The organism is uncultured Roseobacter sp. (assembly GCF_947493125.1).
Classification (GTDB): Bacteria; Pseudomonadota; Alphaproteobacteria; order Rhodobacterales; family Rhodobacteraceae; genus Roseobacter.
Window position 1 is genome coordinate 1 of the sequence record NZ_CANLQB010000014.1, and the last position, 56779, is coordinate 56779.

The 56779-nt window shown below is 59.3% G+C and carries 56 protein-coding genes and 4 pseudogenes (1 of these 60 cut by a window edge); 24 read left to right on the forward strand and 36 right to left on the reverse strand.

Annotated elements, in window-relative coordinates:
* Positions 1–346 precede the first annotated feature (346 nt).
* From Q1A71_RS21830 to Q1A71_RS21850, 5 genes are all read left to right on the forward strand, one after another.
* Positions 347–1621 (forward strand): hypothetical protein, encoded by a 1275-nt coding sequence (locus tag Q1A71_RS21830; RefSeq protein WP_299681867.1) that lies wholly within the window; start codon positions 347–349, stop codon positions 1619–1621.
* Complete coding sequence (locus tag Q1A71_RS21835; protein WP_299681869.1) at positions 1618–2355, forward strand: ATP-dependent Clp protease proteolytic subunit; 738 nt, start codon at positions 1618–1620, stop codon at positions 2353–2355. The genes Q1A71_RS21830 and Q1A71_RS21835 overlap by 4 nt, the downstream gene beginning before the upstream one ends.
* Positions 2356–2573: 218 nt before the next feature.
* Positions 2574–3344, forward strand: a complete 771-nt coding sequence (locus Q1A71_RS21840; protein WP_299681871.1) for a Crp/Fnr family transcriptional regulator — start codon at positions 2574–2576, stop codon at positions 3342–3344.
* 370 nt (positions 3345–3714) lie between these two features.
* Positions 3715–5061, forward strand: coding sequence for an MATE family efflux transporter (locus Q1A71_RS21845; RefSeq protein ID WP_299681873.1), 1347 nt, complete (start codon positions 3715–3717; stop codon positions 5059–5061).
* Positions 5062–5425: 364 nt separating this feature from the next.
* Positions 5426–5884 (forward strand): transposase, encoded by a 459-nt coding sequence (locus Q1A71_RS21850; RefSeq protein WP_299681875.1) that lies wholly within the window; start codon positions 5426–5428, stop codon positions 5882–5884.
* A 217-nt stretch (positions 5885–6101) separates the two neighbouring features.
* Here the strand turns inward: Q1A71_RS21850 and Q1A71_RS21855 are convergent, their stop codons facing one another.
* From Q1A71_RS21855 to Q1A71_RS21890, 8 genes are all read right to left on the reverse strand, one after another.
* Entirely contained in the window at positions 6102–6959 is an 858-nt protein-coding gene (locus Q1A71_RS21855; protein WP_299681876.1) for a fumarylacetoacetate hydrolase family protein, read from the reverse strand.
* A 28-nt stretch (positions 6960–6987) separates the two neighbouring features.
* Positions 6988–7698, reverse strand: a complete 711-nt coding sequence (locus tag Q1A71_RS21860; RefSeq protein WP_299681879.1) for a ThuA domain-containing protein — start codon at positions 7696–7698, stop codon at positions 6988–6990.
* Positions 7695–8564 carry an NAD(P)-dependent oxidoreductase gene (locus tag Q1A71_RS21865; RefSeq protein WP_299681881.1) on the reverse strand — a complete coding sequence of 290 codons (870 nt, stop codon included), beginning with the start codon at positions 8562–8564 and terminating at the stop codon, positions 7695–7697. The genes Q1A71_RS21860 and Q1A71_RS21865 overlap by 4 nt, the downstream gene beginning before the upstream one ends.
* Complete coding sequence (locus Q1A71_RS21870; protein WP_299681883.1) at positions 8564–10075, reverse strand: sugar ABC transporter ATP-binding protein; 1512 nt, start codon at positions 10073–10075, stop codon at positions 8564–8566. The genes Q1A71_RS21865 and Q1A71_RS21870 overlap by 1 nt, the downstream gene beginning before the upstream one ends.
* Complete coding sequence (locus tag Q1A71_RS21875; RefSeq protein WP_299681885.1) at positions 10072–11073, reverse strand: ABC transporter permease; 1002 nt, start codon at positions 11071–11073, stop codon at positions 10072–10074. Before Q1A71_RS21875 ends, Q1A71_RS21870 begins: the two co-directional genes overlap by 4 nt.
* 10 nt (positions 11074–11083) lie before the next feature.
* Complete coding sequence (locus Q1A71_RS21880; RefSeq protein ID WP_299681887.1) at positions 11084–12058, reverse strand: ABC transporter permease; 975 nt, start codon at positions 12056–12058, stop codon at positions 11084–11086.
* Between the two features lie 67 nt (positions 12059–12125).
* Positions 12126–12923 carry an SDR family oxidoreductase gene (locus tag Q1A71_RS21885; RefSeq protein WP_299681890.1) on the reverse strand — a complete coding sequence of 266 codons (798 nt, stop codon included), beginning with the start codon at positions 12921–12923 and terminating at the stop codon, positions 12126–12128.
* Positions 12924–13004: 81 nt separating this feature from the next.
* The gene (locus Q1A71_RS21890; RefSeq protein ID WP_299682043.1) at positions 13005–13964 is read right to left on the reverse strand and encodes a sugar ABC transporter substrate-binding protein; all 960 of its coding nucleotides are present in this window, start codon (positions 13962–13964) and stop codon (positions 13005–13007) included.
* A gap of 301 nt (positions 13965–14265) precedes the next feature.
* On the opposite strand from Q1A71_RS21890, the gene Q1A71_RS21895 reads away from it, so the two are divergent.
* From Q1A71_RS21895 to Q1A71_RS21925, 7 genes and pseudogenes are all read left to right on the forward strand, one after another.
* Positions 14266–16014, forward strand: a complete 1749-nt coding sequence (locus Q1A71_RS21895) for an extracellular solute-binding protein (protein WP_299681893.1) — start codon at positions 14266–14268, stop codon at positions 16012–16014.
* 18 nt (positions 16015–16032) lie between these two features.
* Positions 16033–16842: an SDR family oxidoreductase gene (locus tag Q1A71_RS21900; RefSeq protein WP_299681896.1), complete on the forward strand. Its 810-nt coding sequence runs from the start codon at positions 16033–16035 to the stop codon at positions 16840–16842.
* A gap of 65 nt (positions 16843–16907) precedes the next feature.
* The gene (locus tag Q1A71_RS21905; RefSeq protein ID WP_299681899.1) at positions 16908–18206 is read left to right on the forward strand and encodes a Xaa-Pro peptidase family protein; all 1299 of its coding nucleotides are present in this window, start codon (positions 16908–16910) and stop codon (positions 18204–18206) included.
* Between the two features lie 2 nt (positions 18207–18208).
* The gene (locus tag Q1A71_RS21910) at positions 18209–18973 is read left to right on the forward strand and encodes an SDR family oxidoreductase (protein WP_299681902.1); all 765 of its coding nucleotides are present in this window, start codon (positions 18209–18211) and stop codon (positions 18971–18973) included.
* Between the two features lie 8 nt (positions 18974–18981).
* Complete coding sequence (locus Q1A71_RS21915; RefSeq protein ID WP_299681905.1) at positions 18982–19725, forward strand: SDR family oxidoreductase; 744 nt, start codon at positions 18982–18984, stop codon at positions 19723–19725.
* Positions 19725–20864 carry an alpha-hydroxy acid oxidase gene (locus Q1A71_RS21920; protein ID WP_299681908.1) on the forward strand — a complete coding sequence of 380 codons (1140 nt, stop codon included), beginning with the start codon at positions 19725–19727 and terminating at the stop codon, positions 20862–20864. Before Q1A71_RS21915 ends, Q1A71_RS21920 begins: the two co-directional genes overlap by 1 nt.
* A gap of 192 nt (positions 20865–21056) precedes the next feature.
* A pseudogene (locus Q1A71_RS21925) lies at positions 21057–22067 on the forward strand (IS110 family transposase).
* A gap of 643 nt (positions 22068–22710) precedes the next feature.
* Here Q1A71_RS21925 and Q1A71_RS21930 read toward each other — a convergent pair.
* Positions 22711–23853 carry an alpha-D-ribose 1-methylphosphonate 5-triphosphate diphosphatase gene (locus tag Q1A71_RS21930; RefSeq protein WP_299681911.1) on the reverse strand — a complete coding sequence of 381 codons (1143 nt, stop codon included), beginning with the start codon at positions 23851–23853 and terminating at the stop codon, positions 22711–22713.
* Positions 23854–23902: 49 nt separating this feature from the next.
* Here Q1A71_RS21930 and Q1A71_RS21935 point away from each other — a divergent pair, with 49 nt between their 5' ends.
* Positions 23903–24304 (forward strand): hypothetical protein, encoded by a 402-nt coding sequence (locus Q1A71_RS21935; protein WP_299681913.1) that lies wholly within the window; start codon positions 23903–23905, stop codon positions 24302–24304.
* Here the strand turns inward: Q1A71_RS21935 and phnN are convergent.
* From phnN to phnG, 8 genes are read right to left on the reverse strand one after another with little or no spacing between them, the layout of a single operon-like run.
* Positions 24286–24831 carry a phosphonate metabolism protein/1,5-bisphosphokinase (PRPP-forming) PhnN gene (gene phnN, locus Q1A71_RS21940; protein WP_299681916.1) on the reverse strand — a complete coding sequence of 182 codons (546 nt, stop codon included), beginning with the start codon at positions 24829–24831 and terminating at the stop codon, positions 24286–24288. The two genes, Q1A71_RS21935 and phnN, sit on opposite strands and share 19 nt — an antisense overlap.
* A complete protein-coding gene (phnL, locus tag Q1A71_RS21945; protein WP_299681919.1) occupies positions 24828–25511 on the reverse strand; it encodes a phosphonate C-P lyase system protein PhnL in 684 nt (227 codons plus the stop codon). Before phnL ends, phnN begins: the two co-directional genes overlap by 4 nt.
* A gap of 3 nt (positions 25512–25514) precedes the next feature.
* Positions 25515–26285: a phosphonate C-P lyase system protein PhnK gene (gene phnK / locus Q1A71_RS21950; protein ID WP_299681922.1), complete on the reverse strand. Its 771-nt coding sequence runs from the start codon at positions 26283–26285 to the stop codon at positions 25515–25517.
* On the reverse strand, positions 26282–27139 hold the full coding sequence (locus Q1A71_RS21955; RefSeq protein WP_299681924.1) for an alpha-D-ribose 1-methylphosphonate 5-phosphate C-P-lyase PhnJ: 858 nt from the start codon (positions 27137–27139) through the stop codon (positions 26282–26284). The genes phnK and Q1A71_RS21955 overlap by 4 nt, the downstream gene beginning before the upstream one ends.
* The gene (locus tag Q1A71_RS21960) at positions 27136–27729 is read right to left on the reverse strand and encodes an HAD family phosphatase (protein WP_299681927.1); all 594 of its coding nucleotides are present in this window, start codon (positions 27727–27729) and stop codon (positions 27136–27138) included. Before Q1A71_RS21960 ends, Q1A71_RS21955 begins: the two co-directional genes overlap by 4 nt.
* Entirely contained in the window at positions 27726–28814 is a 1089-nt protein-coding gene (locus Q1A71_RS21965; RefSeq protein ID WP_299681930.1) for a carbon-phosphorus lyase complex subunit PhnI, read from the reverse strand. Before Q1A71_RS21965 ends, Q1A71_RS21960 begins: the two co-directional genes overlap by 4 nt.
* On the reverse strand, positions 28815–29378 hold the full coding sequence (gene phnH / locus Q1A71_RS21970; RefSeq protein WP_299681933.1) for a phosphonate C-P lyase system protein PhnH: 564 nt from the start codon (positions 29376–29378) through the stop codon (positions 28815–28817).
* Complete coding sequence (gene phnG / locus Q1A71_RS21975; protein WP_299681935.1) at positions 29378–29833, reverse strand: phosphonate C-P lyase system protein PhnG; 456 nt, start codon at positions 29831–29833, stop codon at positions 29378–29380. Before phnG ends, phnH begins: the two co-directional genes overlap by 1 nt.
* Positions 29834–29914: 81 nt before the next feature.
* Between phnG and phnF the strand changes: the two genes are divergently transcribed.
* On the forward strand, positions 29915–30634 hold the full coding sequence (gene phnF / locus Q1A71_RS21980) for a phosphonate metabolism transcriptional regulator PhnF (RefSeq protein WP_299681937.1): 720 nt from the start codon (positions 29915–29917) through the stop codon (positions 30632–30634).
* Here the strand turns inward: phnF and Q1A71_RS21985 are convergent.
* The 5 genes from Q1A71_RS21985 to phnC form a co-directional block, all read right to left on the reverse strand.
* Positions 30631–31248 (reverse strand): DapH/DapD/GlmU-related protein, encoded by a 618-nt coding sequence (locus tag Q1A71_RS21985; RefSeq protein WP_299681939.1) that lies wholly within the window; start codon positions 31246–31248, stop codon positions 30631–30633. The two genes, phnF and Q1A71_RS21985, sit on opposite strands and share 4 nt — an antisense overlap.
* Positions 31248–32561: a phosphonate ABC transporter, permease protein PhnE gene (phnE, locus tag Q1A71_RS21990; RefSeq protein ID WP_299681942.1), complete on the reverse strand. Its 1314-nt coding sequence runs from the start codon at positions 32559–32561 to the stop codon at positions 31248–31250. The genes Q1A71_RS21985 and phnE (Q1A71_RS21990) overlap by 1 nt, the downstream gene beginning before the upstream one ends.
* On the reverse strand, positions 32558–33433 hold the full coding sequence (phnE, locus tag Q1A71_RS21995) for a phosphonate ABC transporter, permease protein PhnE (RefSeq protein WP_299681945.1): 876 nt from the start codon (positions 33431–33433) through the stop codon (positions 32558–32560). Before phnE (Q1A71_RS21995) ends, phnE (Q1A71_RS21990) begins: the two co-directional genes overlap by 4 nt.
* A 62-nt stretch (positions 33434–33495) precedes the next feature.
* On the reverse strand, positions 33496–34407 hold the full coding sequence (gene phnD / locus Q1A71_RS22000; protein ID WP_299681948.1) for a phosphonate ABC transporter substrate-binding protein: 912 nt from the start codon (positions 34405–34407) through the stop codon (positions 33496–33498).
* A 58-nt stretch (positions 34408–34465) separates the two neighbouring features.
* On the reverse strand, positions 34466–35281 hold the full coding sequence (gene phnC, locus Q1A71_RS22005; protein WP_299681951.1) for a phosphonate ABC transporter ATP-binding protein: 816 nt from the start codon (positions 35279–35281) through the stop codon (positions 34466–34468).
* Between the two features lie 315 nt (positions 35282–35596).
* Here phnC and Q1A71_RS22010 point away from each other — a divergent pair, with 315 nt between their 5' ends.
* Positions 35597–35791, forward strand: coding sequence for a hypothetical protein (locus Q1A71_RS22010; protein WP_299681954.1), 195 nt, complete (start codon positions 35597–35599; stop codon positions 35789–35791).
* A gap of 382 nt (positions 35792–36173) precedes the next feature.
* A pseudogene (locus Q1A71_RS22015) lies at positions 36174–36437 on the forward strand (transposase); the annotation flags it as partial.
* A 158-nt stretch (positions 36438–36595) separates the two neighbouring features.
* On the opposite strand, the gene htpX reads toward Q1A71_RS22015, so the two are convergent.
* The 3 genes from htpX to Q1A71_RS22030 form a co-directional block, all read right to left on the reverse strand.
* Positions 36596–37522: a zinc metalloprotease HtpX gene (gene htpX / locus Q1A71_RS22020; protein WP_299681958.1), complete on the reverse strand. Its 927-nt coding sequence runs from the start codon at positions 37520–37522 to the stop codon at positions 36596–36598.
* A 790-nt stretch (positions 37523–38312) separates the two neighbouring features.
* A complete protein-coding gene (locus Q1A71_RS22025) occupies positions 38313–39569 on the reverse strand; it encodes a DUF2254 domain-containing protein (RefSeq protein ID WP_299681961.1) in 1257 nt (418 codons plus the stop codon).
* 148 nt (positions 39570–39717) lie between these two features.
* Positions 39718–40002: a hypothetical protein gene (locus Q1A71_RS22030; RefSeq protein ID WP_299681964.1), complete on the reverse strand. Its 285-nt coding sequence runs from the start codon at positions 40000–40002 to the stop codon at positions 39718–39720.
* A gap of 163 nt (positions 40003–40165) precedes the next feature.
* Here Q1A71_RS22030 and Q1A71_RS22035 point away from each other — a divergent pair, with 163 nt between their 5' ends.
* Positions 40166–40345, forward strand: a complete 180-nt coding sequence (locus Q1A71_RS22035; RefSeq protein ID WP_299681967.1) for a hypothetical protein — start codon at positions 40166–40168, stop codon at positions 40343–40345.
* A 380-nt stretch (positions 40346–40725) separates the two neighbouring features.
* On the opposite strand, the gene Q1A71_RS22040 is transcribed toward Q1A71_RS22035, so the two are convergent.
* From Q1A71_RS22040 to Q1A71_RS22080, 9 genes and pseudogenes are all read right to left on the reverse strand, one after another.
* Positions 40726–41112: a DUF202 domain-containing protein gene (locus tag Q1A71_RS22040; RefSeq protein WP_299681968.1), complete on the reverse strand. Its 387-nt coding sequence runs from the start codon at positions 41110–41112 to the stop codon at positions 40726–40728.
* 142 nt (positions 41113–41254) lie between these two features.
* Entirely contained in the window at positions 41255–42211 is a 957-nt protein-coding gene (locus Q1A71_RS22045) for a DNA topoisomerase IB (RefSeq protein WP_366140330.1), read from the reverse strand.
* A gap of 2 nt (positions 42212–42213) precedes the next feature.
* On the reverse strand, positions 42214–42426 hold the full coding sequence (locus Q1A71_RS22050; protein ID WP_299681970.1) for a DUF2945 domain-containing protein: 213 nt from the start codon (positions 42424–42426) through the stop codon (positions 42214–42216).
* Between the two features lie 63 nt (positions 42427–42489).
* Positions 42490–43386: a mechanosensitive ion channel family protein gene (locus tag Q1A71_RS22055; RefSeq protein WP_299681972.1), complete on the reverse strand. Its 897-nt coding sequence runs from the start codon at positions 43384–43386 to the stop codon at positions 42490–42492.
* Positions 43387–43628: 242 nt separating this feature from the next.
* Positions 43629–43985: a BON domain-containing protein gene (locus Q1A71_RS22060; protein WP_299681974.1), complete on the reverse strand. Its 357-nt coding sequence runs from the start codon at positions 43983–43985 to the stop codon at positions 43629–43631.
* A gap of 279 nt (positions 43986–44264) precedes the next feature.
* Positions 44265–44444, reverse strand: a complete 180-nt coding sequence (locus Q1A71_RS22065) for a hypothetical protein (protein ID WP_299681976.1) — start codon at positions 44442–44444, stop codon at positions 44265–44267.
* Between the two features lie 589 nt (positions 44445–45033).
* Positions 45034–45280 (reverse strand): annotated as a pseudogene (locus Q1A71_RS22070) (transposase); the annotation flags it as partial.
* 357 nt (positions 45281–45637) lie between these two features.
* On the reverse strand, positions 45638–46939 hold the full coding sequence (locus tag Q1A71_RS22075; protein ID WP_299681978.1) for a glutamine synthetase family protein: 1302 nt from the start codon (positions 46937–46939) through the stop codon (positions 45638–45640).
* Positions 46936–47769, reverse strand: a complete 834-nt coding sequence (locus Q1A71_RS22080) for a MurR/RpiR family transcriptional regulator (protein ID WP_299681981.1) — start codon at positions 47767–47769, stop codon at positions 46936–46938. The genes Q1A71_RS22075 and Q1A71_RS22080 overlap by 4 nt, the downstream gene beginning before the upstream one ends.
* 91 nt (positions 47770–47860) lie before the next feature.
* Between Q1A71_RS22080 and Q1A71_RS22085 the strand changes: the two genes are divergently transcribed.
* The 7 genes and pseudogenes from Q1A71_RS22085 to Q1A71_RS22115 all read left to right on the forward strand — a co-directional run bounded on the left by Q1A71_RS22085 (position 47861) and on the right by Q1A71_RS22115 (position 54967).
* On the forward strand, positions 47861–48634 hold the full coding sequence (locus Q1A71_RS22085) for an N-formylglutamate amidohydrolase (RefSeq protein WP_299681984.1): 774 nt from the start codon (positions 47861–47863) through the stop codon (positions 48632–48634).
* Positions 48631–49275, forward strand: coding sequence for an isochorismatase family cysteine hydrolase (locus Q1A71_RS22090; RefSeq protein ID WP_299681987.1), 645 nt, complete (start codon positions 48631–48633; stop codon positions 49273–49275). Before Q1A71_RS22085 ends, Q1A71_RS22090 begins: the two co-directional genes overlap by 4 nt.
* Positions 49275–51143 carry a branched-chain amino acid ABC transporter ATP-binding protein/permease gene (locus Q1A71_RS22095; RefSeq protein WP_299681990.1) on the forward strand — a complete coding sequence of 623 codons (1869 nt, stop codon included), beginning with the start codon at positions 49275–49277 and terminating at the stop codon, positions 51141–51143. Before Q1A71_RS22090 ends, Q1A71_RS22095 begins: the two co-directional genes overlap by 1 nt.
* 19 nt (positions 51144–51162) lie before the next feature.
* Positions 51163–52311: an ABC transporter substrate-binding protein gene (locus Q1A71_RS22100; protein ID WP_299681993.1), complete on the forward strand. Its 1149-nt coding sequence runs from the start codon at positions 51163–51165 to the stop codon at positions 52309–52311.
* A gap of 4 nt (positions 52312–52315) precedes the next feature.
* Positions 52316–53041, forward strand: a complete 726-nt coding sequence (locus tag Q1A71_RS22105) for an ABC transporter ATP-binding protein (RefSeq protein WP_299681996.1) — start codon at positions 52316–52318, stop codon at positions 53039–53041.
* 3 nt (positions 53042–53044) lie between these two features.
* Positions 53045–53932 (forward strand): branched-chain amino acid ABC transporter permease, encoded by an 888-nt coding sequence (locus tag Q1A71_RS22110; protein WP_299681999.1) that lies wholly within the window; start codon positions 53045–53047, stop codon positions 53930–53932.
* Between the two features lie 76 nt (positions 53933–54008).
* Positions 54009–54967, forward strand: a pseudogene (locus Q1A71_RS22115) (acetamidase/formamidase family protein).
* Positions 54968–55401: 434 nt separating this feature from the next.
* Here the strand turns inward: Q1A71_RS22115 and Q1A71_RS22120 are convergent.
* Together Q1A71_RS22120 and Q1A71_RS22125 are read right to left on the reverse strand one after the other, a co-directional pair.
* A complete protein-coding gene (locus Q1A71_RS22120; RefSeq protein ID WP_299682002.1) occupies positions 55402–55794 on the reverse strand; it encodes a VOC family protein in 393 nt (130 codons plus the stop codon).
* Between the two features lie 52 nt (positions 55795–55846).
* On the reverse strand, positions 55847–56779 hold the final stretch of the coding sequence (locus tag Q1A71_RS22125; RefSeq protein ID WP_299682006.1) for a transketolase. 1443 nt of this gene lie beyond the right edge of the window; only the last 933 of its 2376 coding nucleotides appear in the window; the start codon falls outside the window, past its right edge; the stop codon is at positions 55847–55849.

Genomic DNA, 56779 nt, shown 5'->3' on the forward strand with positions numbered 1-56779 from the left:
CTTTGGTCGCTTGTTGGCCATGTCTTTCCTCCGCTTTCCTAAACATAGCGGAGGACCACTCAAGTGGGGGAAGACCACTCACCTTGGCAATTCGGCTCTGCACTGTCCCTGAGGCATCACATGGCAGATTTACATCCTTGCTAATCCTTAGGTTGTTCAATGGATAAGAATTCGAGACGCGAAACCTGTCCGTCGAACATGCTTTCTATGTTGTTCGATCCGTCAGCCCAACGATCAAAACCGGGTCCGACCGTCGCAATTCCGACAAATCAGCCAGAGTACGAACCAGTCTGACGACTTGCTTTCCGGGGAGCGGATCACCATCCTATCCTGCGGAGGTGCTGTGATGAGTAACGAAACAAAGGGACTACGCCACGCGCGCGAGGTCGAAGGCCACCTGGATTGGCTCGACAGTTTCACGTCCGCAGCTTTGGGGGTGCTTGCCGTTGCATCCGGCATCTATACCTACCTGGGCGTTCGCGGCCTGCTCGATGACGGCGGTGCCCTCGCGCTGTTTGCTGCTGTTGCCTATAGCGCTGCGGTCTCGACCGGGATCTTCGTCTTCTGGTCCTACCTGATGCGCTTGCTGCCCGCCATGCGCACAGCTGCAAGCAGGTTGTGGTTGGCGCTGTCGATGGTGATTGGCTCCGCCGCGATCATTGCCATGTCCTCTTGGCTCAATGCCGCGGCTCTCGCTGGTTCCGCCGCTGTCGAACAGCACCTGGCCAAGACGGTCCAGGACTACCAGAACTCACTTGAGCGAACGCATGAGGTAACGCTGCAGGCGCAAGCGCTCGGTCTCGACGTTGGGAGGACACGGCAGGGGTTCGAAGATCTCTCGGAACAGGAGGCCGGCGGAGGGCTTTCGGGCCTTGCGGGCCGCGGTGCCGTCTTTCGTGTTCTTACCCAGAAGTCCGATGAACTCGCCGCATTGGAAGAGCTGATCGCGGGACAGGATGCGCCGGTCGCGGCGGCCTTTGCCGAAGGCAACGCGATCCTCAGCCGGATGCGGGCGCTGACTGTGGCGCAGGGGCCGGTTGAGAACCGCGGTGTCGAGTTTTCTGAGGAATCCGTGCGATTGGCGGGCGTGATCACAGAGTTGCGGCAGTTGTCCGTGGCACCGCTGGTCGACCGCGCTGCGCGCGACCTCGCGCAATCTGTGGTTCTGCCTCGGTTAGATGCTGGCAACGCGGGCGGCCAAGCGGCGCAGCAAGCCACGATTACCTCGCTCCTGGAGGTTTTGGCTCAACGCGCCGAGACCCTGCAGGCCGCCGCTGCCGAAGTGCGCGCGCTCGAGCCGTCTGCGGATGTGGTTTACACGCCCATCTCTACCGCCGATGCAGTGATCCGCTATGCTAATAACTTCGTCCCGTCCTGGGCCGGAGCCATCGCAATCGACCTGCTGCCAGCTGTGCTGGTCCTGATCGTTGCTGTTGCACAAGCGGCGGTGCGCGCTGGCCGTGAACCTGCAACCCCAGAAGATGCAATGACAGTGGCGGAGTTGCGTGCCGCTGTGCTCGCCCTGCGGGATGTGGAGGCAGCAGAGATCCGCGGTCCGCTGACGGCGGAGCTATCGGAAAGATCTTTGCCCAAGGCATCACGGCCCGAGGCTGCGGAGTGAGCGATACTGCCGACGCAACCCGCCGAACGGTACGGTGGCTTCTCGGCGCACAGATAGCCTTGGCGCTCGGATTGGTTCTCGTCGATCTTGCGCCGGGTCTACCGAACCTGTTGGCACCATCGCGCCAGCCCGAGATCGACCTACCCACGCAACCGGGTGATCAGACCCGTCGATATCGCCCGCGCGATCCAGCCAACCCCGGGCCCGGGGTTGCACCGGATACGCCCCGGCGGTTGCTGGCGGAGACGACCGACATCGAGGGTCAAGAAGCCTTAAGCTTGCGCGGTGCAATTGCACTTGGGGATGGCGCGCGTATCGGCGAAACCTTGAGAAGCGACCGACCTGCCATTGTCACGTTGGATAGCCCCGGAGGCAGTGTCAGGGATGCGCTCGAGATTGGCCGCGTCATGCGCGAAATTGGCGCCGAAACGAGGCTGGACGGTACTGCCGTCTGCTTCTCCGCTTGCCCTTATGTTTTCGCGGGAGGAACAGAGCGTCAGGCTTCAGATGCTGCACGAGTTGGGGTTCACCAACACAGTTTCGGCGAGTCGACGGTACTTCCAGCATTCCTTGCAGTGGAAGATATTCAGCGCGGCCAAGCTGAGGTGCTCACTTATCTGGACGATATGGGCATAGACCTGAGAGTCATGGGCCCTGCTCTGGCGACGCCAGCCAACGAGATTTACATCCTGACCGCCGACGAACTGGTTGAGTGGGATTTGGTCACGAAATGAGCTCAGCGGTATAAATTGACGGCTGAATTTGATCAAGATCTGTGTTCAGTTCCAGCACCGTAGCCTCTCCGCGATGTCGGATCTCGAATGGGCATCCAAATGGTATTTGGACCGAACCAACACAAAAGCGTGCTGTTTTGATCGTCAGATCTTTTGTTCCAAATATTGAGATACCGGATATAACATATGTTAATCGGAATTGAACAAAGACCGAACACTTGAGTAAATCGCCAGTCGTAACTCGCTCCCCGGCGACGGATTTGCAGCCTCCTGCGGGGTCCAGTGCGCTCGTGCGGAAGCTCGGTTCACTGTGCTTGATGTCCGAAGAGGAAATCGATTTTCTCGAAGGCCTGCAAAACAACACCGTCGAAGTCCAAGCCGGTGTTGATTTCGTTGTTGAAGGTGATGATCGGAAAACGACCTTTATCCTGATTGACGGCTGGGCAAGCCGATACACGACCCTCAGCGATGGCCGCAGGCAAATTCTGAGCTTTGCTCTCCCCGGCGATATTCTTGGTTTGCACATCAATTTCAACGCCCAGGCACATTATAGCGCCACGGCTATGAACACGTTGAAACTGGCCGTGGTCGACCCGCGCCGAATTCTTGAAATCAATCAGAAGTTTCCAATTCTTGCATCAGGTCTCAGCTGGTGCACTGCGCGAGAATTCGCAATCCTGGGTGATCAGGCCGTGCGGCTTGGTCGGCTTCCGGCGAAAGCGCGACTTGCGCACCTGTTTCTGGAGCTATGGCATCGTTTGGAACTGATCCGTGAGAATAACGGCAAGTGGCTCGCATTGCCGATGAAGCAATCTGATCTCGCCGACACGCTGGGCCTCAGCCTGGTTCACACCAACCGCTGCATCGGAGACCTTCGAAAGAGTGGGTTGATCACTGTTGCGAAGGATCACATCAAACTCGAAGACCTCGACGCGCTTATCCGGCTTTCCGATTTCGACCCCGAACGTCTCGCCGAGTTCAGCATTTAACGCGAGGCAGGCGCTCCGGGCGTGACCGATGCCAGGACGACGGTGGAAGATCGAGGTAGCCGTAGATGGCGGAGCAAATCGCCGCCATCCAAGCTCTCTTAGGGCGCTCGACGACTCCGAAGACGTTGGCAAATGTCTCGCTCTAAGATCCGACGCGCACAACGTGCTCAGAATACATTCTTATCTGCCAACTGACGAGCGGAACGACGGAAAAACCGCCATCTGAGAGGGTGAAATGTTCGGGTGCATAATTGCCTTCGATCAAAGTCGGTATAGCTATCGTCAAGTCGAATTGGATTGCACCTTGTGTTGGGCCAACGACGACAAGTCGAAATACGGAACATGCAATCCTTAGGTAAAGAGTTTCTCGATGGCACAACGCGACCTGACGCAAGGGCCGATTTGGAAGGCTTTGGCCGCCGTGTCCGGCCCCACTAGCTTTGGCATTCTTGCTGTTTTGGCAATCGGCCTTGCCGATGCATACTTCCTTGGCAAACTGGGTGAGGCACCTCTCGCGGCAGTCGGGTTTATCTACCCCGTCACAACCGCCATCACATCACTTGCCATCGGCCTGTCTGCCGGGGTCAGCGCGCTTGTCTCACAACGGCTTGGCGAGGACGGAGACAGCCAAAGCGATGCCCCAGCACGTTTGGCGATCCATGCGCTGATCATGGGGGTAGCATTGTCGGTTGTTATGGCCGCGGCCTTTCATCTTAGCTCTGGCGGGTTGTTCCAACTCATGGGCGCTGGCGAAAACGCGCTGCGTGAGGTATTGCTCTACACGCCCCTGTGGGCGGTATCTTTCCCGTTTCTCATGCTTCAGATGATCATAAATGCAAGCTTTCGGGCGCATGGGGATGGCGCTACGTCGGCCGCCATCATGGTTCTGATTGCGCTTTTTGCGATTGGCCTCAATCCCATCCTGATCTTTGGCTGGGGTCCGATAACGTCAATGGGCACTGAAGGCGCTGCGCTGGCAACTTTGATCGGTCGTATTGTGGGAGCCGCTGCAGCGCTCATCTGGGCGTGGCGCGCCGGAGTTATCTCCTCTTGTGCCTCTCCTTTTCGTGGGCTCTGGCAATCATTGCGAGAGATACTGAAAGTCGGTGTTCCTTCCGCGTTCTCTAACGCTATCAATCCGGCAGGTATGGCGCTGGTCACTGCCGCCGTGGCGACCGTCGGCGAAGCCGCGGTCGCAGGCTTCGGTGCAGCCACGCGTGTGCAATCCGTGGTGCTGGTGCCGCTTCTTGCCTTGTCGGCGGGGATCGGCCCGGTTGTCGGCCAGAACTGGGGGGCTGATGCGGTCTCACGAGCCCGCAGCGCGATCCATACATCGGGTTGGTTCTGCGTCATCTACGGGCTTGCTGCAGCGACGTGTCTGACGCTTTTTGCGGATCCGCTCGCAGCACTTTTCGCCGAAAGTGGCAAGGACGCACATGGTTACGCGGTACACTACCTGGCCTTCGTCAGCTGGAGCTTTGCCGGGTATGGCGCACTGGTCACCGCGAACGCGGCAATGAACGCGCGATCAAAAGCGGCATATTCCATGGGCCTCAGCCTTGCACGCATACTTGCGGTTTACGTTCCGGGCGCCTGGCTCGGGGTCGTGATATTCGGCTATTCCGGTATCCTGGTGGCTGCGATCGCTGCCAATCTATTGGCGATCCTCGGTGCCATCTGGTGTCTCAGACGTACAGAGTTGCTTGAGAGCGGATGACGTGGATGGCTCCTGCTCCAACGGCATCGAATGTGCCAAAGTGCAGTTATCATCGACTGCTGGGAAAGGAGCCACCCAATGACAGCGGAAACTATGGGCCTGGATTACAGACCGGCAGTTGATTGCAAAGCAATCAACTAGAGGAGTGGCCAAGGACGTTTCTCAAGTTCACTGCGTTTCTGCGACAGGCCGTCGGATCATCAACAAGAAAATCAAGGGGGCCAAGTTGCTCTCTTTCTTCGAAACACTTCCTCGGTGTGTAGTTGGCATGGAAGCTTGCGGATCGGCGCATCATTGGGGCCGTGAGTTGCGCAAGCTGGGACGTGACGTTCGGCTCATGCCTGCTGCTTACGTCAAGCCTTAAGTGAAGCGCGGGAAGACGGATGCCGCTGATGCCGAGGCGATTTGTGAAGCCGTGCACCGCTCGAAGAGGCGCTTAGTTGAGATAAAGTCCGAAGATCGACAGGCGGTCTTGGAAATTCACCGGGCGCGAGATCTGGTCGTTCGACAACGTACTCAGGTCGTGAATACGACCCGAAGCATACTCCAGGAGTTTGAACATATCCTGTCGACGGGAATCGAGGCTGTGTCGAAGTTCGCGCGAGAGCACGGCATAGAAGAACAGTTGGAAATGCCCGAGATCGCAGACGGCATTCTCGGGGTGATGTACTACCAGCTGAAAGGGCCCAATGCGCGGATCGATGAGTTAACGAAGCCGATCGAGCAGCACGCCTGGCTGGATGCCGATGCACGGCGGTTGATGCGCATGCCTGGGATCGGTCCGATCACAGCTTCAGCAACCGGTGCAGTCTCGATGGCTTAGGCCTTGGCGAAAAGCCCTAGGATTCATGTCCTCCACGACCAAAGAATGCCAACTGAAATGGGCACAGCCTGCCCGCAATAACCTGGGCAGTGAAGCGTCGTTTTTCACTGGAGCGGCCAGAAACTGGACCGTTGAACCCTGTACGCTCATTGACCCCAGTATGCCGTGCGATGGGCTTTATCGACAACTACCTGCTGACCAGATCGCCGGCTCCAACTTAGCCATCCGGTAACACCTTCGACCTCTGCTCGCCTAGCCCCGCGATCCCCAGCGTAACAACTTCGCCGCCGTGAAGATAGCGCTGTGGAGATTGGCCCATACCCACGCCCGGGGGTGTGCCGGTAGAGATCACCTCGCCCGGCTGCAAGCTCATGAATTGACTGCAATAGGACACCAAATGCGGGATCTTGAAAATCAGCGTCGCGGTCGAGCCCGTTTGCATCCGCTGTCCATCCACATCCAGCCACATATCCAGCGCGTCGATATCGGGAATTTCATCCAGCGTCACAAGCCATGGCCCCGTTGGCCCAAACGTGTCGCAGCCCTTGCCCTTGTCCCAGGTGCCCGCCCGTTCGATCTGGAATTCACGTTCCGAGACATCGTTGACGACGCACAGGCCCGCCACGTGGTTCATGGCGTCTGCTTCATCGATGTAGGCGCCAGGCTCGCCGATCACGACGCCCAATTCGACCTCCCAGTCAGTCTTCTTGGACCCGCGCGGTACTTGAATGGGATCGTTCGGGCCAACGATCGCAGAGGTCCACTTGTTAAAGATGATCGGCTCCTCAGGGATCGGCATGCCAGCCTCCTCGGCGTGGTCGGCATAGTTCAGACCGATGCAGATGAATTTGCCAATGGCGCCCACGCAAGGACCCAGGCGCAACTCATCTTGCGGCTCCCCCTCCACGACAGGCAGCGTTTCAACGTCGATCTGCCGCAGTGTGTTCAGCCCTGCCGGGCGCAAGGCCTCGCCAGCGATATCCGGCACGACACCGGACAGATCACGTACGCGGCCAGACGCATCAAGCGTGCCAGGCTTTTCATGACCCGGCGCACCGTAACGGAGAAGTTTCATCGATGGTTGCTCCCCTCTCGGATTGGTTTCATTCCGAATGCCCTGACGCTGCCCAAAGACTGCCACGGCGGATGATTTCGGTGACCTGCGGCACTTTGAGATCGTCCAACTCGTGACCAATGGAACAGTAAAAGACCCGGCCCTTGTCCCAGCGGCGTTTCCAGACCACGGGGATCACCGTGCCTTCGATCCACCACAGGTGATCGCCCGAGAAGGTCGTGGTGGCCAAGACCTCGTTCGATGGATCAACCAACATGTAATACTGCTCGGAGGTCAGGCGGAAACTCTTGACGCCTTGCACGATAGGATCGTCCGGTTTGCAGATCGTCACGTCGTAGTCGATGTAATCCTCACGCGGTTGCAGGTTGTCCGGCCAGCCCGGCGGGTGGGCCACGAACTGGCCACCGATCAGAAAATGATAAGTCGGCCGGTCGCGAAACGCGTCTCCCATGTGCCCGTGCCAGCCCGCAATCCCGCAGCCATCCCCGATCAGCTTGAGAAGCCCGTCCTCCTGCGGTTTGGTCATGTTACCGAATTCAGTGCGATGGCCGGAGCGGGCGGAAGACCAGATCGGCGTGATCAGGTCCATATCGGTCAACTCCGCCGGGCGCTCCAGCGGCTCCATCGTGTCGCAGACATCGACAGTGAAACCGTTGTCCACCAGTAATGCCTTGTACCAGTCTGCAAAGGCGGTCGGCGCATGGCCTTCCCAACCGCCGACAAAAAGAACTGCTTTCATGGGCTTTCCTTTCGCATGTAGTCCCGCATCGCGGCCATGTCCCGGTCGCCGTAGCCGCGCGCTTCGGCATCTCGCAGACGCGCGAGGGTTTCGCTCCCCTGCGGGAAGGCCACGCCGAAGTCACGCGCCAGCGCGGCCGTGATCTCCATGTCCTTGCGCGCAAGCGCGACAGTGAAAGTCACGTCGTGCGCCCGGTCATCAAGATAGAGCGGGCGGCGGTAGGACAGCATCGGGGCGGCCGCAGCACTGGCTTCGATCACGTCGAACGCCAGATCTGCTGCGATCCCGGCCTTGTCCGTCAGGCTCAGCGCCTCGGAAACGGTCTGGTTGAGCCCGTGGATCAGGGCGTTGACCGCCAGCTTCATGATCGCACCCGCACCGCGACGGCCAAGATAGACGGTTCGCTTCCCCATCGCATCGAACAAAGGTGCTAAAGCCGCACCGGTTTGTTCGGTGCAGCCGGCCATGATCAGAAGCTGCGCCTGGCGCGCCGCCTGTGTCGCACCGGATACGGGCGCGTCGATGATTGAGACCCCTCCGGGTGCAGCTTCAACGAGGGCGGCGATGTGATCCGGGCTCACGGTGCCCATCACCACCACGCAAGACGGCTCATTTACCGCCAGGATCCCGTGCTCGCCGAGGTGAAAGGCCTCGGACGAGGCGTCGTCTGCCAACATGCTGATCACCACATCGCATCTCTTGGCCAAATCGCGTGGTGTCTGTGCGACTGCGCATCCGGTCTCCTCCGCGAAGGCTTGCGCCTTGCTGGCGGTGCGGTTCCAGACAACCAGATTGAACCCTGCGCGGGCGATGTTGTGCGCCATGGGCGCGCCCATCCGTCCAAGTCCGGCAAGCCCAACACGCATTATGCGGCCTGTCCGGATTTGATACCGGAAATCGCCTGGATCAGGTTGTCTTCGGTCACCTCTTCAGACGTGAATGTCCGCATGATCTGGCCGGAGTACATGGCGACGATCCGGTCCGAAACGTGCAGCACCTCGGGCATCTCGGAGCTGATCACCATCACCGCATACCCCTGCGCCGCCAATTCACGCAGCAGCTTGTGGATCTCGGATTTGCTGCCCACGTCGATGCCGCGGGTGGGTTCGTCCACGATCAGCACGTTGGGGTGCATCGACAACCATTTGCCGATGACGATCTTTTGCTGGTTGCCTCCCGAGAGGTTGCCCACCTGCTGTTTCCAACCGGGCGTGCGGATATCGAGCCGGTCGCGATATTGGTCAAAGATCGCGATCTCGGCTCCTTCGGCGACGAAGGGGCCAGCTTTGAGGTCATCAACCTGTGGCAGTGTCATGTTATCACGGCAGTTCATGCCCAATACCAACCCCTGGCCCTTGCGATCTTCGGGAACCAGCGAAATGCCTCGCGCGATGGCATCGGCAGGGGATGCGATGCGCACCTCCTCCCCGTCGAGCAGGATTTTCCCGGCCGAAGGGTCGCGCAGACCAAACAAGGTTTCCGCGATTTCCGTGCGACCCGCGCCGACGAGGCCGTAAAACCCCACAACCTCACCCCGGCGCACCTCGAAACTGACATCCTTGTAGAGCTTGCCGCAGCTCAGCCCGCGCACTTCGAGTGCGACATCGCCCAGTTCGTGGTGCGAGGTGTTGCGGCTGAGGTCGAGCGTGCGCCCGATCATCATCTGCGTGACGGCTTCCTCGTCCGTGTCTGCGGTGGCCACGGTGCCCTGATATTGTCCATCCCGCAGGATCGAGATGCGATCAGTGATCTTGAAGATCTCCTCCATCCGGTGCGAGATGTAGATGATCCCCACACCTTCGGATTTGAGGTCTGAAATCACGTCGAACAACACGACCTTTTCTGCGTCGGTCAACGAGGCCGTCGGTTCATCGAAGATCACCGCCTTGGCGTCAACGGTCAGGGCACGGGCGATCTCGACCATTTGCTGGTTCGCGATGGACAGGTCGCCGACGCGGGTTTTGGCGTCGAACCCGACATTCAGCTTTTTCAGAATCGCATCTGTCCGCTCGGTCAGCGTCGCCCAGTCGACGCGGCCAAAGCGCTTGCGGGGCAGTTCCCCGAGATAGATATTTTCCGCAACGCTCAGCTCTTCCGCCAGGCTGAGTTCCTGGTGGATGAACACGATCCCCTTTGCCTTGGCCTCCAGCGGGCCGGCCATGACAACCTTGTCGTTGCCCATGTAGATCGCGCCGCCGTCCGGTTGATAAATGCCGCCAAGCACCTTCATAAGCGTCGATTTTCCGGCGCCGTTTTCACCCATCAGGGCATGAACCTCTCCCGGCATGACCGAAAAGGAGACCCCATCGAGCGCACGTACGCCCGGAAAGGTCTTGACGATGTCGTCGAGATGCAGAACTGGTTTCGCGTCGGTCATACCTTCAACTCCTCTTTGCCTCTGACATTCAACTGTCGGTCCAGGAACAGCACGGCGATCAGGATCAGGCCGATCACAAGGTTCACCGTCGAGGTATCGGCCCCGATATGGCCGAGCCCCTTGCGCAAAAGCTGAATGGCAATGACACCGCCGAAGGTGCCGATGACCGACCCCGCGCCGCCTGTGATCTTTGTGCCGCCCAGCACCACAGCTGTAATGACCCAAAGCTCGTAGAGCTGTCCGTCATTGGGGTTCACCGATCCGGATTCGGAGTAGAAGACCACGGCGGAAAGTGCCGCCAGAAACCCAATGATGGCAAAGTTGATCATCATGTGCGGGCCGACGCGGATGCCGGCGTTCACAGCCGCCTCGCGGTTGTCGCCTATGGCATATGCGTTGCGGCCGTGAACGGTCTTGGTCATCACGAACCAAATCACGAGGGTCACGGCCAGCAGGAACCACGACGCTGTCGCAAGCCCCAGAAATTCAGCTTCGGCGAAATCGACGAGGGTCCAGTTGAGATGGCTCGTGGGGTTCTCGCCGTTGAACATGAAGACGATGCCCCGAAAGCCCAACATTGAGCCCAGCGTCACTATGAACGCATCCACGCCGGTCTTCCAGACAATCAGCCCGTTCAACATTCCCAGCAGCGTTCCCACTGCAAGCGCCAGCAGGCAGGCCAGAGGGATCACCCAATCGCCGACACCCGCAAAGATCGGCCAGGTCATGCTGTCCAGCAAAACGATAGCAGCGATGGCATAGGTGGCGCCGACGCTCAGGTCGATGTTGCCGTTCACCATCACAATCGTCATGCCCATGGCGATAATGCCGATCGGCGCCGACTGCTTGAGCAACAACAGCATGTTGTCGAAATCCATGAAGGCCTTGTCAGAGAGCGAGAGATATTCGCCCGCAACACTGAAGAAAATCAGCTCAAGAACGATAAAGCCCCAGATCGCGCTACCGGCCAACATCTTTGAGAGTCTACCCTTTTTCATGCCTTTTCCCTCACGCGATCGGCGACCAGAGCTTGCCCCGCTTGGCCGCGATATCAAGCCAGACAGCAAGGATGATGATGACCCAGGTCACGACGAACTGGACGTAGAACTGCAGCCCCATGAGCAGCAGACCGTTCTGGATAAAACCAAGGATCAGCACGCCAATGACGGTCTTGAAGATCGTGCCCGCCCCCCCGAGAAGCGACGCGCCCCCCAAGATGACTGCTGCCAGAACTTCGAGTTCCAGCCCCTGCCCGACGGTGTTTTGGGACCCAAGTGACCGGCTCGCCTGGATGAGCCCGGCTGTGGCCACGCAGGCGGCCGAAATGACATAGCAGGTGAAAACGGTGCGCGCCCGCTTGATGCCCGAAAAGGTTGCAGCAGTGCCGTTACCGCCCACAGCGTAGACCTTGCGACCAAAGGCGGTTTTCGCCAGCACGATGCCCAACAACGCCGCAAGCCCGGCAAAGATCACGATCGGGACCGGGATTCCAAGTGCGGTGCCCTGACCAAAGACGCTGAACCACGTGCCTTCTTTGTCGGCGATGTCCATGTTCTGGCCGCCGGAATAGGTCAATGTCAGGCCGTGGATCGCTGACAGCATGCCAAGAGTGACAATCAAGGAGTTCAGCCTCAGATAGCCGACCAGAAAGCCGATGAACGCTCCAAGACACATGGTCATTGCAAACATGGCCGGAATGGCAAGCAACGGGCCGATCTGATCGTGCAAATCCAGCACCACGATGGTCGAGAATGACATCATCGATCCCACGGACAGATCGAGATTGCCGCTGATCACCACGAAGGTGACCCCAAGCGCCATGACACCAAGAATGGCTGAGGACCGCACGACGCTGAACACGTTGTCGACGGACAGGAATTTTGGATTGGCGACGGTGAATGCGACGATGAACACTGCAAAGGCAATCAGGATCCCCTGCTTTGCCAGAACGCTGCCGATCTGTTGCTTGGTCAGTGTTGCCATGATCCCCTCCCTGAGCTCGCTGGCCTTCTTTTTTCGATGACTCTAGTCTCTTGTTGGTATTGAACGATCACACCAGGGTCATGCCACCGTCGATCATGACGATTTGACCCGTCATGTAATCGCTATCCTTCGAGGCAAGAAAGGTGGTGGTACCCGTAATGTCCTGCGGGAGCGCCACACGACCCTTCAGGATTTCAGCTGAGAATTCCTCCATCGCCTGACCGGGTCGTTCTGCAGCGCCGATCTCGAGCAGATCCTGATCGACCTGTTCCCACATCTCGGTGGCGACGACCCCCGGTGCGAAGCCTGTGACGGTGATATCATGCTTCGCCAGGTCCCGAGCACCTGACTGGGTCAGCGATACGACTGCGAATTTTGACGCGCAGTACGGCGCGACATTGTCAAAGCCCTGCCGACTGGCAATGGAGGCGGTGTTGATGATTTTGCCACCGGTGCCCTGCGCAATCATCTGGCGCGCGGCTTCCTGCATTCCGATCATGCAGCCCAGCCCGTTGACGCTCATGATGAAATTCCAATTGTCTTCCGTGACATCCATGAAGTTCATCGGCTTGTTAACGCCCGCATTGTTGAACTTCACGTCCAGCCTGCCGAAGGCTTCGACCGTGCGCGCGACCATGGCCCGAACCTCGCCGCGATTGGTGACATCCACCTTTGCCCAGGCGACGGCATCGGCACGTCCGTTCATCCGGCTGCGATTGGCCTCTGCGACCTCGGCCACCTTGTCACTCTTGATGTCGGCGAAACAGACCTTCGCGCCTTCGTCGAGCAAGGCTTCTCCGATGGCACGACCAATGCCCTGTGCGGCGCCTGTCACGATGCAGACACGGTCAGAAACACGTCCCATGCCGCGTCTCCTTGAAAAGCTTGTTTCGGAAACAACCAAACGGGGCGCAGACCATGCCACGCCCCGTATGCAGGAGAAGCCTTAGAACACCGGCTTGGTGAACTCGCCCATATTGTCCTGTGTTATCTTTGGCGTGTCGAAGTAGTTGAGGAACGGCAGCTCTTCACCCTTCAGCACGTCGATCGCCGTTTTCAGGGCGGCTTCGGCGTCATCAACAGGGGACTGGTAGATCGACCCCCAGTATTCTCCTGCCGCCATCGCCTCGTAACCGACGGCGAAGTTGGTGGCCCCGACGAAGATGATGCCATCGCGGCCTGCAGCCTTGGCGGCGTTCAATGCGCCGACGCCCATGTTGTCGTCGCCTGCATAAACGCCGTCGATGTCGTCATACTTAACGAGGAAAGCTTCCATGACCTGCTGAGACTTCTCGCGGTTCCAGTCGCCCGGCTGGGTATCGACAACGGTGACGTTCGGGCAGACTTCGGGCAGGCGATCTTCGAAACCCTTGGCGCGCTCGATGGCGGTGGTGTAACCCGGCTGGCCCGTGATGTGGACAACCTGCGCTTCGTTCTCGATCCCCATGTCCTTGAACTTGTCGCACATGATTTCGGCTGAGCGTGCCCCTTGGGTGATGTTGTCAGGGCCGGAGAATGATTTCACGAAATCAAAGCCGGGTTCGGCGATGTTCGAGTTGGTGACGATGACCGGAATACCGGCCTGATGCGCCTTGCGGACGGCGGGGATGACTGCCTCGCCATTGGTCGGCCAGATGATGATGGCGTCCACTTCCTGCTGGATCAGATCTTCCATCTGCGCAATCTGGCGCGCCACGTCACCGCCGGCATCCAAGACAATCGCTTCGACCGCATCGTTCGCCTCAGCGGCGGCGATGAAGGCCTTCTCATAGGTGGTCTGGTAGCTGTCGACACCGACGTTGTTTTGCGTGATGCCAATCTTCAACGTTTCGTGGCCCGCTGCAAAGGCGGTGCTAGTCAGCGCCACGATGGCGGTGGTTGCTGCAAGAATGTTGCGCATCTTCATGTGGATCTCCTCCCGGGTGATAATGATAGCTCTTTTTTCAGGGCGCCCCTCCCGGACGCCCACCACCACTCGGATCTCCGAGCGACTGATCGCTATCATGCAAAGCTTGCCACGGCAGCAACGCAAGAATTGTGTCCATTTAGGACGAAAAAATATCCAATTTGGATAAATTCGCGGTACGTTGAGAGCCTCATTTTGAACATTTTCGGGGGTGCGGTCCATGCGTCGTAAAGAATTATCCAAGCCGGACAATACTGCCGCGACACGCAAGCCGAACGCAGGAAAAAGGCACAACGTCAAGATGAATACCATGGGAGGACACACACAAGCCAGACCGGTTGCGCCACAGGCGCAAACCGAGACGCTTGAGATTTTGTCCTTTCTGGAAGAAGTCAGCGACGAGCTTGAAGGTGCGCTCGACATAATTGCGCCTAACGCGCATCTGCGCATGGCTTTGCACCTCTTGCAGGGCCACTTCGAAGCCAAGACCATCACCCCCACATCCCTGATCAGCGCCAGCCGGGTGCCCTATGCAACCGCCAATCGTCGCATGAGAGAGATGATTGAGGACGGCCTGATCGAACAGCGTCCGCGAACGAAAACGGGCAAAAGCTTTTCGATGCATCCCGGCGAAAAGCTAATGGCGCAATGGATGCAGATCTCTGGTCGTATTCGCCGCCTCGCCGAAACGCGCTTCGGCGGCGAAACGCAGGATCAGACCACGCGGGATTACTACTTTGGCGGAAGCTACGCTGCCGCCCGGTCCATTGCCCCGCTCCGCGTGCTCTCGGAGCCGCTGAAGGTGCCGGGCGGCATCCGCGTGCTTGTCCATGGTGACCCGACTTTCATGGTGATGGACAACCTCAAGCGGCAGTTCGAACAGATCGTGGGCACAGATATCAGCCAGCGCGCCTTTTCTATCGACCGTCTGCGCGAAGAGGCTCTGCGTAATGTTCAACGCGAATCCAGCCGTTACGACATCATCGCGGTTGATCTGCCCTGGATCGGGGAATTTGCCGAAAAACAGGTTTTGATGCCGCTCGACGAGATCATGGACCTTACGCGCCTCGATCCTGCGGACTTCCACACCGCAGGCTGGATGGCGGCGCATTGGGGCGGTCGGGCATACGGCGTACCCGCGCAGACCACTCCCGAGCTGTTGTTTTACCGTCGGGATCTTTTTGCCGAAGCGGGGCTCGAACCGCCCGCGACCACCGATGCTCTGCTCGAAGCCGCGCGCTTGCTTCACCAACCACAGCGCGGTCGCTACGGCATAGGGTGGAACGCGGCGCGGGGGACGGCACTTGGTCACACCGTTCTGATGATAATCGCGGATTTTGGCCAGCCCATTCTGGATTTACCGGAAAACGCCGGTGGGTTTGACACATCACGTTTAGCCGAAAACACCTATCGCGCCACCATCGATACCGAAGCGGGTCTGCAGGCAGCGGAATTCCTCATGGAGCTTCTGCATTACTCACCCGCCGATATCCTGTCGATGTCCTGGTATGAGCGGATGCGCCCGTATGCAGCCGGGAATATCGCGATGGCTTACGGCTATACGTTGCTTGCGCCGTACTTCGAGCTGGATGAAAGCTCGCCGGCCTATGGCCAAACCGGCTATTTGCCACACCCGGCAGGACCGGGCGCCAGCCCTGTGGCGCCCGTGGGCGGCTATGTCCTGGGCATTCCGGCCAACCTGTCGCCGGACCGAGTGCCCGCGGCCGTCGAGGCACTGACGGTCTTTACCTCGCCGGAAGCGCAAAAGCTTTATGTGCAGAATGGCAGCCGGACAAATCCACGCTACTCGGTCGCCTCCGACCCGGAAGTGCGCCGCGCCTCGTCAATCTTCGAGGCGGTGGACGCGATGTCCTGGCGCGACGAGCTTCAATTCTGGCCGCGTCCGCCGGTGCCGGAAATCGGGGGCATCATCCAGATCTGCGGCGAGGAATTTCACGATATGCTGCGCGGGATCACATCTCCGCGGGACGCTTTGCGCAAGGCCCAATCCCGGGCCGATGCGCTGATCCAATCAAACGGGACGCCTTAATGTCTGGGAGGAAAGACCATGGACCCCAATCGCCTGAAAGGTAAGAACATCCTGATCACCGGTGCCGCGCGCGGTATGGGTGCCGCCAATGCCGAAGCCTTCGCTGCGCAAGGCGCCAATGTGTGCCTTGGCGATCTTGATCTCGATGAAGCGCAAAAGATGGCGGACCAGATCAACGCCGCCGGAAACGGAAAGGCTATTGCGGCAAGAATGGACGTCACCAAACGGGAAGACAATGCAATCGCCGTCGCTGCCACGGTGGACGCATTTGGATCGATCAATGTGGGTCTTTTCAACGCAGGCCTCAACAAACCCCGGTTTTTCATGGATATCGATGAAGACAACTGGGACATGATCATGAACGTCAACACTAAGGCAATGTGGCTTGGCATGCAGGAGACCGCCCGCCAGATGATCAAGCAAGGTCCCATGGAAGATCATCCCTACAAGCTGATCAACGTGGGCTCCATCGCGTCGCGCAAGCCACTGGTGGATGTGACCGTCTATTGCACGTCGAAATACGGCTGTCTGGCGCTGACTGAATGCGGCGCTCTCGGACTGGCTGAGCACAACATCACGGTGAACGGCTATGCCCCCGGTGTCGTGGTCACGCCGCTATGGGAACAACTCGACAAGGACCTCGTGGAGATCGGCTTCAAGGAACGCGAAGGCCAGGCCTACGAGGACATCGTCGAGAGCAATCTCGTCATCAAGCGCGTATCCTACCCCAAGGACATCATCGGCACGGCCTCGTTCCTTGCGTCCGACGACAGTGACTACATGACCGGCCAGATGATCTCCATCGATGGCGGCTGGGTTACGAAGTAAAACACCAAACCTCTGATTTTCAATTGAAACGGATGCGCTCTGCCGCACCCGAAAGGAGCCTATTCATGTCACGTGCCTTGATGCCGAACATGCTGACCCCCCAAGATCTCGAACCCAACTGGGAATGGCGCGAACGCCTGCCCGCCTGGGGCCATACCTCGGTCGATTTTGAACGCCGCATCGATCATGACCGCCTGCGCCGCTATCGCCTCGCCCGCACGCGCCAGTCGTTGCAGAACTCAAACGCCGGTTCGCTGCTCTTGTTCGATGTGAACAACATCCGGTATGTCTCGGCCACCAAGATCGGTGAATGGGAACGGGACAAGATGTGCCGTTTCTGCCTGCTCACCGGTGATGACAGCCCCTATGTCTGGGATTTCGGCTCTGCCGCCGTGCACCACCAGCGCTATTCAGACTGGCTGGAGCCGGATCATTGTCTTGCCGGCGTTGTCGGCATGCGCGGTACCATTCCTCCGGAATTCGGTCTGATGCGAAAATACGCCAAGATGATCGCGCAACTGATCAAGGATGCGGGCATGGCCGACATGCCCGTCGGTGTGGACTATGCGGAAACCGCCATGTTCCACGCACTTAAGGAAGAAGGGATCAATGTGGTCGACGGCCAGCAGATCATGCTTGCCGCGCGCGAGATCAAGAACTGGGATGAGATCCAGTTGCTGACGCAGGCGGCCGCCATGGTCGATGGCGTCTACCACATGATCTACGAGGAACTGAAACCCGGTGTGCGCGAAAGCGATATTGTGGCCCTGTCGAACAAGATGCTTTACGAGATGGGCAGCGATGACGTCGAGGCGATCAACGCCATTTCTGGCGAACGCTGCAACCCGCACCCGCATAACTTCACCGACCGGCTTATTCGCCCCGGCGATCAGGCCTTCTTTGACATCCTGCAGAGCTATCAGGGCTATCGCACATGTTATTACCGCACGTTCAACGTCGGCCGCGCCACGCCTGCGCAGAACGACGCCTATGTGAAGGCGCGAGAATGGATCGACGCGTCGATTGCCATGATCAAGCCCGGTGTCACCACCGACAAGGTGGCCGAGGTCTGGCCCACCGCCGAGTCATTGGGCTTCCCAAACGAGGACGCAGCCTTCGGCCTTCAGTTCGGGCACGGGCTGGGCTTGGCGCTGCACGAGCGTCCGATAATCAGCCGGGCCGTGTCCCTCGATCACCCGATGGAGATCCAGACCGGCATGGTCTTTGCGCTGGAAACCTACTGCCCGGCCGCGGATGGCTATTCGGCCGCGCGCATTGAGGAAGAAGTCGTGGTGACGGAGACCGGTTGCGAGGTCATCTCGCTCTTCCCCGCCGAAGAATTGCCCATCGCGAACCGGTATTGAGCATGGGTAGCCCGTTTGACCTGACCGGCCAAAAGGCCCTTGTCACCGGTGGTGCAACCGGCATTGGCGAGTGCATAGCCCTTGGCCTTGCCGCCGCCGGGGCCGATGTGGCGCTAACCTATCGCAGCCACGCGCCTGATGAGACATTGGCAAAGATTGAGGCCATGGGCGTAGAAGGCGCTGCGGTCAAAGCTGATTTCAACGGCATGGATCAATCTGCGGCGGCGGACGTGATAGCCTTCGCCGCGCAGGCGCTTGGTGGATTGGATATTCTGGTGAACAACGCCGGGATCATCCACCGCGAAGACAGCACCGACATGGCGCTGGAGGACTGGCGCCGCGTGCTTTCGGTCAACCTCGACTCGGTCTGGCTGCTGAGCCAGGCGGCGGGCAGGCGTATGGTTGCACAAGGATCCGGCAAGATTGTCATCGTGTCCTCTGTGCTAGGCAGCCAAGGCGGGCTGCGCGTACCTGCCTATACCGCGAGCAAACATGCGGTTCTCGGATTGACCAAGGCCCTGTGCAATGAATGGGCGCTACTCGGGATCAACGTCAACGCCATCGCACCTGGTTATACCGCCACTGACAACACGCAAGCGCTGCGCGACGATCCGGACCGCTCGAAGGCGCTGCTCGAACGCATCCCCGCCGGTCGATTTGCCGAGCCTGAAGAAATTGCTGGCGCGGCCGTTTTCCTGGCCTCTCAGGCCGCGAATTATTGCCACGGAAGCGTCGTCACCGTCGATGGCGGCTGGCTCGCCCGGTAGGAGACATCATGGAACAGACACTCACAGGCAAGACCGCTCTGGTCACTGCAGCGGCCAATGGCATTGGCCGTGCCAGCGCTGAGGCGATGGCCGCACGCGGTGCGCAGGTGATTGCCACGGATATCGACGGTGCGGCGGTCGCAGCTTTGGCCGAAACCTCCGTCAACATCACCGCCTACCCGCTCGATGTGCTGGACACAGAGGCGGTGGAGGCGCTGGTTGCGTCTGTCTCACCGGTCCAGATCCTGCTCAATTGCGCAGGCTGGGTCCATGACGGCACGATCCTTGATTGCGAGGAGTCAGTCTGGGACCGGTCCTTTGATCTGAACGCCAAGGCGATGTTCCGCATTACAAAGGCGGTTCTGCCCGGCATGCTGGAGACGGGCGGCGGGTCGATCATCAACATCGCTTCCGTCGTCTCCAGCGAAAAAGGCGCGCCTCGCCGCTTTGCCTATGGCGCCTCCAAAGCGGCGATCATCGGTATGACCAAGGCGATTGCGGCGGATTTCGTTAAGGACGACATCCGCTGCAACGCGATCTGCCCCGGAACTGTGCAAAGCCCGTCGTTGAACGATCGCCTCGCCGCAACCGGCGATTTCGACAAGGCGCTGGCTGCGTTCAAAGAGCGGCAGCCCATGGGGCGGCTCGGTCAGCCCGAAGAAATCGCCGAGATGGTCTGCTATCTGGCTGGCGATCTGTCCGCCTTCACCACCGGTCAGGCCTTTGCCGTCGACGGCGGGTGGTCTATCTGATGGGACTGGACCGCGCCGCATCCATTGACGATTTGCGCCTGCGCGCCAAAAAGCGGATCCCGCGTTTTGCTTTCGATCTGGTCGATGGCGGGGCGGAGAACGAACGCAACCTGCGCCGCAACTGCGAAGCTTTCGAAGAGGTGGAACTGACCCCGCGCTACATGGTGGATGTGTCTGAGATCGACACGCAGACGACCCTGCTTGGCCAGACCTTCGCGGCCCCCTTCGGCATGGCACCGATTGGCATGCTCAACGCCTTCTGGCCAGATGCCGACCTGACGCTGGCCAGGCTCTGCAAGGCGCAGAACATCCCCTACGTCGCCAGTTCTGCCGCCTCCACCACACTCGAAGAATTGGCAGAAGCGGCAGAAGACAATGGCTGGTTCCAGCTTTACGTCTCAAGTGACTCGAACCTGACCGAAGGCCTGATCGCACGGGCCGAGGCGGCAGGCTACACCAAGCTCATGGTCACCGCCGATGTTCCTGCGGCAGGCAAAAGGGACCGGGATATCCGCAACCAGCTATCCGTGCCCTTCCGCTTCACGCCAGATGTTGTGGTGCAGTGCATGCTCAACCCGCGTTGGGCACTGACGAGTTTGCGCCATGGCACACCGAACGTCGCCAATTATGCAGCCCTTTTGCAAAGCGCGACGTCCTATGCCGATGTCCAAAAGACCCTGATCACGCCAAGCTTCACGTGGGACGACCTGAAACGCCTGCGCGCGCGGTGGAAGGGCAAACTTCTGGTCAAGGGCATCCTGCATCCAAAAGACGCCGAGATATGCGCCGACCTGGGCTGTGACGGCATCGTCGTGTCCAACCATGGAGGAAGGCAAGTCGCATTCGGCCCACCAACCATCAAAGCCCTTCCCGCCATCGTCGATGCCGTCGCGGGGCGCATGATTCTTATCCTCGACAGCGGTATCCGTCGCGGTGCGGACATCTTGCGGGCCAAAGCACTTGGTGCAGACTTTTCTTTTGCCGGCCGCGCATTCGCCTTTGGTGTTGGCGCGGGAGGGCAACCCGGCGCCGAACGCGCCTTTGAGATCTTGCAGCTGGAACTGATCCGAGCATTGGGTCAACTCGGCGCGCCAAATTTCGAAGACGTGGGTCCCTGTCATCTCAGTAGAGTGCAGTGACGGCCCAAAGTCGACGTCCAACCCATGAGCTAGATGCTGCAGTGCGGCCCGCCAAAGGGGATGGGGTGGATGGCTCCTGCTCCCCCGGCGTCGCAATGCGCCATAATGCAGTTGTCTATCACTGCTAGGAAAGGAGCCACCCGATGCGGGTTACAACAGTCTGCCTTGATCCACTGACCGGCAGGCGATTGCATCGCAATCGCTGAGAGGTTGGCCAAGAACATCTTTCAAGTGCACGGGGTTGCCGAGGATGGGACGGTTGCGTTCAATCGATCATTGAGGCGCGCTCAGCTTTTGGCGTTCTTCAAAGAGCTTGAGCCCTGTCTCGTCGGTATGGAAGCCTGCGGATCAAGCCACCACTGGGCGCGGCAATTCCAGAAGCTGGGCCATGAAGTCAGGCTGATGCCAGCAATGTATGTGAAGGCCTACGTCAAACGTGGAAAGTCTGACGCCATCGACGCAGAGGCGATCTATGAGGCTGTAACGCGTCCTACGACGCGATTTGTCGCGATCAAAACCGAGGAACAGCATGGTGTCCTATTCCTCCACCGTGCCCGAGACATGGTCGTGCGGCAGCGGACCCAGCTCAGCAACATGTTACGCGGCCTGTTGGGCGAGTTTGGTATTGTGATTGCCCAAGGGATTGGGAGATCCGTGAAGTTTGCAAAGGTGGTGCTGGACGGCGACCTCCCGAGCATTCCCAATGTCGCCATCGATGTGTTGACGAACCTGTGCAACCAGATGGTCGCTCTGCACTTGCGCATCCTCTGGTACGATAAACGCATCCTGCTTTAAGGTCGGAGAGACCGCCAGGTTATGCTGTTGCGAACCATTCCCGGGGTCGGTCCGGTCAAGGCCTCGGCCATCGTCGCCACAGCGGGCGACGGGCATCAATTCCGCAATGGACGAGAATTTGCTGCCTGGCTGGGACTGACGCCTATCAACCGATCCAGCGGTGGCAAGGAACGCCTTGGGCGCATATCCAAAATGGGAGACAGATACGTCAGACGCCTGTTGGTGGCGGGCGTGACGGTGTGCCTGAGACACATGAAGGAGAATCCGGACCGCGTTGACCCATGGGCAATCACCCTGTTGGAGCGAAAGCCTCCAAGGTTAGCAACCGTGGCCATGGCCAATAAAACCGCTCGGATCGTCTGGGCCGTTCTGACACGAAACGAACGCTGCCGACCCTATGCGGCATAAACCGACAAAAGGAACATAAGAGACGCAAGACCATTGAGATGATGGAGCAATGTCAGCCCGCCAACCAAGACACCCCGTCGAATGTCAGGGACACGTCGTTGTCCGTATTGCGGTCTGGGACTTGGTTAGCGGAAACCATCAGGGCCAGCAGCCGTGAGCGCTGCGCCAACAGGCCGGACACACGACTGCATCTGACAGACGCCCATATCAGCTCAAAAAATATCTTGCCATGCAGGAGCCATCCACACAAGACATTCGCAGTGGCGACACAGACCAACTACTATGCAGGTGTTTCATTGCAAGTAGCTCAATGGCTTGGGTTAGGTTGAGCAACGATGGCGCGGCAGGCCAAATCTGGCGACGTCACAGGCGCAAAAAGTCGGCGCGACTGTTGCAAAGCTGTTTGTCATGCAAACACTCAATACGTCACTGAACCCGTCGGTAGAACTGCGATTGCTGCTATCTGGCCCGACCCAAAGGCCGAAAATTCACCAGAGTTTTTGACATTCCCAAGGATCGATTCGATCAGAGTGAGCCGGCTGATTTTTTCTGAGCATCGGAAACAGAAATCACGCGATGGTTGCTTGCAAGAGCCAACGTGGGTCCGGACCAAGAGATAATTATCCCGGTCTGTATAGTGACCTCAGCCAACCTTTCGACCCTGGCTCCAAACACCACGAAGGAGTGGCGTCGAGCCCACTTGGCGTACCAGCAGGACATCGCCTCGCATCCCGGCAATCAGCGCTCCACGATCAGTGAGGCGTGCAGCCAAGGCCGGATTTCGCGTGACTGTTGCGACAGCACGCGGCAGATCATGCCAGACATGAGCCAGACGGAATGCAGACAAGAGAAGAGCGGAGGGAACGTAGTCTGACGAAACAATATCCAGAAGGTCCTGTATTGCCAGGTCCTCGGCGGCGACATTGCCCGAGTGCGACCCGCCGCGGATCAGGTTTGGCGCACCCATCATCACGGCGATACCGTGGCTGTGGCAGGCCTCGGCGGCCTCAATGGTGGTGGGGAACTCAGCAAAACCAACACCGTTCCCGGATGATGTTGCGACATGGTCTGCTGTCGTATCATCGTGGCTTGCCAAAACCGCACCGAGACGACCCGCCTCGGCTACTGCGCCAGCTTCGTGTCTGGCTCCAAAACGCTCTTGAAGGCTCAGCAGGTTCTGCACATGGTCTGCAAACTCGGCATCGTTCATCCCGCGTTTTTTGGCCACATAGGTCTTCAGCGCAGACAGGTCGCGGAATTGCCTCTGCCCAGGGGTGTGATCCATCAGGCTGACGATCCCGACGCGATCCTCCGGGCCAAAGGCGGCCAGCTCGCCCAGCAAGGTTTCTGAACAAATCTCGGCGCGTAGATGGAGAAAGTGGCTGATCTTGAACATGCCTTTGGCGCGCGCTGCGAGCAGTTCGTCTGCGAGTTTGCGGGCGTAATCTATGTATCGGCCCTTACCGGAATGGATCGAACCGACGCGCATGGCATCGAACACGGTCGTGATCCCGGTCGAGGCCAGTTCTGCGTCATGCGCAAGAAGGGCAGGAAGATGCGGCCAATCCACTTCGGGGCGGGGCTCGATGTGACGTTCTACATTGTCTGTATGAAGCTCGACGAGGCCTGGCAGCACCAGATCGCCACCACAATCCAGCGCGCCATCTGGGACACCATCACCCTCTGTGATGCCTGTGATAACGCCCTTTTCTATGGTTACGGCGCCGAGGGCGACGTGGTCAGGCAAAACAAGTCGAGCATTTCCAAGGCATAGATCTGCTGACATGACGCCGTCACATCCATTTGCCAGAGCTGACGCAGGAAAAGGGGAATTCATGTCATACGCTCGCTTTGCAATTTACTATGTGCCGCCCGAAGGCCCATTTCCCGATCTCGGTGCGACCTGGCCGGGCTGGGATGTTCCGGCCGGTCGAGAGGTGCCGCAATTCGACATTTCCGGTTTGCGTGACATCAAGATGACACCTCGCAAATATGGTTTTCCACGGTACCCTGACGTCGCCCTCCGGTCGCAGGATGCTCAGGGGCATGAGGGTCGTGAAAGGGCTGCGTCCGCACAGTCGGAAGCGCCCGCGCCTGCCGATTGTGATGGGTTGAAACTGACGCAGCTTGGCCGGTTTCTGGCACGCACGCCATTCGTTGTCGATCAGATCGCGCTGTGTGTTGAAACGGAGGGCGGGCATTTCGAGCTGATCCATCGCTACACTCTCGCTGGCTGAAGCAGAGCGACGGCGCGGGCGACAGTATTTTCCAGCGGTCCATCATTGCACAGATGGATGACGTTAAGTCCGTCTGGCAAAGGCTCGTTGGCTTTCGCTAGACGACGCGCGATCTCGGCCTCAGATTCCCGTCCGCGGGCGGCCAGACGCATGGCCAAAGTCTCCGGCTTGGCTTTTATGTTCAGAACTGAAAAGTTGGGAAAGGCATCCGCGCCCGCTTGAAGCGCTTTGCGTGAGAAGTTGGCAAGGCAATCCGTGCCTTTGTTCAGCTGGTACCTGACCGTTTGGGGGATGCCATAGAAGAGCCCATGCGCGTCCCAATGGATGGCAAAGGCGCCGTTCGCTGCCATATCCTGAAACTGTGGAACTGAAACGGCATCATAGTCCTCACCACCAAGGTCAGGCGCACGTGTGATGACGCGCCGGACCAGATGCATATTGGGCATCACTTCGGCTATGCCGCGCATCACGCTGTCTTTGCCGACGCCAGAGGGGCCGACAACTGCGATCAGGCGACCGGGGGTCATGCGGCCATTCCGGGTGTGAAGGCGCTGACGTCGATTTCGTGGTCACACACACGGTCGCGCGCGCCCTCGTCGTGGAAAATCCCGATGATGGCTGCACCGCGCGCCTTAGACTCTTCGATCAGGCTCAACACGACTTCGCGGTTGGTCGCATCCAGGCTTGCAGTGGGTTCATCCAAGAGCATCGCCGGATATTCATGAGCAAACCCGCGCGCTATGTTGACACGTTGCTGCTCGCCACCGGAGAACGTGGTGGGGGACAAGGACCAGAGCCGTTCCGGTATGTTGAGTAGGGTCAGTAGGCTCTGCGCTCTTGCCTGCGCCTCTTGAGCGGAAACGTCCAAGGCCCGAAGCGGATCAGCGACAACATCCAGCGTTGGCACGCGGGGGACGACGCGCAGGAACTGGCTGACATATCCCAGCACCTCGCGGCGTAACGCAATGACCTCACGCGGCTCGGACTGTACGATGTCTACATCGCCAATGCGGATGGAGCCAGATTGTGTCAGGTAGTTGCCGTAGATCATACGCATCAGCGTCGACTTGCCTGCGCCCGAAGCACCGGTGAGCGCCACGCACTCGCCGGGGGCGACCGAGAAGGATACGCCGCTGATGACTTCGATCACGGTGCTGCCCTGATTGTGCAGCGTGAAGGTTTTCGAGACGTCGTTTAGTTCAATCATCGCTCACACCTGCAAAACGGAAGAGACAAGAAGCTGGCTGTAGGCGTGCTGGGGATCGTCCAGCACCTGATCGGTGAGGCCCGCCTCGACCACGCGGCCGGACTTCATCACCATCAAACGGTCGGCCAGTAACCGCACCACAGCCAGATCATGCGTGACGATGATGGCCGAAAGCCCCATGTCGCGGACGAGGCCGCGTAACAGATCGAGCAATCGCGCCTGCACCGAGACATCAAGACCGCCAGTGGGCTCATCCATGAAGACCAGACGCGGACCAGTGACGAGATTGCGCGCGATCTGAAGACGCTGCTGCATCCCGCCTGAAAAGGTTGTCGGGCGGTCGTCCACGCGGGCCGCGTCGATCTCGACCCGTTCCAGCCAATCGGTGGCCTTGTCCCGGATATTGCCGTAGTGTCGTGCACCCACGGCCATCAGTCGTTCGCCCACATTGCCGCCCGCGCTGACGCCCATGCGCAGCCCGTCTCGGGCGTGTTGGTGAACAAAAGCCCAGTCGGTGCGGCTCAGCATCCTACGCTCGGGTTCCGACATGGTGACCGTGTGTTTCGGCCCTTCCGCGCGGGTATCGAACACCACCTGTCCTGCATCGGGCGCAAGGTGCCCGGCCATGCAATTCAGCAGGGTCGATTTGCCGGATCCGCTTTCGCCGACGATGCCCATGACTTCACCGGGATAAAGGTCAAAGGACACATCGGCGCAGCCGATATGCGCGCCGTAGTGTTTTGTCACGCCCTGCACGGACAACAAAGGCCTCATGCCGCATCCTTTCCCTTATGGCCCGCAGCTTGCCGCGCAGCGCAATAGTCGGTGTCAGAGCAGACGAACATCCGCCCGCCCTGATCGTCGATGATGACCTCGTCGAGATAGCTCTCGGTCGCGTTGCACAGCCCGCATGGATGATCGGCCTTGCTGGCCTCGAACGGGTGGTCCTCGAAATCGAGGCTGACCACTTGGGTGTAGGGCGGCAGCGCATAAATCCGCTGTTCGCGTCCCGCGCCGAACAGCTGGATCGCCGCCATGTCGCCCAGTTTCGGGTTGTCGAATTTGGGGATCGGCGACGGGTCCATGACATAGCGAGCTTCGACCTTGACCGGATAGGCATAAGAGGTCGCGATATGGCCGTGGCGGCTGATGTCTTCGTAGAGCTTCACATGCACCAGCCCGTATTCCTCCAGACTATGCATCTTGCGCGTCTCGCTTTCGCGGGGTTCCAGAAACCGAAGAGGCTCTGGGATCGGGACCTGATATACCAGGATCTGTTCCTCAGTCAGCGGCTCTTCGGGAATGCGGTGACGGGTCTGGATGACGCTCGCTTCAGATGTTTTAGTCGTGGTCTCGACACCGGCGGTGCGCTCGAAGAAAGAGCGGATCGAGACGGCGTTTGTCGTATCATCCGCCCCTTGGTCGATGACCTTGAACGTGTCATCAGGTGTCAGAACAGCAGCCGAAACCTGCACGCCGCCGGTGCCCCATCCGTAAGGCATCGGCATCTCGCGCGAGGCAAAGGGCACCTGATAGCCGGGTATGGCGAGGCCCTTGAGGATCGCACGCCGGATCATTCGCTTGGTCTGTTCGTCCAGATAGGCAAAGTTGTAGGCTTGGTCGGTCATAGAACCTCCTTGGCCTCAAGTTTGGCCCTGAGCGCCTCCGGGCCGGTGAAGTGGATGGCGTCCATGCCAGCGGCCTCCGCGCCGATGCAGTTATGCGGGCCATCGTCGATAAAGATGCACTGGTCCGCCGAGATGTCCGCCCGCTTACAGAGCAGTTGGTAGATCGCTAGGCTTGGCTTGATCATGTGCACCTGACCAGACACGACCGTTGTTTCAAACACCTCGCCGAGTTCAGGATGGACCTTGACCCCTTCCGGCCATGTTTCCGCGGACCAGTTGGTTATCGCATGTATTGCAACGCCACGGTCTTTCATGTCGAAGAGACAATCCCATGTGCCTCTGATCTTGTCGGGCACTGTCAGATGATAAAGGCTCACATAGCGACGCAAGCGCGCGGCATCCTCTGGGTCTGCGATCGCCTCACTCGCCTTTGCGAAGCTCACACCCGCATCGCAGGCCAGGTTGATTTTGTCGAAGCCGATACGGTCGATGAAGGCTCGCGCGCCATCTAATCCAAGTTCATCAGCCCAGGCCAGTTCAGGTTGCCAATCGACCAGAACCGCTCCGATATCGAAGACAACGTGCTTCATTCCGCGGCCTCCGGGACCTGATCCGCCCCGGCCTCGCGGCGCAGTTTGCGCACGAGTTCCAACTCGGACTGGAAATCGACGTAGTGGGGCAGCTTGATGTGTTCGAGGAAGCCCGTCGCCTGAATGTTGTCCGCATGATAAAGGACGAATTCGGTGTCCTGCGCGGGCGCGCCCACGTTGTCTTCGCCAAGCTCTTCCCAGCGGAGCGCACGATCGACCAAGGCCATGGAAATCGCCTTGCGTTCGCTTTGACCAAACACCAATCCATAGCCGCGCGTGAATTGCGGCGGCTCGGTCTTAGATCCCTTGAATTGGTTGACGGTCTCGCATTCAGTCAGCGTCATCTCGCCAATCTCGATCGCGAAGCCAAGCTCGGGAATATCCATTTCCACCGCGACCGCGCCGATCCGAAGCTCGCCCACAAAGGCATGATTGCGCGCATAGCCGCGCTGAGTGGAATAGGCGAGACCAAGGGTAAAGCCTTCATCCGCGCGGGTCAGCGCCTGAAGGCGCAGCGCGCGGTCGGCGGGCATCTCAAGCGGTTCGCGTGTCAGGTCGGGAGGCGGCGTATCATCCTGCGGGGCCTCTTCGATCAGGCCCTCACGGTTCAGGAAGTCGGTCACATGCGGAACGTCGCCGGGAACGGTTTCGCGCGTGGGGGCCTCAGGAACCTCGCCGTCAGCGGCGAGTTTGAAATCGAGCAATCGGTGGGTGTAGTCAAAGGTCGGCCCCAGAACCTGTCCGCCGGGCAGATCCTTGAACGTCGCCGAGATACGGCGGTCACAGGCCATCGCGCCGGTCTCCACAGGTTTAGATGCCCCGAACCGAGGCAGCGTGGTGCGATAGGCACGGATCAGAAAGATCGCCTCGATCAGATCGCCACGGGATTGTTTGATCGCAAGAGCCGCGAGGTCGGGATCATAGAGCGAGCCTTCGGCCATCACACGATCCACGGCGAGCTTCATTTGCTCCCGAATTTGCGCGATGCTGAGTTCGGCAATGTCCGTGTCCCCCCGGCGCTCTTCGGCAAGCCAGGCATGGGCGCTTTCAATGGCGCGCTCGCCCCCTTTGACAGCCACGTACATTCAGGACACCTCCGTGCTGCGTGGCAACGCCGCGACGCGGTCGTCGCAGGTCAATATGAAGTCCAGCCCCAGCGGGAAAAGCGCGCGATTGTTCTGGAAGGCCCCGATCTCAGGCAAGGACAGCGCGGCTTGTGACTTGATACCGGGTCCGCGCAGCACCGCGCCCGAGGCGGTCAGCGCCGGACAGTCGACAATCAGCGTGGCAGAGCGGTCGGGGTACTCAGGCGTCCCAATCGGGTAGGCACTCAGGGGCATCAAATCCTCCCATGGGCCCACAGCAAAGGCGCAGTGAGACGGACCTGCCAGAGGCGCTCCGGTGTGAAACGCCAGCCAGGAGCGCACGGCGTCACAATCAGCATCGCCCGCAAGGTAGACCGGTGTATCGGCGTCGCACAGTGTCAGCAGCACGCAGCCGGCCGCTTTGGACAGGGGTGCAGGCGGTGCAGCGCCGCTGATGTCTTGCACTGTTCCGGGACGTGCCATCGCTTCCATCACGCTGCGAAAGGCGTGGGTGGATTGCAGCGCCGGATCGGCAAAGCCGCCGGACAGGGTTTCAGCCTGCATCAATCCTCTCCCCGCATCATTGTGAAGAACTCGACCTTGGTGGCCGCAGCCTTGGAGGCGCGCTTTGATGTTTGGCTCGCGCGTTCGGCTTCCAGAGGTTCCAGAACCCCGCTGCGAACCTGTTCTGCTGATTGTCCTTGCATCAAGGCATCTACCAGCGCGGCAGCTTCAGCATCTGCCTTGCGCCGACCCTGTATATACGCGTGACCCACTTCGCCACTTTCGAGCGTCAACGCGCAGCGTGTCACGGTCATTTCACCCAGGTTGAATGGGGCTCCGGTTCCGCCTGCACGGCCACGCACCATGGCGCTGCCAATCTCCGGTGCGCGAAGCCAATCAAAGCCCGGGCGTGCCATCGTTGCATCAAGCAAAGTGGCAACCCGGCCTTCGAGCGCTTTTGCGAGCAGGCTCATCCAAGCTTTGCGAGCGTTATTTTCGTCGAAAGTGTCTTTCATCTCGACAACTTTTCCTAATACTATACAACTATACTTATGTTATCAGATTCATCCCGCGACGACAGAGGAGTTTTGTGAAATTTGCGTAACACCTCCGGCAAAACCCCGATCTGGCAGGCCATTGCAGATGCGCTGAGAAGCGATCTGGCAGAAGGCCGCTATGTTCCCGGTGACAAGCTGCCCACCGAAGCGGCCTTGGCCGACCGGTTTGGCGTCAACCGCCATACGGTGCGCCATGGCCTGTCTGCCTTGGTTAAAGACGGGCTGGTGCGCACGCGGCGCGGCGCGGGGGCTTTTGTGGCCGCGACGCCCACGGATTATCCCATCGGCCCGCGTGTCCGCTTTCATGAAAACCTGATCGCTGCAGGTCGGCGGCCAGACAAGCGTGCCTTGCAGGTGGAAGAGCGGTCGGCAACGACAGGTGAGGCAAAGGCGCTTTATATCGCGCCGGGGGATCCGATTTGTACCTATCATGGCCTGTCCCTGTCAGACGGACAGCCGATCGCCGTTTTTGAAAGCCTGTTCCCGGAGGGTCGCCTTGCAGGAATCCGCGAGGCCTTGAGTAAAACGACCAGCGTAACCGAAGCACTGCGATGCGTGGGGATATCAGACTACACCCGTGCCTCGACACGCCTGACTGCGGTGCGGGCCTCGGCCACGCAAGCCCTTCACCTCCAACTGTCCGAAGGAGACCCGCTTCTGAAGTCCACTGGCGTGAATGTGGACGGCACCGGACAGCCGGTCGAATACGGGAGGACATGGTTTGCGGGCGACCGGGTAACGCTGACACTTGAAGGTTAGGTCTCGTACTTCTCGAGAAACTGTTCGGCCCTGAGTGAACGAAAATCATCCAGTGCCTGCCGAATGTCGTCATGCGACCAGTCCCACCACGCCAGAACGATCAAGCGGTCCGCAATCTTGCGCGGTTGCCGCGAACGCAATGGTTTCGCCGGCATGCCAGCTACAATGGTATAAGGATCGACGTCCTTCGTCACCACTGCGCCTGCTGCAACCACGGCGCCATGGCCCAAGGTGACCTCGGGCTTGATCATCGCGCCCGCACCGATCCAGGTGTCATGGCCGATTTGGGCCGTACGCGATCTGCGATGGTTGAAGAAGGCCGTGTCTCGCCCGGCATCATCCCAGTAGTCGTCCGAACGATACAGAAAATGATGGCAGGTCGCTGTGTGGAGGGGATGGTCGGTCGCCCCAATCCGCGAAAACGCCGCTATATTGGCGAACTTGCCGATCCGGGCGTTTGCGATATCGGCATAGCGGTCGCAATAACTGTAGTCGCCGAACTGCGCGTTTGCCACGCGGCTGCCTTTGCCGATCTCCACGAACGCCCCAAAGGTGCTGTCGGTGATCTCGCACTCCGGATGCAGGAACGGAGCCTTTTCTGAAAGCCGTGCCATCAGTCTTTGCGTCCGATCAGCTTGCCGCGCAGCCAGCCTGAAATCCAGTCCATGAACATGACCATGGCAACGATCAGAACGATGTAGTAAGCCACTTCTTCCCAATCCTTCTGGGTCTGGATCGCCTGCGTCAGCATCAGCCCGATCCCGCCACCTGTGATGGCTCCGATGATGGTGGCCGACCGGGTGTTGGATTCAAGAAAGTAGAGGATCTGGGCCAGCAGAACGGGGACCACCTGAGGGATCACGCCGAACCGATAGCGTTGCAAGGGCTTCGCGCCGGTGGAGGCAACCCCTTCGATCTGCTTCTGATCGACATTTTCCAGCGCTTCCGAGAAGATCTTGCCAAATGTGCCGGTGTCGGTGATCAGGATCGCCAAAGCGCCGGTCAGCGGGCCTGGCCCAAAGGCACGTGCCAGCACAACCGTCCAGATAAGGGCATCGACGCCGCGAACAAAGTCGAACAAGCGGCGTGTCGTAGCGCGCAACAGTGTGATAGGCGTGAACTTCCTCGCCGCCAGAAACGCCAGTGGCAAGGCGATGATCGCCGCCCCCATTGTACCAAGGAACGCCATCAAGATGGTCTCCCCAATGGCCCAGGCGACATCTTTGTGCCGCCACATGGCATTGTTCCACCAGTCCGAGATAGCGCCTTCGATATTGCCACGGGCGGGATCCAACTGTTCACCGAACAGGATCGTGCCCAGTCCCTGCCCGTGATAGGGGCTGTCGAGGGTGAACCAGAACAGTTCCCATCCTGGGAAGTAGTTGAACACTTCGGTCCGCGCACCGGTCAGGGTAATGCGACCTTCTGGAGTGGTTATGCCGATACGGCGGTTCGAGGCTGAAATCCAATCAGGCAGATCGTCGGGAAGACTGCTGGCCAGGCTGCGGCCCTGGGCCTGCACCTCGATCAAGGGATAGCCGGGTATGTCAATTTCGGTCCGGTTGTCGGGCAGATAGCGGACGATGTGGCCCGCGCCAAGGTCGATGGTGATCACCTCGTCGCCTGTTACCCAATCCGGGCGCTGGCCGTCTGGGTAGGTGCCCTTGCGCTCGCCCTCCACGGTATAGCTGACCTCGCCTGAGCGATTGTCGCGTGTTACGTGCACCTTGTGCGACCAGCTGTCAGAGGCGAGCGTGACCGCATTGTCCCAATTCGCACGACCCGCGAGGCCGGAGATGTCGAAAGCAAAAAAGATATAGACAAGATAGGCAAAGATGACGGCCGGGATGCCGAAGCCGATCAGGCGCTTGCGGCGAAAGAGGGCGTCTGCGTCCAGCTTGGTTGTATCAAGATCAACAGCAGTCATTGTGCGTGCCCCCCTGTCAGACGATTGCGGTAGCGACTGGACACCTGATCGAAGACCACAATCGTTCCGAACAGCAGGATGAAGATCGCGGCCGCCTCGTCAAAGCGTCCGGGTCCCCAGGCCATGGCATTTCGAAGCTCATAGCCAAGCCCGCCAGCACCGACAAAGCCAAGGATCGCCGAGGCGCGGATGTTGATCTCGAACCGCAAAAGGGCATAGCTGATGTAGTTCGGCGCCACCTGCGGCAGCACCCCCAACAGCATCTTTTGCGACCACGTTGCCCCAGTGGAGGCCAAGCCCTCGACAGGTTTCAGATCGGCATTTTCGGCGACTTCAGAGAACATCTTGCCCAATGCGCCTGCGGTATGGATGGCGATGGCGATCATCGCGGGGACCGGTCCGCCGCCGAGAACGAAGATCAGTACCAGAGCAATAACGATCTCCGGCACGGCGCGCATGATATCCGAGATACGGCGGAAGACCGTTATGAACCGGGGCCATTTGGCCAGACCGCGCGTGCCGAGAAGGGACAGGAACAGCCCCCCAACTGCGCCGATCAGGGTCGAGACGGCGGCAATGTTGATGGTTTCCACTAGGGCGGGGAAATACTTGGCAATCAGTCCTGGCAAATCAGCGCGTTTCTCCCAGGCTTCTGACAATACATCGGCCGGGTAGTCGCCAATCTGGTGCAATCCTTCCCAGAAGCCACCGGCGTTTCGGTCATCGGCAACAGTGAAACCCGACGCCATCAGTACGACAAAAATCAGGAGCGTCAGCCCACTGTAGAGCCTGCGCCTTTGCACCTGAGCCATGTAGCTGGACTGAATGCTGTCCACGCTTTGCGGCGCACCGCCAAGTGATATCTCTGCCATGCTGCTCCCCAAAGAAAAACCGGCAGCCCCCGAAAGGGCTGCCGGAGACGTCATGAAATGCCTTAGCCGCCGATCTTGGCTTTGCGGGCTTCGACGATGGAAATGTAGGTGTCATGGGCCACGGGCTGGAAACCGAGCGTATCACCCGCGGCCACGCCATAGGCGCAGTCGGGGTCACGCTCGTGCAGGCCATCAACCAGCGCGGTCATGGTTTCCCGCACGTCGGCGGGAAGTGCCTTGCGCAGTACCACGGGACCTTCAGGAATGACATTCGATTTCCAGATCTGGACCATATCGTTCATGTCGACCAGACCTGCGTCGACAGCCTTGCGCAGCGCGCCCGAGTTGTAGCCGTCTTCCCAGTTGCCTTGGCCATCAGCCCAGGTCACGCCACCGTCGATGTCGCCATTCGCAACGGCAACGATGGTTTGCTCATGGCCACCGGTGAACTTCACTTCGCCAAAGTACACGCCGGACTCCATCGTGATACCGTCTTTGTATTGTGGGATCTCGATCGACGGGATCAGATAGCCCGAGGTCGAGTTCGGGTCGCCAAAGCCGAACACCTTGCCTTCCATGTCATCCAGCGAGGTGACGCCGCTGTCCTTGCGGGCAAAACCGATCGAGTGATAGCCGATGGACCCGTCCACGTTCACCTTGATCAGCACGGGCTCAACCGCTTCGGGGTCCTGCAGGTAAGTCGCGGCATAAGCGGACGCGCCCAGCCATGCCATGTCGATGGTTCCGCCAAGCAGACCCTGGATCACACCGTTATAGTCGGCGGGGGCAAAGAGTTTCGTTTCAACGCCAAGCGCCTCTGTGGTGTAGTCGGCCAGACACTGGTAGGAGTTCATGCGATCCTGCGCATTCTCTCCGCCCAGAATGCCGATGCGGAATTCAGTGATGTCCTGGGCAATCGCGCCCGTGCTGAGAAGGGTTGTGGCGGCAAGCGCCAGTGCAAGGGTCTTTTTCATCGTTGTCTCCGTTAGATGTGATGAAGATGGCCCGCGAAAGGCGCGGGTGGCAGCTGGCTCAGACGTAGGCTTCCGCTTCGCGGACCTCCGGCCTGTCCAGTGTTTCGATTTCGGTAGAAGTCGCGGCCTCAGAGAAGTCGGCGCCCGCGCCGTAGATGTCGCGCGCCACGCCTGTTGTGAGCTGAGCAGGAGTGCCGTCGAAGACGATCCGCCCGTCCCGCATTCCGATCACGCGATCGCAATACCGCCGCGCAGTGTCGAGCGTGTGCAGGTTGGCGATCACCATACGCCCGTCTTCCTCGTGGATGGTACGCAGCGCCTGCATCACCACCTGCGCGTTCATCGGATCAAGCGAGGCGATAGGCTCATCCGCGAGGATGATCTTGGGGTCCTGCATCAGCGCCCGTGCAATCGCCACGCGTTGCTGCTGTCCGCCAGAGAGCGCCTCTGCCCGCTTGGGGGCTTGTTCAGCGATACCAAGGCGGTTGAGGATTTCGATCGCTTTGTGGATGTCTGATTGCGGGTAAAGGTTGAACATTGTCGCGACGGTGGACTGCTTGTTCAGAGTTCCGTGAAGGACGTTCGAGACGACGTCCATGCGGGGGACGAGGTTGAACTGCTGGAAGATCATCGCACAGCGAGACTGCCAGTCACGCTTTGCCGCTCCGCGTAGCGATGTGATCTCTTGGCCACCGAAGGTGATCGCACCTTCTGTGGCATCGCTCAGACGATTGACCATGCGTAAAAGTGTGGATTTCCCGGCACCTGATCGCCCGATAATTCCTATCATGGTTGGTTTGTCGACGGTGATGTTGGCGGCATTCACAGCCGTCTTGTCCCCGAAGCGCTTCGTCAGTGCGTCGATCTTTAGCATATCGCCCCCGTGTTTAGGGAGCGGCTAACGGCAGCAAGCGACAGGCGCGTGACACTTTTGATTCAGTTTCTTTGCGTTTATGCAAAGAAATTTTGACATCCGTCACTTCGTAGTAAAAATGTGGGTCGCATCGCGACTGCATCCGTCATGAGAATTCTATCCACAGGCCGTCATGAAATTGTTACAATTTTCTTCTGGCAGGTTTAGTTTGGTCTTATGTTGATCCGTTTCTTGCCCGCGCTCGCCCTTTGTATGACACTGCCGGCTTTTGTTTACGCCAAGATGTCGGATATCAGCTGCGATGACAGTGCACGCATGACCGCTACGTTGACGGAAGTCATGGGCGCCGAGCGTCAGGGCACGGGCCTGCGCGATCCGGAGACCATGCTGGAGATTTGGGTCACCCGCAGAAACGGCGAATGGGTGATTGTTCAGAACTACGCAAACGGAACGTCTTGCATTGTCGCTATGGGCGAACACTGGGAAGCCAGCTTGGCAGGCCCTGCCTAAGCAGCGACTTCTTCCAAATGATCGGCCGGAAGGCAGGGGCGTGGGGACAGTGCTCCGTTGGACGCATAGCTGCCCAGCTGTTTGCTTTAGGTCCAAGTTTGATGATTGATGACCCAACGGTTCAAGAGATGAAAAGCGAATTGCTGATTTTCGTTCCCGAGAAGTGACTGATCAAGCCGCTGCATCTGGCGAAATGATATAGGCGGTTGTGAGCTCTATGAACACGTTTAGTCAGGACCCCAAGGCTGCTTCTGAGACGCTGGCTTATGCGATTGAAGCAGGTATCTAAGGCTCTTCTCGTGTGACCTGCTGCCCGAAAACTGGACCGTTCTGAGCTGGAATTTTCCACTTATTGTACCGCAGGCGGGAGAAGTAGGATTCCATAAAGAGAAGCAAGTTCACAGAAGCGCAAATCGCGTTTGTACTGAATCAAGCTGAGGATGGGACATCGGTTGCAGAGGTCTGCAGGGAGGCCGGGACCGTCGAGGCGACGTTCTCCAATTGGCGAAAGAAGTACGGAGGCATGATGTCATCCGAGAGTTGCCATTGTTGCGCCATTGGTTCGACCACAAGGGCGACGCGTCTGAAGATGCTCGATGAGGAGAGCACCCGGCTGAAGCGTCTGGTTGCAGATCTTTCACTGGATATCGGGGAGTTGCTGTCTCTTTGGACTTTAGGAGCCACAAAGATGGTGAGCATCACCAGTTTCCACCTAGTGCCGCCGGACCAACAAAATGACCTGTTTGCACTTTCTATGACGCCAGTTCGCCATCACCTGCCGAATTGGCGTTCGACGAAAATCGCTCAAGACCACGGTCCACTTCGTTTGGTCGCGTGGGTGCTCGAAAGTCGATTGTTGACAGCTGATCGTTGGCCAGAACGAGGCGCGACGCCCCTTGACCGCACTGCCATGTCCCGCAGGGCGGCGATCCGGTTTTCAGTTGAGGGGTGCGTAGCGAAGAGATGGTCATGTTTGTGGATGTGCAACGGATTAACAATGAACATATGTGCCGTTGCCGGATTGCGTTCGGCAGCGTGATTGTCAATCCGGGCCGCTCCGACAGCGATCTTCTCCAGTGCTGACGCCAACCACAACGGTTCGCCACAGATTTCAGCGCCAGCTTTATCGGCGGCGTATTCTCTCGTTCGGCTGATCGCCATCTGCACGAGGGCCGCCGCAAGCGGGGCGAGGAACATCATGAGCAACGTGCCGATCAACCCCAACCGCTCTCGCGAACCACCGAAGAAGAGCGCGAAATTGGCCAGTATTGAGATTGCCCCCGCGAAGGTGGCAGTCACAGTCATGATTGCCGTGTCGTGGTTGCGAATGTGGGCCAACTCATGCGCGATCACCCCGGCCAATTCCTCGCGACTGAGGCTGCGCATGAGGCCTGAGGTGACCGCCACAGCGGCGTTGGCTGGGTTTCGGCCCGTGGCAAAAGCATTCGGCTGTGGTGTATCGATCAAGTAGACCTTGGGCTCTGGCAAGCCCGCGTTGCGGGAAAGCTCCGCGGTCAGGGCATGCAGGCCCAGTCGGTCACCAGGCGGAACCAGCTGTGCATTATGCATACGCAGGATCATTCGATCTGAATTCCACCACGCATAAGCGTTCACGGCCGCTGCTGCTGCGAGCGCGGCCATCGCACCTCCTAATCCGGCGAGCAGGTAGCCGACGCCCATAAACAAAGCCGTCATTGCCGCCATCAGTACTGTCGTTTTCAGATACCCCATCTTTTTCTTCCGGATGTTGCCTCACCATTGCCGATAAATATGGGTGGCTCTTGAAGGCGATCAATCACATGTCTTCAAGGCTGCTGCTTTTCGGTGCTCTGGCACCGCAAGTGTTCGGACAAAATCTACAGCCATTGCATACATTTCGGATGACAGAAGCATGTGCTTGCGCTGAAGACACGAATGACGAGTGAGCCCCTTGCCTTCACGTCTCGGCGGGTTCAAACCGAGGCGACCATCGACGAAGTGTGCCGGATTTAGTGTGAGGACCGTCTTGGAAAATCCGGACCATGTTAGAATGCGACTGCACCATGCGTCAGCCAGAGGCCGACAACTATTCGCCATCATTTCGCCACTCTTGTCGAAGAATTGACGACAGATAACGGCTTCTGCCTAGCGTCCTTGATCAGTGGCTTTGAAATAGAACGCACGACATGACTGCCACATCGCTGTTGCGCCGTCTTCCGCGGTGAATATGCCTCCGTTCAAAAGGGCCAACTGAAACTCAAGTGTCTTATCTGTCTTATCCAGCCGAGACGATGTTCTGGCTGTTTGACCAGAAATGCGTGTTTGCCGAACCGAACCGGCTGGTCCGATAGGGCGTCGGAAGGACGGGTGCGGACATCTTTTGGCACCGCGATGAATCACGAGGCGACGATGTAGGTTGCAATCGCGGCATTTCGGCTGCCACCTGATAGTTGCTTGGTCCACCCTGATGCCAGCATTTGTCGGCGAAGCCGGTTATCCGAGACCGGCCGAGTTTGCTGTCGTCGCTCGGAGATGCTGTATGTCAGCGCTCGGCGACCACGCGAATACTCTCCAGTTTTTCGATCTCCTGCTCAAGCAGTCCCGCCTGTTTCGAGTAAGCAAGTGAGAGATCGGCGAGCTCTTCAGCCGCAGTTGCGAGATGAGCGTTGCCACTATCGGCAAGCGTGCTCAATGCTAAGCGCAGGGCTTGAGCAACCTCGACGATTGCAGCCCCGTCGCGCGCAATTGCTGCAAAGGCGGCTTGCAGAAGCTCTTTCTCATCGGGGAACTGTACGAAGACACGATCGGCAATTGTGACCTGCTCGTCCGGCGCTCGGCGCACATACGCCCACAAGACCTCTTTCAGCGCGGAAACGGTTTGCATGGCCGTTCCTGGATCATTGATGCCTGGAGACAGTGCTCGGGAGGCAATTTCAGCCAGGACTACGAGCCCGTACTCCGTGTCCTGCTCATGAGTGCGATGCTGACCGATGACAAAGGCGTTTGATACCTCGTGTGCGACGTTGTCGTCTATTGCTCCCGCGACCTCTGCCAGAAGTTCTCCCTCTACCAGATGTCTCCCGGGCCTCGTGAGCACGTAGACTGCTGCGGTCGAAGGCAAACAACGGCTTAGGCGGTCAATATCGACAAGCTGCAAAATGCCGGAGGTCGGCGCCAGCAATTTCCGCGTTGTTGTTGGGGAAACCACTGACTTGGTAAGCGGCGTGGCGCCAAAATTCGGTTCGCGGGCAAAGTTTTCTAGAACCGTTGCAGCTCGACTGCGCGCCAAGCGAATGCTTTCGTCAACACTGCCGAGATCTTTCAGCAGATCAATCCATCGCAGTAGCGATACCACAACCAGGGCGGCCACAAGAATGGTGACACCCATGATCAAAGATGCTGCCTCTTCTGCGTAGAAATTGGACCGATAGAGGATGATGGATGTCAGTGAATAGACAAATGCGCCGATGAATGTTGCCAAAACGGATTGGGTGGTCGTGTCTTCAAGCAAAAGTCTATGAACTCTCGGCGTGGTCGCAGCAGAAGCCGCGCGGTGCGCCGAAACCATGATGTTCAAAGAGAAGGTTGAAACAGCCAGCATTGACGACGCCAGAATCGTCAGCACCGGCATAACGGATTGAAAATCCAGTTCCAGCGGGATCCAGTCATTGACCCTGGCGACGGCCAACGGGCTGATGAAAGCGACAGCAAGCGCCAGTGTTGCGTAAAGTGCGACCCGCAAGCCCAAATTGCGATAGTAGCGCAGAAAAACGACGAAGAACCATTTCAACCGGGTCATGCAGCCTGTTTCACCTATTCAACGAATATACGTAGGTCCCTCAGGATGATTCCACCCGCAACTGGGACATATGGGGCGTGTCCCTCCGTCGCCAATAGGCGCAGTCTTCCTTGACCCAATGATGTGCTTAGTTATGGCCCAGTCACAGTCAAGATAGCCAGTGCAAGGAGACTGCTCGTCGCAACGCTGTGCCAAACGCGCTCGGTATCAGCATATTGATTTCTGCAGCCTGGCTGCGGCTAGGCGGTGGCGCGTCACCTTTTCGCTTTTTCCGGACAGCTTGAGCCAGCATTTCGCGGATCCAATCGTCAACATCTACGATCGCGCTGATGTTCATCCTCAGCGGTTTGCGCTTCGCGGTTCTCGCAGACATCGAGAGGCAGCGGCGCTGGCCGAAGATCACGTTAGACTGCAAGCTCATGTTGTCTGGCACGTTGGCCTTGATCCTTGTGGCATGGGTTCTGTTTGCGCTTCTGGAATGGCGTAACCCCGCAACGCTGGCAGGATTGGACAGCACGGGTGCGCGGATCTAGGCTAGCCGGTTTCAGCCGATCACGCCACGTGCCGCTGGCTTCCATACCCTCGACTATGCGGGAATGACCGACAACACGAAGATTATGACTCTGGCACTGATGCTTGTTGGCGGCGGGCCGTCATCGACGGCTGGTGTTATCACGGTGATGACAGTCATTGTTCTGGCTTTTGCGACGCTGAACGTCTTCAGGAGGCAGGAGCGGCTGAACGTCTTCGGAACGGTCTGGGGATGGCGGAGCTGATGAAGGTGCTCGCACTGACCGCTCTATAGTTTCTCATACTGCTGACCGGGCTCTTTCTTTTGTCTCTTGTCTCCGACCTATGACAGCAGCTTTATCATCCTGTCTTTGCAGCCTGTTCTGCATTTGGAACGGCAAGTCTGTCGAGGGGTGTCACGGGGGAGCTCGCCGGTTTCGGACCTGTCATGATCATTGTCATCATATTTTCCGTCTGATTGGAGTCGCTCACGCGCGTCTTTCTTCTGGCGACCCAATCGAGCCCACGAGTGTGCTATCCCAAGGGCAAGGTTTGCCTTGGATAGGTGGTCGCGCTTCAACAGATGCCTCGCGAAAGAGCGTCGCGGCGCCTCATATCGAACCCGCTCGTTGATTGCTTCAAGGCTTTAAAGAAACCAGAGAATGACGCCTGTGCTCGCTGCGGCAAAGGTCAGAACTGTGGCAAGCAGCGTCATCCGCTTGTACGACTGCGTCTCGACATCGTGCTCTGACATGCGTGTCTGTGTTTTGCGGCAGTTGATCGCGGCAGCCCAGAAGATAAGGATCCCGGAGAGGATAAAGAGCTCGGCAATTGCCTTGGCCAGCAGGGGATACTCTGTGTCATTGAAGACGGCTCGCAGGCCAAGGGCGAGGGCAACACAGGCCATTCCGGTCCGCATCCAGCCCGCGAATGTCCGTTCGTTGGCAAGAACCGTACGGTCCTCAGCCCAGGCGGTTCGCGCATTCGCCAGATCGTTGGAATCCGGATCTTTCGGCAAATCTGATTTAGGCACGGGTGTCTCCTTGTGCTGCCACTGCGTACGGCAGCGGTAGGTTTTTGGTGGCGCGCCCCGGACTAAACGCTTCGGCGTTAATGTGCACTCGGGCTTTACAGCTTCACCGCCTCAACGATGCCGCCTCATCTTCGGGAGCACATCACCTGTCGAGGCAGGCGAGCAGTTTTTGTTCGCTCACGCGCAGATCTGCGATATCGACCGGAGCGGGCAGGGCGCGATCGCTGTTCGCCAGCGCGATGACTTCGGGATGGATGTAGCTGTTGCGCGCAATCGTGGCCGTGTTGTGCAGCCGCTTTGCCGCAGCTTCCGACATTTCCTTGATCGTTGCTGGGCCGGCTTGGGCAACTTCAAACGCCGCCAGTGTGCCCGCCCAGGTCCGAAACGTCTTTGCTGTGATCTCTTCATGATCGCAAATCGAAGCGATGTACTGGTTCAGCGCCTGCGAACTCAGCGTCTGCGGCACGCCGTCATCATCAATCCAGCTGAGAAGCGTGGCGCCGGGCAGGTCGCCGATTTTGTTCAGGGTGCGCGCCAACGTTCTATCGGCCATTTGTTTCCGGACACGCTTGCCACCCTTGGCGGTATAGTTGAGCTGAATGCGTGTGCCGCTGAGCGTGATGTGCCGCTGCTTGAGCGTCAGGGCGCCGTAGCTGCCGTTTTCGCGCGCATACTCATCATTTCCGGCCCGCAGCGCGGCTCGATCAATCAATGCAACGGCGCTGGCCAAGGCAAAGGTTTTGTCTCCCGCGTCTTCTCCCAGATCACGCCGAACCCGGCGACGGATGCGCGGCAGCAACCGACCAAACTCCGGCAACAAGTCGAACTTGGTCTTGGCCCGTTCCGCCGCCCAGTCCGGGTGATAGCGGTATTGTTTGCGATTCTTCGCATCGCGCCCGGTGGCCAGCAAATGCCCGTTGGGAAGCGGGCACATCCACACGTCCTCGTAGGCCGGCGGCACCGCCAAAGCGGCCAGCCGTTTGCGCTCACATGCATCCTCGATGGATGTCCCGTCCGGGGCGAGGTATCGGAAACCGCGCCCCCACCGCCTGCGGGAAATGCCCGGCTGGTCATCAGGGTAGTAAACGATACCCGTCACGGTCAGGCCTTGGTCACCTCGGAGGCGAGCTTGAGCACGGCATCGCCGTCGTCCTGTTTGATGTAGAGCGCCTTGTCGTCGTCCGACCCATTACGCGTCACCTCGGTGCCCTTGATGTTTCGGGTCACCGAGCGGGTATAGGTTTTATCCACGGTCCCAGTCGCGGTCCCATTGCCCCAGTTCCACTCTACCTTATCGCCTGCTGTGATTGACACCTGATATCTCCTTTCGATGTTTTGATGTTGAAATACGGTCTCTCCGAATGGGCAGAACGGACGTCAGGCCCGCTGTGCCTCCCGGCTTTGTAGGGCCTCTGCCTTGAGATCGAGCGGTTCTTTGAAAGTGAGTGTGCGGTACGGGAAGGGGATCTCAATACCCGCATCATCCAGCGCCCGCTTGACGGATGCGATCACCTGATCACGGGAGCGGCGGATGTCGATGGGTCGCGAGCCGGTCCACCATGTGACTTCGAAATCGACGGAAGACGCGCCGAAGGCTTGCGCAAATACTTCTACATCCTTGACGTCATCGCGCACCGTATCAACGCGGGTCACGGCATGTTCGATTATGCTGCGCGCCGCGTCCACATCTTCGCCGTAGGCAACGCCGCAAATGATCGTTGTGCGCCGCAGATCGCGATCGGTGCGCACGACAACAGCGTTCTGAAACAGGATGTGGTTGGGCACGACCACCCGTTGGCCATCGGTCTGGCGGACATGGCTGTCGCGGATCGTGATCTCTTCGACTTGGCCCTCGACATCGTCGCATTCGATGTGATCGCCGATCCGAAAGGGTTCACGCAGCAGGATCAGAATGCCTGCCAGAAAGTTTTCGAAGGTGTCCTTGAAGGCAAAACCGATGGCCACCGAACCAAGGCCGAGGGTTGTGAGGGCCTTTCCGGGTGTGATGGATGGGAACACGACCGTCAGCGCAAGCAGAATGCCGACAAGCCAAAGGCCAACGCCGGCGATCATGGCAAGCACATCAACGAGGTTTGGACGCAGGTGGAACCGTTTGCCGAGCCGCCGGACCAGGGCGCGGGCGAGCGACGTGACGCCCCAGGTGATCAGCACCACCACAACGGCCACCGCTATGCGAGGTGTGATCACTACAAGAGCGTCGCCGTATTCTGTCAGTTTGTCCGCGAGGGCGGCGGTGATCGGTGCAAGTTCCATAGAGTCCTGTTGAGCCACTAATACCCGACAACGCACACTGCCCGCGATTGTTCCCCCGCAGGACATCGCTGAGACTGCTTCATCAGACGTCGGTGCGCTTGGCGTCTGCCTCCTGACTGGCTCCGAGAAGATCTTCACCCTCGTCCAAACCAACGGAGGCTTCCTCCGGTTCTGTGTCGGCCAGCAGGTCACTTTCCGACGCTGTGGCATCAGGCTCGTCGACCGATGGCTTTCAGACATCCTCATGAGGTATCGGTGCGTACCAGGCCAGCGTGGGGATCATCACGGCCAAAAGAAACAGCGGCAGCGCGGCCATTGCATCCTGGAAAAGTCGGGGTCATCCTTGCCAGAGCGGGGTCAAAGGAGCCGTTGACTTTGGTGCTGACCTCGATCCGGTGCACCACGGCGACAACACCGTTGATCTTCCCGGACAAGTCCAGCGCCCACATGCGCTGTGTCTCGGTCTCTGCCAGCCCGTCAAGGAAAGCCACATCCTCATAGACAGTGACCGTCGTGGCGTCGTACCAATCGTTTGCGCCCAGAATGCAGTCAATGCCCTCGGCAATGACTTCGTCTGACGCCACCGGCTCGATGTTCACGCGCTGTTCGGTGGCGACGGCGTCGGTTAAGGGAGATGTGGCAGTGGCTTGCGATAGGGCAGGGCCTGGTACGCTCCAGAACAACCGAAGAAGGTTCGGACACAGGCAAAGGACAGGGCGGGCCCATCTATGGTCCGCACTGAAAACGCGCATGTCAATGTTCCGTTTCAGGGCCGCATGGCGCGGTTGGTCATCGGTCTGCCTGCAGCCTTTTGTCCATCCACTCGGCAACCAGGTCGTGCTGCACATTCGCCTGTGCCGCGATGCGACAAAACCCGATCAGCTCTCACAGAGGCGAGGAAATGCGCTTGAACCCGAAATGAAGACAACGGTGACCCCGACCTCCGTCTCGCCCTGCATCACGAGGTATCCGCAAAAGAGAAGCACGGTGATCAGCCCCGAGGCGTTCAGCAGGTTGAGCGCGGATTTCATTAGAAACTTGAGCAGGAAAAATTTCATACGATTACCGAAAATCTGCTTTGGCAACGCGTCTCCGCGGCTGTGATCGGCTTCGCGCTGCCTGAGATTTCATCGCCGAGATCGCGCAGGAGGCCGGCGCGCGCCTCCACCAATCGGTTCAGGCGCCGTTGGCTCACCGATGTCAAAGTCACCTGCGGGATTAGGAAGGCCACAGCAAAGACGGCGATTTTTTGGCCCCACCACGAACATATAAGCCACCACGCCGATCAACATCGCCGTGTTCGCGCAGGCGCATGAGACGGCCTGACCCACGACCCCAACCCCCAAGAGTTTCGATCTCAGTTCCAACGCTGGATACAACGCGCCCGCTGCACTGGTTCGGATCATCCTCTGATCCGTGGATCAGGCTGAGCAGATGATGACGAATGTATAGCGTCGTGCTCTCACTGATCCACGACTGACAGCCCCAAAGCCCGTATTTGGCCACTTGTTGCAACAGGATGACAGCCACTTAGATAGTGCCGAATTGCACCGGCAGGCGCACATCGTGCGTCTCAAAGACCTCGTTCACGATAGGGCGCCGCAGCTCGATCGGGACGAGGCTCAGCACAGCCACAAGAATTGCAATCAGCCGCCGCTCGGAGCGGATGTAAAAGCAATACCCAATCATTAGCATACGGATTATCAGTTCGGGATCGACTGATGGTCGGCCCGTGTGGCTATAAAAAATCTGCAAGATGTCCCCGGATGCTGCTCAGATCGAGATGCCGATCAATCGATCGCAACAGATGATCTTGCGGAACACGATCTTCCAACGAGAACTCATAAAAAAAAGCGCCGCTTGCGGGTCCTGCCTCGAACCCGTTATCGCAAATGCTCTCGCTCAATGCGGAAATTGAATCAGCCAACTACGCAGCAATCAAGCAGGAGTTATTCCACACCATCTGCCGAACACCGCCTTTCCAAAATGTTGGCCCGCTATTGCGCAGCATTCATCGGGTTGTCCAAATTTGCTTCTAAAGGCTTTCGACAACTTCTAGCCAGACCATAAGTGCATCAAGTTCCTTGTCGATTCGGTCAGACGTTGGAGCGACGGGGTTCATCGCATCCGAAATCTTGTGAAGCGGGATCGAGCAATCCCCGGAATAATGGCGCATGGTCTTGGTGTGCTGCTCGGTGATTGCCGAGAGTTTGGCGATCGGAACGTAGGATGTCGGCCGAATTCTGCATCGTCAGTAGGTCTGACTGTAGGCGGCACAGCGAGCGGCCGTATCCATCTCTGCCACATGGGCGATCTCCGCCTGCTTGTGGGCCAGATAGACCGGAGCGAAAACATCCGGGAACCAGCCGCGCACGGTGTCATTGGCTTCGAACCGCGCCAGAGCCGCCTCCAGCGTTTCTGGCAGACGGACAAAACCCCGTGCCTCAAGATCCGCGGCAGACAGCAGCGACAGGTCTTCCTCAGTCGGATCGGGCGGGCGAAGCCCTTGTTCGATCCCCTGGCATCCGGCGTGCACGACGGCAGCGAGCGCCAAATGCGGACAGGCTGCCGCGTCAGCTGCACGATATTCGATATTGAACTGGCGGGCGATACTCGCTGGGTCCTTGGCGGTCACGGGGCAAACCCGGAGCGACGCCTCGCGGTCTCTGAAGCCGAGATTATTGTAGGCCGCCGACCAGCGGTGCGGTGTCAGCCGCAGATAGGAGACAACGGAGGGTGCGGTCAGGGCGAGTATACTGTCGAGATATCTCAGCACGCCGGCGGAAAAAGCCGCCGTCAACTCTGACATGCCGCAGACGCCGTCCGGATCGTAGGTTGCCGATTCACCAGCCGCATCTAGAAAGCTCATATGAATATGCACACCGTTGCCGACGCTGGCCGGATCAAGGATCGGCGCATAGGTCGCGCGGTCGCCCGCATGGCGGGCTGTGGCGCGGGTCAGCTCGCGGACCATCACAGCTGCATCTGCCGCACGCACGCCGCTTTCAGGGCCGATCACGACCTCGTATTGATTGGGGCCATACTCCTTCATGATGCTGTCAGGGCTCAGCCCCGCTTGAGCGAGATGCGCCATCAGCGCCTCGCACAGCCCCCGCTTCGCCTCGAACCCCGCGCGGCCATAGGCTTCGTTCAACATGCTACCGCCGGACGTCAGTTGGAACTCATGTTCGAAGGCCGCCAGCAGAGACACCCCGCCAACCCGCTGCAACCGCTCCAAGGCGCTGCGCAACAGCGCTCGGGTACACAACTCCCACGGCGCGCCGTCCAACGTCACAATATCGCCCAGCATGAAACGTTCGGTGCTGCTGCCGAAATCTGCGGCCACGGCCGCATCGCCGTCCGGGATCAACAGCAGATCCCCCAATGCGCCAAAGGGGCTTTCGGCGATGCTGTCGAAACAGGTGATCTGCACGTTGGTCGGTGTCCAGCCCACCCCGCGCTTTAGCCATTTGTCCAACTGATCAGCGGGAAACGCCTTGCCCCGGACCTTGCCAGCCAGATCGCAGGTTGCGGCAAAGATCAAGTCCGTCATGTCTTGGTCTCCATTGTCAGCGCGCGGGTCGCGTCCCACATTTCGATACGGTCGCGGGTTTGATCCCAGGTGAGTTCCGCAATGCGGGCGACGATGGCCTCCACGATCGCAAGCGCGGCCGCATAGCTGTCCCAGATGGTGCCGGTCTCGATCGGCACCGCCAGCACTTCGGCGGCGCTGCCTTTGATCGGGGAAATCCAGCTGTCGGTCAAAAGTACGATCTTCACACGCTTCGTGATCATCGCCTGCGCGAGGCGTTCAAGCGAGGGCTCGTACCGCCGAAAGTCCACCATGAAGACCACGTCACCCGGCTTCATGCGCAAAAGGGAGGCAGGCCATGCCTCGGGGTCGCGCGCGATGTGCGCGATCCCTTCGCGGGACTGGGCGAGGTGAAAGGTGAGATGGCGCGCTATCGTGTCGCTGATCCGGCCACCCATGGCAAAGACCTGTCGCCGTGGGTTCGATAAAAGGGCCGTGATACGTTCGAATTGGCTATCCGTGATCGCATCTCCGGAAGATTCGATCTGTGCCGCGGCCCTTGCAAGAAAGCCCGCTAGGAAGCTGCCTCTGATCCGGGTGTTTCTCTCGTGCAGGTCGACCGGAGACACATCGCCACGGCGCAACTCTTCGACCAGTTTGCGCTGCATGTCGGCGTAGCCATCGAGCCCAAGCTTGGTGGTGAATCGCGAAATGGATGCAGCCGAAACACCTGCCTCTTCAGCGAGTTCCTGAATGTTGAGCAGCCCTTTGAAAGGATAATTCGACAAAAGTGTTGCTGCCAACTTGCGCTCGGATTGGGTCAAGTTGTCGGAGACGGCGGCAATGGTCAATCTGACTGTCATTTCGTCAGAATGGTGAAAACTAATTTTCAGTCAATACAAATTCATTGACATAGAAAACTGTTTTTCCAAGGCTGAAGAGATGACTCTCGCCGACGTTTCATCGATTCTGCACAAATCCGACCCTGCACCGGTCAAGATCGTCAACGGGGAGTCCCGCTTGCCCATACTGTTGGTTTGTGAGCATGCGGGCCAGGCAATACCGCAATCCCTGAACAGGTTGGGGCTGCCGCAGCACGTAGTGGACAGCCATCGTGGCTGGGATATCGGGGCGCTTGCGGTGGCTAACGATGTGGCGGCGCGGCTCGGGGCGCCGCTGGTAGTCCAGACGTACAGCCGCCTTGTGATTGACTCCAATCGCCCCCCTGACAGCCCCAGCGCGGTGCCGCCCGAAGTTGACGGTGTCACCATTCCCGGAAATCTCGGGATTACGCCGACGGAACAACGCCAACGCGCCCGGGAAATCTTTGACCCGCTCAATGCGGCCATCACCCAAAGGATGGCTGACCTGCAACCGCGCGGCTGCTTTTCGATCCATTCCTTCACCCCCGTGATGGGCGGCAGGGCCCGACCCTGGCATGCGGGTTTCCTCAGCCGTCGCGATCTTGATACCGCCCAAGCCCTCATGGAGAGCGTTGCAGCCCAGCGGCCCGACCTGACCTTGGCGATCAATGAGCCCTACCAAATCGACGACGAAACCGACTGGTTCATACCTCGTCACGCTGAACCCAGCGGCGCGGCCCATACTTTGATTGAAATCCGAAATGATCTGATCACCCACCCCGAGGGCGCCGCAGAATGGGCGAAGCTGATCGCGGTGGCGATATCAGAAGTCCTTCCGGAGACAGACACATGACCCTCAGCCGCGACGTCCCGATCGAACCCGCCCATGCCGCGCTTTTGTTCATTGATGTGCAGAATTTCTCGGCGGAACGGAATGGATCTGAGTTCAAGGGGCTGCCCGCCGATGAGTTCAACGACAAATACGGCTGGTTCTTCGATGAACTCGACAGCCGCGTCATACCCAATATGCAAGCCATTCAAGGCGCCGCCCGGGAAGCTGGGGTGGAAGTGATGTATACCACCATCGAAAGCCTCACCCTCGACGGGCGGGACCGGTCGCTCGACTACAAGATCACCGGTTTCAATGTTCCCAAGGGCAGTTGGGACGGCAAGGTCATCGACCGGATCGCACCGCAAGGCGACGAGATCGTCCTGCCCAAGTCCTCGTCCTCTGTCTTTGTCTCGACCCACATCGACTATATTCTGCGTAACCTCGGCGTCCGGCAGGTGATCATGTCGGGGCTGATCACCGATCAATGTGTCGAAAGCGCTATCCGCGATGCCTGTGATCTGGGCTATCTGGTCACACAGGTGACCGATGCCTGCCTGACCTACTCGCAGGCGCGACATGACAATTCACTGAGTGCGATCACCGGCTACTGCCGTCAAGTGACAAGCGCCGAGCTTGTCGATGAACTGGAGGCCACCCGCTGATGGCAACAGCAGCGCTCCACGCACATCCGGCCCGGCTGCGCGCGGCGAACTGGCTGCGCACGCTGGCAGCACTGGCTGTGCTGGCCGGCACGGTGGCGTTCCTGATGCTGCTCTTTGGGCGCACAGGCGAGCGGATCGCGCTGTTGATGTGCGTCAACGTGGCCGCCGTGGTGGCCTTGGCGGCCTTCTGCGGTAACACCGGCATTGTCTCCTTTGGCAATGGCGCCTTCATGGCACTGGGGGCCTACCTGTCCGGCATTCTGACGATGCCCGCCGCATTGCAACGCAGCGCGCTGCCCGATTTGCCGCTCTGGCTGGCCGGACATGAGTTGGCTCTGTGGGGCGCCCTGCCTTTCGTCCTATTGGCTGGGCTGGCATTTGCGCTGTTGACCGGCAGCGCGATTTCTCGGCTGGTGGGGCCGTCGGCGGCCATCGCCACCCTTGGTCTCTTGATCATCGTGCACAGCATCGGTGTCAGCGCACGGGAATTCACCCGGGGCAGCCAGACGTTCTACGGGGTGCCACGGATCACCGAATTGGTCTATGTACTGGTGGCCGCGATGATCTTCATCCTCATCGCACGGCTCTACCGCGAAAGCCGCTGGGGTCTCTTTGTCCGCGCCGTGCGTGATGACGAGGATGCGGCAACTGCCCTTGGCATCTCGCCGCGTCGGGCACGGCTGGTGGCTTGGACCCTCTCTGGCACCTTGGCCACTGTCGCGGGCGCGCTCTACGGGCATATCCTCGGTGCCTTCTCACCCGCCTCCTTCTACCTTGGCCTGGTCTTCGCCCATGTGGTGATGATGATCGTTGGCGGCATGTCGTCTGTTGGCGGTGCGGTGGTGGGCGTTGTCGCCGTGACGCTTTTGCAGAACGCGGTGCGCAACCTCGAAGGGGGGATCACTCTTGGCGGGATCAGCCTGCCAGAGGTTTTCGGTCTGACAACCGTCGCTCTGGGCATTGCCATCCTGCTGGTCATCTGGCTGCGCCCCCAGGGCTTGGTCGGCGGGTTTGAGCTGGCCCCCGGTGCGGACGCCCGTCTGTTAGAGCGGATCAGCGGTACCGCCCGCGACGCCCCCGCACCGCGCCCGGTCAGCACCGAAACACTGCAGGCACGAGACCTCTCCAAGGCCTTTGCCGGGGTTCAGGCGGTGGCGGGCGCCAGCTTTGACGTGCCCGCGGGCCGGATCACGGGGTTGATCGGCCCGAATGGCGCAGGCAAGTCGACGTTGGTCAACCTGATCACCTGCCAATACACGGCGGATGCCGGGAGCGCCGAGATCGGGGGCACGCGCCTCACTGGGCTGGCACGTCATCGCATCATCGAAAACCGGGTTGCGCGAAGCTTTCAGAATCTGCGCCTTTTCTCGGGCCTGACCGCATTTGAAAACGTTCTGGTCGCGGCGTTGGCAGCCGGATACCGCCGTGATCAAGCCAACGCCATCGCCCTGCGCGAACTGGAAGCATTTGACCTTGCCGATATCGCGGCCATGCGTGCCGAAAACCTGCCATATGGTGCGCGCAAACGGCTGGAGATCGCCCGCGCGCTGGCGCAGGACCCGGCAATCCTTTTGCTCGACGAACCTGCGGCGGGCATGAACCCGTCAGAGACCAGCGATCTGGCTGACCGGCTGATCCGCATCCGCGAAGACCGAAACATCGGCATCCTGCTGATCGATCACGACCTGCGCTTCGTCAATCGCCTGTGCAGCCACATCGTGGTGATGAACCGGGGCCAAAAGATCGCCGAAGGGTCACCCGAAGAGGTGCGCGCGAACACCGCCGTGGTCGAGGCCTACATCGGCCGCGGCCGGGCGGCCCGCGCCGCTGATACCGACCCTGCCCAACAAAAAGCCATTGCCACCTGAAAACCAGAAAGGAAAAAACATGACATTAAAGTCTATTTTGCTCGGAACGGCCATTGCAGCCCTGGGGACTGCCAGTTCTGCCGAAGACTACATCATCGGCGTGATGTCGGCGCAGTCCGGCTATCTTGCGCCCTATGACGGCCCCGCTTATGCCGGGTTCAAATTCTGCATCGATGAGAAGATGGCCAACGGTGGGCTGAACGGGACCACACCGGTCAAGCTCATCGTCAAGGATACGCGCTCGGATATCGCGGTGGGTGTGCAGGTGGTGCAGGAGATGCTGGATGACGGCGCCAAGTTCATCGTCTCCTCCGCGGATGCTGACCCGACCATTGCAGCGGCACAGATCACGGCGGCTGACATGATCCCGACGATGACCTTTGCCGGCACCGCACCTGTGCTGACCCAAGTGGGCCCGCATGTCTTCGGCAGCTATCCGGCTGACAACCAGCAAGGTGCTGTGCTCGCCGCCTATGCCCGGGATCAGGGGTTCGAGAAGGCTTGGCTGCTGACCTCGCCCGACAGCGCCTATACCTTGGGCGGCCCCCGCTACTTCGGCGAGGCGTTTGAATCGCTCGGCGGTGCGGTTGTCGGTGAAAGCACCTACAGCCTGAACCAGCCGGACTTCTCGGCCATCGTCACCAACATCCAGAACGCGGATGACGCGCCGGACGTGATCGCAACCTGGGCCTGGGAGCCCGACTTCCCCGCCTTCATCCGCGCCCTGCGCGGCGCCGGGGTCGAGACGCAGGTGATGGGTGGTGACGTGCTCGACACGCCAACCGTGCGCGGGCTGGGTGATGTGGTTGATGGTGTTGTCCACACCTCCGGCGGCTTTCCGGATGAAGGCTCGGCCTATGCCGATTTCATCGACCGCTTCAAAGCATCCACGGGGACCGTGCCTGACAACAACTACTACGTGAATGGCTGCGATATCGTGGACATGATTGAGCAGGCCCTCGCAGCGGCAGGCACGACTGATCCCGCAGCCGTCAGCGCGGCGATGGCCGAACTCGAGGACGGCACAGCCACCATGTCGAACTTCACCTTCAAGGGCACGGATCGTATGCCCCTGCGCGAAGTGGTCGTGGCGCGGATCAGAGCGGATGGCGAGAAGGAGTTTGTCCTGCGGCAGTTGGCCGATCCTGAGACGCTGCCGAAGCCCTGAACCGATGGCAGAGGCGAGGGATACGATCCTAGAGGTCGACGCCTTGGATGTCCGCTACGGCCCCGTTCGGGCCGTACGCGGCATCAGCTTCGAGGTCGCGAAGGGTGGGATCACCGCTCTTTTGGGCGCCAACGGAGCGGGCAAATCCAGCACGCTGATGGCGGTTGCCGGTGTCGTACCGGTGACCTCGGGGCGCATTTCCCTCTTTGGCCAACCCACAACCAAGGCCACGCCCGACGCCATCGTGCGCTCAGGTGTAGGCATCTGCCCCGAAGGACGGCGCATCTTTGCCTCCCTGTCGGTCGAGGAGAATCTTATAGTCGCGGGCACCGCTGTGGCCACACCGCAGGTCGCCGCCAAGCGCCGTGCCGAGATGATGGAGCGGTTTCCTATTCTGGGCGAGCGCCGCCGCCAGCTGGCGGGCCTTCTGTCGGGGGGCGAGCAGCAGATGCTGGCCGTCGCCCGCGCCCTGATGGGCGCGCCGCGCCTGCTGCTGATGGATGAACCTTCGCTGGGCCTGGCCCCGCAGATGGTCGACACGATATTTTCCATTGTGGAAGAGCTGCAGTGCGAAGGCATTTCCATCCTGCTGGTCGAGCAGAACGCCGCCCTCGCGCTGGAGGTTGCCAGCCATGCAGTCGTGCTGGCCAATGGCGAGATTGCGGCGCAGGGCGCGCCTGCGGATTTGGCCAGCGATGACCTTTTGAAATCAGCATATCTGGCGGCCTGAACGATGGATCAACTCGTACAGCAGCTCATCAACGCGCTCAGCCTCGGCGGCATCTACGCGATGCTGGCCCTTGGTCTGGCCATCGTCTTTTCCATCGTGCGGCTCATCAATTTCGCCCATGGAGAAATCATGACCTTCGGCGGCTACGGCATCTTTTTGTCGATGGTGTTTGGCTTCCCGCCGGTCGCGGCCCTATGCATCGGGCTGGGCGCCGCCGTGGTCATGGCGCTGGCGATGGAGCGCGCGGCATTCCGCGTTATGCGTGGCGCCGATGTTATCTCGCTCCTGATCACCAGCTTCGCGGTGTCCGAAATTCTCAAAGTTTTGTTCCAGAACGGGATTTCAGCACGACCCGTGCCGATCTCCTTTCCGTCCGCCTGGTCCAGCTCTTACCAGATCGGCGGCATGACCATCGGCGTGGCCCCCACAGCGTCGATCTTTGTGACGATCCTGTCGCTGGGATGCCTGACCTTCGTCCTGCGCCGCCTGGCCATCGGTATGGCAATGCGCGCCGCGGCAGAGGATTTCGACATGTTGCGGATGTTGGGCGTTCGGGCCAACAGGGTTGTCGCCGCGGCCTTTGCCATCTCGGGCCTGCTTGCTGGCGTTGCCGCGGTCATCTGGACGGCCCAACGCGGGTCCGTCGATCCGATGATGGGTTTCTTTCCAGTGCTCAAAGCCTTCATCGCAACCGTGCTGGGCGGGTTGGGCAGCCTGGGCGGCGCGGTGCTGGGCGGATTTGTCGTGGGCACGCTTGAGGTGCTCACACAGGCGTTTCTGCCGGACTCCTTGACCCCCTATCGGGATGCTATCGTGTTGAGCGCCGTAATCGCCGTGCTGCTGGTGCGGCCAGATGGCCTGTTGCCGGCCCGCAGCGGCACGCGCTCTTAGTTGCCGCCCGGTCTTCGATGTTGATCCGGTTTGAAGCCAGTTTTGAGATGAACCTTCTGCCTGATCGAGCAAACCCATGTGCAACAACTGCGACTACACCATCCACGGCGCGCAACATCATTTCGGCTGGAACAATTCCATCGCCCCGGTGGAAACGTTGCCCCCGGCTCAACGCTGCTCTTCCATTGCATGGACTCTTCGGCGGGCCAACTTGGCCCATCAAGAACCGTGGCCGATGTCACCGCCCTCGATTTCGGCAAGATCAATCCTGTCTCCGGACCCGTCTACATCGACGGAGCGGAACCCGGCGATGCGCTAAAGATCACGCTCCACGGATTTGCGCCGCGCGAAACGGACGGCAGCGGCTGGGGCTGGACCGCCAACATCCCCGGCTTTGGTCTCCTTGCAGATCAGTTCGAGGATCCTGCACTGAAGATATGGACCTACGACGCGATGACGATGGAGCCCGCACTCTGGGGTGATATGGGCAGCGTGCCGCTTAAGCCCTTTATCGGCACAATTGGGGTTGCGCTCGCTGAACCGCGGCTGCATTCCATCGTCCCACCTCGGCGGACAGGCGGCAACCTAGACATCCGCGACCTGTCCGTTGGTACGGAGATATATCTGCCAATCGAGGTGGCGGGTGCTCTCTCCTCTGTCGGCGACACCCACGCGGCCCAAGGCGATGGTGAAGTCTGCGGAACCGCCATTGAGAGCCCGATGGATGTGACGCTGACCCTCGATCTTGTCAAAGGCGCCAACCTCGCAATGCAGCGCTTTCGCACACATGGACCCGTGACAAACCATCTTGATGCGAAGGGCTATGACGTCACCACTGGCGTGGGGCCCGACCTGATGGCGGGGGCTCGCGATGCCGTGGCGGGCATGATTGACCTGCTCACAGCGCGACATGGAATGCCTGCCGTTGATGCCTGCATGCTTCTATCGACCTGCGGAGACCTCAGAATCTCCGAAATCGTGGACATGCCGAATTGGGTTGTCTCGTTCTACTTTCCACGCCTGGTGCTCGAGTGAGCCCCCGTATTTGGTGTCCGCTTGAAGCGGAAACAGGTTACGAACAAAAAAAAAGATCAGGCGTCCGCCAGCAGGATCGTCGGGCAGTATTGGCGCTTCGGCTCTAGTCCGATGCGAGTGCATTGCCGATTGAAGTCACCTTTACCGTCATCGGAGTGATCTGACGTAAACTGTCAAACCCCAGCATGTCGGCGTTGACAATAGCTCTTTCTCAGGTGCGGCCTCGAGGAGGGCAGCAAGGCTTGCCCCCATTTCGATACTTGCGAGCATTTTGCCAAGACATTGATGCGCTTCAACACCGAAGACCAAGTGAAGCCGCGGGTGATAGGTTCGACGTATATCGAACTTGTCCGCGTTGGAGTAGAGTTGAGTTAGGACTCAAAGATGTAAAAAAGGGGCCGCGTCAATGCACGGACGCTTTAGCGTCTGACCATTTACATCTCGTCTTTCAAATCTGCTTCGCCGGCATTGAAATCGACGTGAATGTGATTGCCGTCGACATCCGCAACGTTGACCTGCACAATCGACAAACCCGGAATTTTCACGGCGTCGAACGCGACGTTGTTGTCTCTCAGTCGTGCGACAAACCCCTTGTACCCTTGTGCGGTGAAGGCAAAGTGCTCGATCTTGGGGTCGGTTGCCGCGCATTCCGCGGGCACTTCCACCAGATGCACCATTGGGTGGCTCCCGACATAAAGCCATGCGCCGCGGAAGCCGAAATCGGGTCTCTCACCCGGCACCAACCCGAGAACATTGCTGTACCACGCCACCATCTGATCCAGCCGGTTTGTGCGCAGGTTCACATGATCAAGTCTTCCAATATTCATCTTTCCTCCCCCTTTTGTACTGCCGACTGACCCATTCAGACTGCGGAAAACCTCAAGAGTGCGCAAGCCGGATCGGTCGCCCGCAGCTCAATCGGTGCAGCGCCGCGACGATGGCATCCGCGTCTATGCCAAAGTGGTGGTAGAGATCTGCGACCGTTCCCGTCTGGCCAAAATGTTCAACCCCAAGCGACAGCGTGGGATGACCTTTCACACCACCAATCCAGCTCAGCGTCGCGGGGTGTCCATCGATCACGGTCACCAGCGTTGCCTCCCGTGGCACGGGCGCCAGCAGGCTTTCGATATGGGACACGGCTGCCTTGTTGCCCTTGGCCCGCTGGCGTTGCGCCGAGTGCCAGCCGGCATTGAGCCGGTCCGCGGAGGTGACCGCCAGCACACCGATATCGCGCCGATCCGGCCCGACCCGGCCCGCCGCGGCGATTGCTTCGGTAGCGACTGTGCCTTGATAAACGATCACCGCCTCGCAGTTTGGTCCGGGTGCGCGCAGCCAGTAAGCGCCGTCAATGATGCCCTGACGGCGCGCTTCGGTCATGCCAAGCCCTGGCTGCTCGACCGGTCGGGTTGATAGTCGCAGGTACACCGAACCCCCGGTCTCATCCCGCAGCCAGGTCCGTTCGTCGGGATCGCCCTCGCCGTCGCGCTGCAAATAGTCGAACGACCAGTGCATGATGGCTGCAAGCTCGTCCGCGAAGGCGGGCTCGAAGGCAGCCAACCCATCCTGGCTCATGCCGATGAGCGGCGAGGCGATGGATTGATGCGCCCCTCCCTCCGAGGCGAGCGAAACGCCCGACGGCGTGCCAATCAGGAGAAACCGCGCATCCTGATAGCAGGCATAGTTGAGCGCATCGAGGCCGCGGCTCACAAAGGGATCGTAGAGGGTGCCAATGGGGATCAGCCGTTCGGCGAAAAGACCATGCGACAGGCCTGCCGCCCCCAGCAGCAGAAAGAGGTTCATCTCGGCGATCCC

Excerpts from the sequence above, each read along its gene's own strand:
- Q1A71_RS21830 (WP_299681867.1), top strand. The coding sequence starts at position 347 with ATGAGTAACGAAACAAAGGGACTACGCCACGCGCGCGAGGTCGAAGGC.
- Q1A71_RS21845 (WP_299681873.1), top strand. The coding sequence starts at position 3,715 with ATGGCACAACGCGACCTGACGCAAGGGCCGATTTGGAAGGCTTTGGCC.
- Q1A71_RS21855 (WP_299681876.1), bottom strand. The coding sequence starts at position 6,959 with ATGAAACTTCTCCGTTACGGTGCGCCGGGTCATGAAAAGCCTGGCACG.
- Q1A71_RS21860 (WP_299681879.1), bottom strand. The coding sequence starts at position 7,698 with ATGAAAGCAGTTCTTTTTGTCGGCGGTTGGGAAGGCCATGCGCCGACC.
- Q1A71_RS21865 (WP_299681881.1), bottom strand. The coding sequence starts at position 8,564 with ATGCGTGTTGGGCTTGCCGGACTTGGACGGATGGGCGCGCCCATGGCG.
- Q1A71_RS21870 (WP_299681883.1), bottom strand. The coding sequence starts at position 10,075 with ATGACCGACGCGAAACCAGTTCTGCATCTCGACGACATCGTCAAGACC.
- Q1A71_RS21875 (WP_299681885.1), bottom strand. The coding sequence starts at position 11,073 with ATGAAAAAGGGTAGACTCTCAAAGATGTTGGCCGGTAGCGCGATCTGG.
- Q1A71_RS21880 (WP_299681887.1), bottom strand. The coding sequence starts at position 12,058 with ATGGCAACACTGACCAAGCAACAGATCGGCAGCGTTCTGGCAAAGCAG.
- Q1A71_RS21885 (WP_299681890.1), bottom strand. The coding sequence starts at position 12,923 with ATGGGACGTGTTTCTGACCGTGTCTGCATCGTGACAGGCGCCGCACAG.
- Q1A71_RS21890 (WP_299682043.1), bottom strand. The coding sequence starts at position 13,964 with ATGAAGATGCGCAACATTCTTGCAGCAACCACCGCCATCGTGGCGCTG.
- Q1A71_RS21895 (WP_299681893.1), top strand. The coding sequence starts at position 14,266 with ATGAATACCATGGGAGGACACACACAAGCCAGACCGGTTGCGCCACAG.
- Q1A71_RS21900 (WP_299681896.1), top strand. The coding sequence starts at position 16,033 with ATGGACCCCAATCGCCTGAAAGGTAAGAACATCCTGATCACCGGTGCC.
- Q1A71_RS21905 (WP_299681899.1), top strand. The coding sequence starts at position 16,908 with ATGTCACGTGCCTTGATGCCGAACATGCTGACCCCCCAAGATCTCGAA.
- Q1A71_RS21910 (WP_299681902.1), top strand. The coding sequence starts at position 18,209 with ATGGGTAGCCCGTTTGACCTGACCGGCCAAAAGGCCCTTGTCACCGGT.
- Q1A71_RS21915 (WP_299681905.1), top strand. The coding sequence starts at position 18,982 with ATGGAACAGACACTCACAGGCAAGACCGCTCTGGTCACTGCAGCGGCC.
- Q1A71_RS21920 (WP_299681908.1), top strand. The coding sequence starts at position 19,725 with ATGGGACTGGACCGCGCCGCATCCATTGACGATTTGCGCCTGCGCGCC.
- Q1A71_RS21930 (WP_299681911.1), bottom strand. The coding sequence starts at position 23,853 with ATGTCAGCAGATCTATGCCTTGGAAATGCTCGACTTGTTTTGCCTGAC.
- Q1A71_RS21935 (WP_299681913.1), top strand. The coding sequence starts at position 23,903 with ATGTCATACGCTCGCTTTGCAATTTACTATGTGCCGCCCGAAGGCCCA.
- phnN (WP_299681916.1), bottom strand. The coding sequence starts at position 24,831 with ATGACCCCCGGTCGCCTGATCGCAGTTGTCGGCCCCTCTGGCGTCGGC.
- phnL (WP_299681919.1), bottom strand. The coding sequence starts at position 25,511 with ATGATTGAACTAAACGACGTCTCGAAAACCTTCACGCTGCACAATCAG.
- phnK (WP_299681922.1), bottom strand. The coding sequence starts at position 26,285 with ATGAGGCCTTTGTTGTCCGTGCAGGGCGTGACAAAACACTACGGCGCG.
- Q1A71_RS21955 (WP_299681924.1), bottom strand. The coding sequence starts at position 27,139 with ATGACCGACCAAGCCTACAACTTTGCCTATCTGGACGAACAGACCAAG.
- Q1A71_RS21960 (WP_299681927.1), bottom strand. The coding sequence starts at position 27,729 with ATGAAGCACGTTGTCTTCGATATCGGAGCGGTTCTGGTCGATTGGCAA.
- Q1A71_RS21965 (WP_299681930.1), bottom strand. The coding sequence starts at position 28,814 with ATGTACGTGGCTGTCAAAGGGGGCGAGCGCGCCATTGAAAGCGCCCAT.
- phnH (WP_299681933.1), bottom strand. The coding sequence starts at position 29,378 with ATGCAGGCTGAAACCCTGTCCGGCGGCTTTGCCGATCCGGCGCTGCAA.
- phnG (WP_299681935.1), bottom strand. The coding sequence starts at position 29,833 with ATGAAAGACACTTTCGACGAAAATAACGCTCGCAAAGCTTGGATGAGC.
- Q1A71_RS21985 (WP_299681939.1), bottom strand. The coding sequence starts at position 31,248 with ATGGCACGGCTTTCAGAAAAGGCTCCGTTCCTGCATCCGGAGTGCGAG.
- phnE (WP_299681942.1), bottom strand. The coding sequence starts at position 32,561 with ATGACTGCTGTTGATCTTGATACAACCAAGCTGGACGCAGACGCCCTC.
- phnE (WP_299681945.1), bottom strand. The coding sequence starts at position 33,433 with ATGGCAGAGATATCACTTGGCGGTGCGCCGCAAAGCGTGGACAGCATT.
- phnD (WP_299681948.1), bottom strand. The coding sequence starts at position 34,407 with ATGAAAAAGACCCTTGCACTGGCGCTTGCCGCCACAACCCTTCTCAGC.
- phnC (WP_299681951.1), bottom strand. The coding sequence starts at position 35,281 with ATGCTAAAGATCGACGCACTGACGAAGCGCTTCGGGGACAAGACGGCT.
- Q1A71_RS22010 (WP_299681954.1), top strand. The coding sequence starts at position 35,597 with ATGACCGCTACGTTGACGGAAGTCATGGGCGCCGAGCGTCAGGGCACG.
- htpX (WP_299681958.1), bottom strand. The coding sequence starts at position 37,522 with ATGGGGTATCTGAAAACGACAGTACTGATGGCGGCAATGACGGCTTTG.
- Q1A71_RS22025 (WP_299681961.1), bottom strand. The coding sequence starts at position 39,569 with ATGACCCGGTTGAAATGGTTCTTCGTCGTTTTTCTGCGCTACTATCGC.
- Q1A71_RS22035 (WP_299681967.1), top strand. The coding sequence starts at position 40,166 with ATGACCGACAACACGAAGATTATGACTCTGGCACTGATGCTTGTTGGC.
- Q1A71_RS22055 (WP_299681972.1), bottom strand. The coding sequence starts at position 43,386 with ATGGAACTTGCACCGATCACCGCCGCCCTCGCGGACAAACTGACAGAA.
- Q1A71_RS22065 (WP_299681976.1), bottom strand. The coding sequence starts at position 44,444 with ATGAAATTTTTCCTGCTCAAGTTTCTAATGAAATCCGCGCTCAACCTG.
- Q1A71_RS22075 (WP_299681978.1), bottom strand. The coding sequence starts at position 46,939 with ATGACGGACTTGATCTTTGCCGCAACCTGCGATCTGGCTGGCAAGGTC.
- Q1A71_RS22085 (WP_299681984.1), top strand. The coding sequence starts at position 47,861 with ATGACTCTCGCCGACGTTTCATCGATTCTGCACAAATCCGACCCTGCA.
- Q1A71_RS22090 (WP_299681987.1), top strand. The coding sequence starts at position 48,631 with ATGACCCTCAGCCGCGACGTCCCGATCGAACCCGCCCATGCCGCGCTT.
- Q1A71_RS22095 (WP_299681990.1), top strand. The coding sequence starts at position 49,275 with ATGGCAACAGCAGCGCTCCACGCACATCCGGCCCGGCTGCGCGCGGCG.
- Q1A71_RS22100 (WP_299681993.1), top strand. The coding sequence starts at position 51,163 with ATGACATTAAAGTCTATTTTGCTCGGAACGGCCATTGCAGCCCTGGGG.
- Q1A71_RS22105 (WP_299681996.1), top strand. The coding sequence starts at position 52,316 with ATGGCAGAGGCGAGGGATACGATCCTAGAGGTCGACGCCTTGGATGTC.
- Q1A71_RS22110 (WP_299681999.1), top strand. The coding sequence starts at position 53,045 with ATGGATCAACTCGTACAGCAGCTCATCAACGCGCTCAGCCTCGGCGGC.
- Q1A71_RS22120 (WP_299682002.1), bottom strand. The coding sequence starts at position 55,794 with ATGAATATTGGAAGACTTGATCATGTGAACCTGCGCACAAACCGGCTG.